Origin of the sequence: Actinoplanes hulinensis, from assembly GCF_019429605.1 — a bacterium.
Lineage (GTDB): Bacteria > Actinomycetota > Actinomycetes > Mycobacteriales > Micromonosporaceae > Actinoplanes > Actinoplanes campanulatus.
In genome coordinates, this window is record NZ_JAHXZI010000011.1 from 115,000 (window position 1) to 172,670 (window position 57,671).

Annotated in this window: 48 protein-coding genes (2 of these 48 only partly in view); 26 read left to right on the forward strand and 22 right to left on the reverse strand. The window is 69.9% G+C overall.

The window, feature by feature from the left end; genetic code table 11:
- The 5 genes from KZ829_RS21635 to KZ829_RS21655 form a co-directional block, all read right to left on the reverse strand.
- Positions 1–3,757, reverse strand: partial view of a WXG100-like domain-containing protein gene (locus KZ829_RS21635; protein ID WP_220145749.1) — the beginning only. The gene continues 6,296 nt to the left of window position 1, outside the view; only the first 3,757 of its 10,053 coding nucleotides appear in the window; the start codon lies at positions 3,755–3,757; its stop codon lies beyond the left edge, outside the window.
- 27 nt (positions 3,758–3,784) lie between these two features.
- Positions 3,785–4,150 (reverse strand): hypothetical protein, encoded by a 366-nt coding sequence (locus KZ829_RS21640; RefSeq protein WP_183221802.1) that lies wholly within the window; start codon positions 4,148–4,150, stop codon positions 3,785–3,787.
- Positions 4,147–4,551 (reverse strand): YbaB/EbfC family nucleoid-associated protein, encoded by a 405-nt coding sequence (locus tag KZ829_RS21645; protein ID WP_220145750.1) that lies wholly within the window; start codon positions 4,549–4,551, stop codon positions 4,147–4,149. Before KZ829_RS21645 ends, KZ829_RS21640 begins: the two co-directional genes overlap by 4 nt.
- A gap of 79 nt (positions 4,552–4,630) precedes the next feature.
- Positions 4,631–4,915, reverse strand: a complete 285-nt coding sequence (locus KZ829_RS21650; RefSeq protein ID WP_220145751.1) for a WXG100 family type VII secretion target — start codon at positions 4,913–4,915, stop codon at positions 4,631–4,633.
- 14 nt (positions 4,916–4,929) lie between these two features.
- Positions 4,930–5,271: a WXG100 family type VII secretion target gene (locus tag KZ829_RS21655; RefSeq protein WP_183221805.1), complete on the reverse strand. Its 342-nt coding sequence runs from the start codon at positions 5,269–5,271 to the stop codon at positions 4,930–4,932.
- A 253-nt stretch (positions 5,272–5,524) separates the two neighbouring features.
- On the opposite strand from KZ829_RS21655, the gene KZ829_RS21660 reads away from it, so the two are divergent.
- The 4 genes from KZ829_RS21660 to KZ829_RS21675 all read left to right on the forward strand — a co-directional run bounded on the left by KZ829_RS21660 (position 5,525) and on the right by KZ829_RS21675 (position 10,956).
- Positions 5,525–6,529, forward strand: coding sequence for a hypothetical protein (locus tag KZ829_RS21660; protein WP_220145752.1), 1,005 nt, complete (start codon positions 5,525–5,527; stop codon positions 6,527–6,529).
- A 4-nt stretch (positions 6,530–6,533) separates the two neighbouring features.
- The gene (locus KZ829_RS21665) at positions 6,534–8,483 is read left to right on the forward strand and encodes a hypothetical protein (RefSeq protein ID WP_220145753.1); all 1,950 of its coding nucleotides are present in this window, start codon (positions 6,534–6,536) and stop codon (positions 8,481–8,483) included.
- Between the two features lie 23 nt (positions 8,484–8,506).
- A complete protein-coding gene (locus KZ829_RS21670; protein WP_220145754.1) occupies positions 8,507–9,046 on the forward strand; it encodes a hypothetical protein in 540 nt (179 codons plus the stop codon).
- A 557-nt stretch (positions 9,047–9,603) separates the two neighbouring features.
- Positions 9,604–10,956, forward strand: coding sequence for a ricin-type beta-trefoil lectin domain protein (locus KZ829_RS21675; protein WP_246636076.1), 1,353 nt, complete (start codon positions 9,604–9,606; stop codon positions 10,954–10,956).
- A 624-nt stretch (positions 10,957–11,580) separates the two neighbouring features.
- Here KZ829_RS21675 and KZ829_RS21680 read toward each other — a convergent pair.
- The 3 genes from KZ829_RS21680 to KZ829_RS21690 all read right to left on the reverse strand — a co-directional run bounded on the left by KZ829_RS21680 (position 11,581) and on the right by KZ829_RS21690 (position 12,822).
- The gene (locus KZ829_RS21680) at positions 11,581–12,147 is read right to left on the reverse strand and encodes a diacylglycerol kinase family protein (protein WP_220145756.1); all 567 of its coding nucleotides are present in this window, start codon (positions 12,145–12,147) and stop codon (positions 11,581–11,583) included.
- An 85-nt stretch (positions 12,148–12,232) separates the two neighbouring features.
- Positions 12,233–12,406: a hypothetical protein gene (locus KZ829_RS21685; RefSeq protein WP_220145757.1), complete on the reverse strand. Its 174-nt coding sequence runs from the start codon at positions 12,404–12,406 to the stop codon at positions 12,233–12,235.
- A gap of 242 nt (positions 12,407–12,648) precedes the next feature.
- Entirely contained in the window at positions 12,649–12,822 is a 174-nt protein-coding gene (locus KZ829_RS21690) for a CsbD family protein (RefSeq protein ID WP_220145758.1), read from the reverse strand.
- 312 nt (positions 12,823–13,134) lie between these two features.
- On the opposite strand from KZ829_RS21690, the gene KZ829_RS21695 reads away from it, so the two are divergent.
- Entirely contained in the window at positions 13,135–14,322 is a 1,188-nt protein-coding gene (locus tag KZ829_RS21695; RefSeq protein WP_308285603.1) for a PP2C family protein-serine/threonine phosphatase, read from the forward strand.
- A 923-nt stretch (positions 14,323–15,245) separates the two neighbouring features.
- Here the strand turns inward: KZ829_RS21695 and KZ829_RS21705 are convergent.
- Positions 15,246–15,506 (reverse strand): hypothetical protein, encoded by a 261-nt coding sequence (locus KZ829_RS21705; RefSeq protein WP_220145761.1) that lies wholly within the window; start codon positions 15,504–15,506, stop codon positions 15,246–15,248.
- 103 nt (positions 15,507–15,609) lie between these two features.
- Positions 15,610–16,665 carry a fatty acid desaturase family protein gene (locus KZ829_RS21710; protein WP_220145762.1) on the reverse strand — a complete coding sequence of 352 codons (1,056 nt, stop codon included), beginning with the start codon at positions 16,663–16,665 and terminating at the stop codon, positions 15,610–15,612.
- A 161-nt stretch (positions 16,666–16,826) separates the two neighbouring features.
- Between KZ829_RS21710 and KZ829_RS21715 the strand changes: the two genes are divergently transcribed.
- The 5 genes from KZ829_RS21715 to KZ829_RS21735 all read left to right on the forward strand — a co-directional run bounded on the left by KZ829_RS21715 (position 16,827) and on the right by KZ829_RS21735 (position 21,303).
- Positions 16,827–18,047, forward strand: coding sequence for a sensor histidine kinase (locus tag KZ829_RS21715; RefSeq protein WP_308285604.1), 1,221 nt, complete (start codon positions 16,827–16,829; stop codon positions 18,045–18,047).
- A complete protein-coding gene (locus KZ829_RS21720) occupies positions 18,035–18,670 on the forward strand; it encodes a response regulator transcription factor (RefSeq protein ID WP_220145763.1) in 636 nt (211 codons plus the stop codon). The genes KZ829_RS21715 and KZ829_RS21720 overlap by 13 nt, the downstream gene beginning before the upstream one ends.
- A 392-nt stretch (positions 18,671–19,062) precedes the next feature.
- Entirely contained in the window at positions 19,063–19,266 is a 204-nt protein-coding gene (locus KZ829_RS21725) for a cold-shock protein (protein ID WP_204298609.1), read from the forward strand.
- A gap of 586 nt (positions 19,267–19,852) precedes the next feature.
- Entirely contained in the window at positions 19,853–20,758 is a 906-nt protein-coding gene (locus KZ829_RS21730) for a nitroreductase family protein (protein WP_220145764.1), read from the forward strand.
- Positions 20,759–20,832: 74 nt separating this feature from the next.
- Positions 20,833–21,303 carry a hypothetical protein gene (locus KZ829_RS21735; protein ID WP_220145765.1) on the forward strand — a complete coding sequence of 157 codons (471 nt, stop codon included), beginning with the start codon at positions 20,833–20,835 and terminating at the stop codon, positions 21,301–21,303.
- A 231-nt stretch (positions 21,304–21,534) separates the two neighbouring features.
- Here the strand turns inward: KZ829_RS21735 and KZ829_RS21740 are convergent, their stop codons facing one another.
- Positions 21,535–24,897 (reverse strand): CARDB domain-containing protein, encoded by a 3,363-nt coding sequence (locus KZ829_RS21740; RefSeq protein WP_220145766.1) that lies wholly within the window; start codon positions 24,895–24,897, stop codon positions 21,535–21,537.
- 376 nt (positions 24,898–25,273) lie between these two features.
- Here KZ829_RS21740 and KZ829_RS44095 point away from each other — a divergent pair, with 376 nt between their 5' ends.
- Positions 25,274–25,942, forward strand: coding sequence for a TetR/AcrR family transcriptional regulator (locus KZ829_RS44095; protein WP_308285605.1), 669 nt, complete (start codon positions 25,274–25,276; stop codon positions 25,940–25,942).
- A 43-nt stretch (positions 25,943–25,985) separates the two neighbouring features.
- On the opposite strand, the gene KZ829_RS21750 is transcribed toward KZ829_RS44095, so the two are convergent.
- Entirely contained in the window at positions 25,986–27,764 is a 1,779-nt protein-coding gene (locus tag KZ829_RS21750) for an ABC transporter ATP-binding protein (RefSeq protein ID WP_220145767.1), read from the reverse strand.
- Between the two features lie 37 nt (positions 27,765–27,801).
- Positions 27,802–28,845, reverse strand: coding sequence for a hypothetical protein (locus tag KZ829_RS21755; protein WP_220145768.1), 1,044 nt, complete (start codon positions 28,843–28,845; stop codon positions 27,802–27,804).
- A gap of 239 nt (positions 28,846–29,084) precedes the next feature.
- On the opposite strand from KZ829_RS21755, the gene KZ829_RS21760 reads away from it, so the two are divergent.
- Both KZ829_RS21760 and KZ829_RS21765 read left to right on the forward strand, forming a co-directional pair.
- On the forward strand, positions 29,085–29,654 hold the full coding sequence (locus KZ829_RS21760; protein ID WP_220145769.1) for a hypothetical protein: 570 nt from the start codon (positions 29,085–29,087) through the stop codon (positions 29,652–29,654).
- A gap of 22 nt (positions 29,655–29,676) precedes the next feature.
- Positions 29,677–30,996: an SMI1/KNR4 family protein gene (locus KZ829_RS21765; protein ID WP_220145770.1), complete on the forward strand. Its 1,320-nt coding sequence runs from the start codon at positions 29,677–29,679 to the stop codon at positions 30,994–30,996.
- A gap of 106 nt (positions 30,997–31,102) precedes the next feature.
- Here KZ829_RS21765 and KZ829_RS21770 read toward each other — a convergent pair whose 3' ends face one another.
- On the reverse strand, positions 31,103–31,627 hold the full coding sequence (locus KZ829_RS21770) for an STAS domain-containing protein (RefSeq protein WP_220145771.1): 525 nt from the start codon (positions 31,625–31,627) through the stop codon (positions 31,103–31,105).
- 134 nt (positions 31,628–31,761) lie between these two features.
- On the opposite strand from KZ829_RS21770, the gene KZ829_RS21775 reads away from it, so the two are divergent.
- Positions 31,762–33,756 (forward strand): SpoIIE family protein phosphatase, encoded by a 1,995-nt coding sequence (locus KZ829_RS21775; RefSeq protein ID WP_308285606.1) that lies wholly within the window; start codon positions 31,762–31,764, stop codon positions 33,754–33,756.
- 47 nt (positions 33,757–33,803) lie between these two features.
- Complete coding sequence (pdxY, locus tag KZ829_RS21780) at positions 33,804–34,655, forward strand: pyridoxal kinase PdxY (RefSeq protein WP_220145772.1); 852 nt, start codon at positions 33,804–33,806, stop codon at positions 34,653–34,655.
- 110 nt (positions 34,656–34,765) lie between these two features.
- Here pdxY and KZ829_RS21785 read toward each other — a convergent pair whose 3' ends face one another.
- The 3 genes from KZ829_RS21785 to KZ829_RS21795 form a co-directional block, all read right to left on the reverse strand.
- Positions 34,766–36,433, reverse strand: a complete 1,668-nt coding sequence (locus KZ829_RS21785) for an alpha/beta hydrolase (protein ID WP_220145773.1) — start codon at positions 36,431–36,433, stop codon at positions 34,766–34,768.
- Positions 36,434–36,725: 292 nt separating this feature from the next.
- Positions 36,726–37,004, reverse strand: a complete 279-nt coding sequence (locus KZ829_RS21790; RefSeq protein ID WP_220145774.1) for a hypothetical protein — start codon at positions 37,002–37,004, stop codon at positions 36,726–36,728.
- 512 nt (positions 37,005–37,516) lie between these two features.
- A complete protein-coding gene (locus KZ829_RS21795; RefSeq protein ID WP_220145775.1) occupies positions 37,517–38,227 on the reverse strand; it encodes a helix-turn-helix transcriptional regulator in 711 nt (236 codons plus the stop codon).
- 57 nt (positions 38,228–38,284) lie between these two features.
- On the opposite strand from KZ829_RS21795, the gene KZ829_RS21800 reads away from it, so the two are divergent.
- Positions 38,285–39,073 (forward strand): DUF2249 domain-containing protein, encoded by a 789-nt coding sequence (locus tag KZ829_RS21800; protein WP_220145776.1) that lies wholly within the window; start codon positions 38,285–38,287, stop codon positions 39,071–39,073.
- Between the two features lie 40 nt (positions 39,074–39,113).
- Here KZ829_RS21800 and KZ829_RS21805 read toward each other — a convergent pair whose 3' ends face one another.
- A complete protein-coding gene (locus KZ829_RS21805) occupies positions 39,114–39,845 on the reverse strand; it encodes a S1 family peptidase (protein WP_220145777.1) in 732 nt (243 codons plus the stop codon).
- Between the two features lie 148 nt (positions 39,846–39,993).
- Here KZ829_RS21805 and KZ829_RS21810 point away from each other — a divergent pair, with 148 nt between their 5' ends.
- From KZ829_RS21810 to KZ829_RS21830, 5 genes are all read left to right on the forward strand, one after another.
- Positions 39,994–40,809 (forward strand): basic amino acid ABC transporter substrate-binding protein, encoded by an 816-nt coding sequence (locus KZ829_RS21810; protein WP_308285607.1) that lies wholly within the window; start codon positions 39,994–39,996, stop codon positions 40,807–40,809.
- Complete coding sequence (locus KZ829_RS21815; protein ID WP_220145778.1) at positions 40,806–41,600, forward strand: amino acid ABC transporter permease; 795 nt, start codon at positions 40,806–40,808, stop codon at positions 41,598–41,600. Before KZ829_RS21810 ends, KZ829_RS21815 begins: the two co-directional genes overlap by 4 nt.
- Positions 41,600–42,340, forward strand: a complete 741-nt coding sequence (locus tag KZ829_RS21820; RefSeq protein WP_220145779.1) for an amino acid ABC transporter ATP-binding protein — start codon at positions 41,600–41,602, stop codon at positions 42,338–42,340. The genes KZ829_RS21815 and KZ829_RS21820 overlap by 1 nt, the downstream gene beginning before the upstream one ends.
- A gap of 147 nt (positions 42,341–42,487) precedes the next feature.
- On the forward strand, positions 42,488–48,562 hold the full coding sequence (locus KZ829_RS21825) for a polymorphic toxin-type HINT domain-containing protein (protein ID WP_308285608.1): 6,075 nt from the start codon (positions 42,488–42,490) through the stop codon (positions 48,560–48,562).
- Between the two features lie 24 nt (positions 48,563–48,586).
- Positions 48,587–48,982, forward strand: a complete 396-nt coding sequence (locus tag KZ829_RS21830) for a hypothetical protein (protein ID WP_220145781.1) — start codon at positions 48,587–48,589, stop codon at positions 48,980–48,982.
- A gap of 12 nt (positions 48,983–48,994) precedes the next feature.
- On the opposite strand, the gene KZ829_RS21835 is transcribed toward KZ829_RS21830, so the two are convergent.
- A complete protein-coding gene (locus tag KZ829_RS21835; protein ID WP_308285609.1) occupies positions 48,995–50,608 on the reverse strand; it encodes a methyl-accepting chemotaxis protein in 1,614 nt (537 codons plus the stop codon).
- A gap of 479 nt (positions 50,609–51,087) precedes the next feature.
- On the opposite strand from KZ829_RS21835, the gene KZ829_RS21840 reads away from it, so the two are divergent.
- On the forward strand, positions 51,088–52,044 hold the full coding sequence (locus KZ829_RS21840; protein ID WP_308285610.1) for a TauD/TfdA dioxygenase family protein: 957 nt from the start codon (positions 51,088–51,090) through the stop codon (positions 52,042–52,044).
- 235 nt (positions 52,045–52,279) lie between these two features.
- Complete coding sequence (locus KZ829_RS21845; RefSeq protein WP_220145783.1) at positions 52,280–53,413, forward strand: PQQ-binding-like beta-propeller repeat protein; 1,134 nt, start codon at positions 52,280–52,282, stop codon at positions 53,411–53,413.
- Positions 53,414–53,463: 50 nt separating this feature from the next.
- Here the strand turns inward: KZ829_RS21845 and KZ829_RS21850 are convergent, their stop codons facing one another.
- Positions 53,464–54,087, reverse strand: coding sequence for a hypothetical protein (locus KZ829_RS21850; protein WP_220145784.1), 624 nt, complete (start codon positions 54,085–54,087; stop codon positions 53,464–53,466).
- Positions 54,088–54,221: 134 nt separating this feature from the next.
- Between KZ829_RS21850 and KZ829_RS21855 the strand changes: the two genes are divergently transcribed.
- From KZ829_RS21855 to KZ829_RS21865, 3 genes are all read left to right on the forward strand, one after another.
- A complete protein-coding gene (locus tag KZ829_RS21855; RefSeq protein WP_220145785.1) occupies positions 54,222–54,977 on the forward strand; it encodes a DsbA family protein in 756 nt (251 codons plus the stop codon).
- The gene (locus KZ829_RS21860) at positions 54,974–55,594 is read left to right on the forward strand and encodes a vitamin K epoxide reductase family protein (protein ID WP_220145786.1); all 621 of its coding nucleotides are present in this window, start codon (positions 54,974–54,976) and stop codon (positions 55,592–55,594) included. The genes KZ829_RS21855 and KZ829_RS21860 overlap by 4 nt, the downstream gene beginning before the upstream one ends.
- A gap of 145 nt (positions 55,595–55,739) precedes the next feature.
- On the forward strand, positions 55,740–56,867 hold the full coding sequence (locus tag KZ829_RS21865) for a cytochrome P450 family protein (RefSeq protein ID WP_220145787.1): 1,128 nt from the start codon (positions 55,740–55,742) through the stop codon (positions 56,865–56,867).
- Positions 56,868–56,871: 4 nt separating this feature from the next.
- Here KZ829_RS21865 and KZ829_RS21870 read toward each other — a convergent pair whose 3' ends face one another.
- Together KZ829_RS21870 and KZ829_RS21875 are read right to left on the reverse strand one after the other, a co-directional pair.
- Positions 56,872–57,264, reverse strand: coding sequence for a hypothetical protein (locus KZ829_RS21870; protein ID WP_204298638.1), 393 nt, complete (start codon positions 57,262–57,264; stop codon positions 56,872–56,874).
- Between the two features lie 203 nt (positions 57,265–57,467).
- Positions 57,468–57,671, reverse strand: the 3' end of a protein-coding gene (locus KZ829_RS21875) for an iron chaperone (RefSeq protein WP_220145788.1). It continues 216 nt past the right edge of the window; the window shows 204 of its 420 coding nt (coding positions 217–420); the start codon falls outside the window, past its right edge — the gene reads right to left on this strand; the stop codon is at positions 57,468–57,470.

Here is a 57,671-nt window from a genome sequence, read left to right on the forward strand (position 1 = left end):
CGACCGACACCAGACGGTACGGGTCTACGCCGCGTACGTCCCGCCCGCCGGCCAGCTCTCCCGTTCGCGCCGCAGCCGAAGGATCTTCGTGAGCACCGCCGCGTACGCCCGGTCCACCGTCCCGTCCACCGGGCTCCCCGCCAGCGAGACCTTCTCGATCACCAGCACCCGGTCCATCGCCGGGTGACCGAACTGATATTCCACCTGTCTCTCGTCCTCGCGGGTTTTCCGGAAGTCGACCAGCAGCGCCATCCGAGTGCCGCCCTCCCCATCTGTTGTCCAGGTCCTCGCCGGTGCGCGCCGGCACGATGTCCTGCCAATTGTGCTGCTGGTTGGCGGCGTCGTGGGCTTCCCGGTAGTCCGCCTCGGGATTGCGGCGCATGTGGTTCGACTCGGCCAGCTCGTGGTTGAGCAGCACCAGATCCTCGGGGAGGTGCCGGCCCTCCCGCAGCCGGATCCAGGCCTCGGCGATGTCGGGGGAGGCGTCGAAGCGCCGGATCTCGACGGTGCCGTCGTAATCGGTGATCCGGTGCGGCTCCACCATCAGGTGCTGCTTGATCTGATGGATCTCCGCAGGCGTGTAGCCGGCCCGGCCCTCGGAGCGGGGTACGTCCCGGAGGTTTCCGGCGATCTCGGCGACGTCCGCGTCGTCGGCCCGGAACCGGTCGTACGCCCGCTCCGCCCAGTCGTACGCCGCGAACTCGTCCCGCGGCCGGATGGACGCGCCGGTCATCGCGTCACCCGGGTCGCCGGAACGGTCAGCCGGGCCGTTCTCGAAGTCGGTCCGCAGCTCCCGCAGGCGGTTCTCCAGGGACGGGATGTCGGAGAAGTGCTCGCGCCGCCAGTTCTGTGCCGCCGAGTCGCGCTGGTGCACCTTCTGGTTCATCAGCGCACGGCGTTCGTCGACCCCGGCCAGGTGCTCGCGGACCAGCGCGGGATCCACGCCGCGTTCGAGGAGCCGGATCGCCTCCTGCAGCCGCACGTGGTACTCCACGATCGTGTCGTACTTGGCCGACAGAATCCGCTGGGCGCCCTTGAGCTCGACCCGGGTGCCGTTGGCGCGCTCCCGGTACGCCTCGGTGCCCAGTTCGCCGCCGAACCGGTCGAGCATCTGCCGGACGTGGTCGAGCTCGTGCTCCAGATCCAGCCAGCGCATGCCGTCGAGGTGGCGCACCTCGCGTTCCTCGTGCAGAAACGTCTTGCCGTCGGCGCTGTAGACGTGCCGGATGACGACCCGTGGCCCGGCCGGGTCCTCGACCAGCCGGAAGCCGTTGTCGGTGAGGAACCGCGTCACATCCGGGAAGTCGGGGTGCAGCTCCATGCGTACCGTGCCCTGCCGGATCGACTCCGGTGTCGGCATCTCGCCGACCTCGGCGCCGGCGCTGCGCAGCGGCGGTTCCTCGCCGGTTCGATCGGCCGGCGGGCCCGCCTCGTCCGGGTCCCGCGGTGGTCCGGCGGGCGGATCGCCGTCGCCGCGGCCGGGTACGGCGTTGTCGCCGTCGCGTGGCGCGCCGGTGTCCTGGTCCGCCCGTGTCGTGGCCGGGTCCCGGGGCGGCGGCGCATCGGCGTCGTGCACCGGCCCGTCGCCGCGGGGGCCGGTCGGTGTCGTGTCGGTACGCGCCGGGCCGTCCGCCGGCCGGCCGGGCGGGGGAGCGTCGTCCGCACGCCGCTCCGGCGCCGTGCGCTCCGGCGCCCCACGGTCAGTGGCCGAGCCGGTCCGGTCACCCGCGGAGGTCGTCGTGTCCGCTGTGGTCCGGGGTTCCGCGACCGGCCCACGGTCAGCGGCAGGCGTGCGGTCGCCGTCCGGGGCACGGTCCGTGACCGGCGTGCGATCGGCGCCGGGTCCCCGGTCGGCGACCGCTCCCCGGTCGGTTACCGGGGCGTTCTCGGCAACGGGCCCACGATCAGGGGCCTCAGGCCGCGCCGGCGTCCCGGAGTCCGGCGGGTGTCCGCCGTCTCCCCGGCTCCGGTCCGCTGCCGGGCGGTCGGAACCGGCGGGTGGTTCGGCGCCTCGTCCGGCCCCGGCCCCGTCCGGATCAGCCGGTACCCGTACCCGTACCCGTACCCGTTCCTCGGTTCTCGGGGCCGGATCCTGCGGCCTGCCGCCGGTGTCCCGGTCCCCACCGCTCTGCCGTACTCCGGTGGTGTTGTCACCGGACCGCGCGCCGGCGCCACCGCCGCCCTCACCGCGTGGCGCGGGCGCGTCGACGGCGCCGCTCGGGAAGTGCTGGTTCATCGCGGCGACCACATCGGAGCGGCCGGCGATCTCGTCCGGGACGCTGACCTCGCCGCGGCGCTCGAACGCCACGTAGCCGTCGCTGGTCAGCAACAGCCCTTCGCGGCCGTTCGCCCGGGTCGACGCGAGGTTGAAGCCGCCGTTGTCGCCCGGCAGGAACTGCACGTCGGCGCCGATGCGGACCGAGCCCATCCGGGTGTGCGGCATGCCGGGGTTGGCGTTCTCCAGGACCGTCTGGCCGCCGAAGACGACACCCGCCATCGCGCCCTCGGCCGCGCTGTGCCGCACGGCGCCCCAGTCGATCTCGTTCTTGCCGTCGCTCTTGACGTAGTCGATGAGCTCCTGGCCGTACGTCAATCCGCCACCGGCGAGGCCGCCCCCGACGCCGTGCCCGACCACGCCGCCGAACATGCCGGCGCCGTAGGCGGCGCCCTGGATGGTGTGCGTCCTGATCTGGCCCCAGTCGAGACCTTCGGTCCGGTTGCCGGACAGTCCCTGGCCGAACTGGCCGAGCAGGTTGCCGCCGCCCATGAAGCCGGCGCCGAAGGCGACGCGGACACCGACGTACTTGGCGAACTCCTTGCCGAGCGTGACCTCCGCGGCCCGGGTGGCCGCGATCCGGCCGACCGTGGTGGTGGCGGCCTGTTGAACCCCGCGGCGGGCCCAGTTCTGCACCAGCTGCCGGCGGATCTCCTTGGAGAGCTGACGCTGCGCCTCACGCATGGCCTGCCGGCGCAGCACGCCGCCGACCTGCTGGGCGGCGAGCCCGCGCAGACTCTGTGCGGCGAGCCGGTTGGCGACCGCTTTGGAGATGCCGCGCGCCACGATGGTGCGGGCTCCCCGGGCGATCGCGTCCCTGGTCATCGCCGAGGTGATCCGCGGGCCGGCGGCGGCGATGATGCGTGGGGCGGCGGCACGGATCACGGCCGGGCCGACCCGGGTGGCGATCGCGCCGGGAAGCTTGGTGAACAGCGTGGCCAGGCTGCGCATGACGACCCGCAGCTCGAGCGCCGCGATCTTGCTGACCGTGGTGGTGGCGGCCTTCGCCAGGGCGATGCGGCAGGCGGCGAAGAGGCCCGGCGCGGCGCCGAGCGCGGCGCCGGCGGTCGGGATCGCGGCGGCGATCAGCATGTAGATGGAGACCGCGAGCATGATCAGGTTCAGGGCCGCCATGAACTTCATCAGCTCGACCTCGAGCCCGAAGTTCTGGGCGCCGCGCTGCATCTGGGCGGCGCTCTCGGCGGTCTGGCGCAGACCTTCGAGGTACGCGAACCACTCCTGCGTGAAGACCTGCGCGGCGCCGTCGCCCGACCAGTTCTCCAGGATCGGGTTGGCCGCCTGCATGACCTCCTGGTACGCCTCGTTGAGCGCGTCCGCGAGCCGCCCCCACTGGTCGGCCAGGTCGTAGGCGTTGTTGGCGTACGCCAGCGGAATCGGGCCGATCAGCAGGTCAGCGGCCCACGACCCGGCACCGGGGATCCACTCCTCGATCTGGCCGAACCAGTCGAGGATCGAGGTCATGACCTCGTGTTCCTCGTGGCTCATGCGTCAGCGGGCGCTCTGGTTGATCTCGGTCGCGCCCTGCTGGTCGCCGGCCTCGTAGTTGACCATCGCCTTGTTGACGAAGTCGCCGATCTCGGTGAGTTTCGTGCCACAGTACGCGGCGCCGAGCCGTACGGCTTCGTTGGCCGGGTGGCCGTCGCCGTCGGTGGCGTCGGCGACCTTCTTGTACTGCGCCACGAACGGGTCGGTGAACTGGTCGCTCGGGAACGTCTTGGGTTCCCGCTCCTGCGCCTCGATCTCGTGACAGATTCCGGACACCGCCGTGACCAGGTCGGCCCCGCGGTTACGGAGGCCGGTGGCGATGCTGATGATCTCGGCAGGGCTGGACCTGATCTCCACGAAGTTGCTCATTCGCGATCCTCGCTCCGCAGGCGTACGTCGGCGTCGTGGCTGCCGACGAACGTTGTCATGTCGGTGTCGCCGATGGCGCGCAGGTCGCCGGGCAGGCTGCCGCTGAGCAGCTCACGGCTCTGTTCACCGGCGTTCTCGACGGCCGCGCGCACGGTCCGCACGATGCTCGCCGACAGGGCCTTCGAGTTCGGCTGGCGCAGCACCCGCGGGTCGATGTCCAGTTCGAGCAGATGCCCGCGCGGGCCGACGACCGCCTTGATCATGCCGTCCGGTGACCAGGCAGTGCCGGTCACCTCCAGCATCCTGCGCTGCAGGTCGGGCAGGCCCTTGGTGGCCTTCCGCAGGTCGGCCATCATGCCGCGGAGCACGCCCCAGTCGGGTCGCCCCGGTACGTCCGCCAACTCTCTCGCCTCTCTCACCCGGCCGGGCGACCGGCCGGACGATCCGATGGGGATGTCCAGCCGGCGCCGGCCGGCTCCACTACATTCCGGACGCGATCTGCTGGTCGATCTGCTGCATCCGGTCCGCCGACGCGCCGAGCTTCACGCCGACGCTGGCCAGCGCGGTCTTGATCTCGGTAGCGCCCTGGTTCCACTTCTGCCGGGCATCGTCGCAGGCGGTACCCGCCTGACCCTGCCAGTCCTGCGCGAACAGCTGCGTGAACGCCGTGTAGAGATCGTTCAGATCCTGGTCCATCCGGCCCTGGAAAGTGCCGATCGCGGTGGCGACGTCGTTGATCTGACCGAAGTTGTAGGTGATGCTCATGTCGAAATCTCCCCTCAGCCGCGCAGGATGCTGATCACGGAACTGTCGCCGGTGGCGGCCGCCGCGGCGCGGATCTCGTTGGCCGCGTCCTCGTCGTTCACGCCGTACTGCGTGGAGGCGTTGCTCATCTTGCCGGCCAGTTCGTCGAGCGCGTTGATGATCTTCTTGAGACCCTCGTTGAGCTGCACGGAAACGTCCTGAAGAGCGTTGTTGGCCGCGCCCGCCATGCCGCCGCCGCCGAGCGACTGGACCCGGTCCAGAAGCTGCGCCATGCCGGTCGTGATGTTCTGGCCGGTGTCCTCACACCGCTGCGCCATCGCGTTCAGCTGGTCCTGGGTGGCATGCACCTGGCCCATTCCGGGTGTCGCTGACAAAGTGGTTCACCCCGCCTCTCGGTGTCGGCTCGCTCCGATCGAAGCGGCACACGATTCTGCATCGAACGCTGACGGTAACGGTGATCGTCCAGCCACGGCCACCCGGAGTGGCCAATTTGCATCAATGGTTTGTGCCACGATCGACGTTCAAGTCCTTCGCCACCACGCTCCCGGCCGACTACCCTGGCAGCGCTACGGTGTCGTGTCGGACGGGCAGCCAGGACGGGGAGGCAGGATGGGCCACGAACCAGGGGAGACCGCGCCGTACTCCTCGGAGACGTACGCGAACACCCACACACCGTGGGTGAGCGGCGACCCGCTGAAGGTCGATGTCGAGGGCATGCGCGACTACGCCAAGGACATGCTGGACCAGCGGTTCGACCTGGCCGGCCGCGCCGCCCACCTCAAAGAGCTGTTCAGCATGCCGGTCGAGGCGTGGAACGGCATGGTGCTCGGCGAGGCGGCCTTCCTGCGGTCGCAGCTTCTGGCCAACGCCTCCGAGCTGAGCGCCTATCTCGGCAATCTCGGCGAGACCCTGTTCAACGTGGGCTCCGCGGCGCAGACCATCGCGGACATCTACGGCAACGGCGACGCCATCGGCGCCGCGGACCTCAACGACGTCCTGTTCGCCTTCGGCGACAAGAGCGTCCCGCGCCCGGCCGGGCTGCCCAAGGGCATCGGGCAGACGTACGAGGAGGCGCTGCGCGCGGGCGCCGCCGGTGTCGTTCCGCCGACCGAGACGAGCGCCGAGTGGGGTCCGGCGACCTCCACCGTCCAGTCGCCGTACCAGTCGACGCTGACCTCGGAGAACGTGGTCACCGGTCAGACCCGCGAGGTGGTGACGACCACGATTCCGGGCACCGGCACCACGGTCGTCACGACCACGGTCTACAACAGCAAGGGTGGCGTGGTCTCGACCAGCAGCACCCGCACCACGACGTCGTACGACGCCACCAGGAACCAGCAGGTGAAGGTGGTCACGAGCGGCGACACCACGACCACCACGACGACCACGTACGACGGCAAGGGCGAGCTGACCGGCGAGACCGCGCAGACCAGCACGGGCGGGCGCCGCGAGGTCACGATCGACCCGGAGACCGGTGCCCGCACCGAGACGACGTACAACGCGAAGGGCGACGTGACCGACCGGATCGTGATCGGCGCCGAGACCGAGGGGCAGCCCGGCGTGCAGAGACCTCTCAACGAGAAGTACGACCCGTACCTGAACGGCAGCCTCTGAGCACATGGTCGACTACTGGGGCGCCAAGGCGGATCCGAACTACGGATACAGCCCGTACAGCGGGCAGCTGCACTACGGCCAGCACGAGTCGTCGTCGGAACCGTTCACGTCGAAGGCCGACGACGGCAACAACATGACGATCGAGGAGATCCGGGCACGCATCCGCAACATGCACCCGGAGCAGATCTCCGCGCTGGGCGACCAGTGGCAGAACGCGTGGACCATGCTGGACAACGTCCGGACGTACGTGTTGCGGGAGAGCACCCTGCTGCACGACGAACGCTGGGAGTCGCCGAAGGCCCGGGACGCGTTCCTGCGCAGAGGCCCCGGCGAGGCCCTCGCCTATCTGGACGTCTGGATGGACGCCGTCCAGAAGAACGTCACCGCCCTGCGCCATCTCACGCAGATCACCATCGACGCCCGGCGTGACATCGACACCCTCTGGACCGAGTACGAACAGGCGCTCAAGAACGCCCAGAAGGTCGACTTCACCGGCCAGCTCAGCGAATGGGTCGACGTTTCACGGCACTACGGCTTCGAGACCTGGGACGACTCCAAGCAACAGCAGGTCAAGGAGCAGGTCGACCAGGTCACCCGGGATTTCCAACGACGGGCCCAGGAACTCGCCTACCGGGTCGGCAACGAGCACTACGAATACACCTCGATGGTGAACACCGGTGTCGGCCCGCCCTACCGCCCGATGAACGTGGTCCTCAACACGCCGGGCAGACCCGCCATGCCGAACGCGCCGTCGCTGCCTCCGGGCGCGCCGAATCCCGGCACGCTGCCGCCGGGCGTCCCGCCGCCGCCCCCACCGGCTCAGCAGAACCAGCCGCCCGCCCCGCCGCTGCCGGGCGGGGACAAGCCGACGATCACCCCGCCGAAGACACCGTCCGACGCGCCGGAGGCGCCGGCGACCGATCTGCCCTCGAACCCGGGCACACCGAATCCGGTGAACCCGCCGGTGAACCCGCCGATGCTCACCCTGCCACCGCCGCCCCCGGCGTTCACCAACCCGGGCGTGAAGCCACCGGTCACCAGCCCCGGCCCCGGCCCGGCGCCGTCACAGCTGAACAAGTCGGCCGCCCCGCCGGCGCCGAACACGAGCAAGCCGCCGAATCCCGGCCAGCTGACCAAGAACGCCTTCACCAGAGGACCGGGGGGCGGCAGCCAGCTCCCGCCCGGGTCCAACCAACCGCCGGGCAAGACGCTGCGCCGGCCGAACGTGCCGGTCGATCCGTCCCGGGCCAACCCGGGCCAGCCGCAGCCGGGCCGGCCAGGCGAGCGTGGCCGGGACGACCGCTCGGGCCAGCGCACGCCGGTCAGGCCGACCGCCGCCGGCGACGACGCCTTCGGCCGCCCGACCGGCAACACCGCGCCGCCGGTACTGAAGAATCCCGCCGGCGACCGCGACCGGGTCCGCCCCGGCAGCCGGCAGGAGATGCGCCCCACCGCGCCCACCGGCGGTGACACCACGCCGCGCGACGGCACGACCCCGCCGGTGTTGCAGCGGCCCACGCGTACCTCTGAGCCGCCCACCCCGTCGCGAAGCCGGACGGCCCCCACCACTACGGCGGGTCCGTCCTGGCTCGGCGCCGAACAGGCCCGCGCCGCCGCCGGCAACCCGATCATCGACGCCCCCGCGCCGCCACCGGCCGGCAGCCGCGTGTCCAAACTCGAAGAGGTGCCGAAGGAACTGCGCAGCCGTGCCGCGATCAGCACCACCGGTCCGGCCCGCGTGGAGAAGCCCGGGACCGTTGCGCCCGAGCTCAACCGGCGCCGAGTCGGCGACGACCGGACGGCCGGCGTCCATCCGGCCGACGACGAGGCCCGCGGCGTGGTCACCGACGAGCAGGCGTTCGAGGTGCGGACCCCCGGCGGGGGTGTGGTCACCGGCAAGCGCGAGGAGGCGGCCTACGAGCCCGAGATCCGCAAGATCCTGGGCGGCCGCTAGCCTGCGAGAAAGGGGGTTGACCGGTGAAACTGGGGTCGGACGCCGACTACAACGTTCGGGTACGAGCGCGCGGTTGGGACGAGGAGGCCGAAAACGCCTCCTTGTACGACGGCATGTACACCTTCGACCTCAACCAGACCGTCTCGGTGTCGTTCGTGCCGGCTCCCGGCACGGAGCGCCCGTGGTCGCTGGACACGCTGCCCGCGGACATCGCCGACTTCACGACGCCGGCTCAGGCTCGCCTGCTGGAGATCCTGACGGCGCAGTACTCGGTCACCCCTGATCCGGCCCGCGCCGGCACCGAGGAGCAACTCGCCTGGCCCTTCGAATGGGCCGGCGACGGCGATCCTCCCCGGCCGACCATCTTCTACGTGACGCCGGAGGAGTTCACCCGCTACGCCGGCGACCTGGAGGCCCTGTCCGAGTTCGCCGGCGGCACCCACTCCGTCGTACGGCGCTCGGAGGTCACCGGCCACCCGGTCGTACGTTTCCTGGAGCAGCGCATCCTCGCGTCGCCGAGACTCAGCCCGCTGAGCGCCCGGGCCCTCGGCCGCCGGCCGTGAACGGGGCCGCCGGCTACGACGGTGCAGGTCACGGCATCAAGACACCGGCCGAACAGCCCGCCGTCAGCCCGTGAAAGGTGCACTGACGAGCATGGGTCGCAGGCTGGTGGCGTGCCTCAACGGCGGTCGTACGCCGGCGGAGCCCATCGGCGGCTGGTGTCACGCTGGGCGTCGCTACCAGCGACACAGCGGCCGGATTTCGCCTCGCTGAACGTTCAGGAGCCCGGCTTCATCGATCTGGTCCGCGTTCTGCACGACGGCGGCATCGGTGTGAAGCCGGGCGGGTGGTCCTTGTCCGATGCACGGACGGTGTCGACGTGGAAGAGATCGATGGCCGGCAGGCCGTGGGCTTGAGCGCGTAGGACTACGGACCAGCACCCGCGGATGGTGCTGCGCCGGCACGTGCGACAAGGGCTCGTGCCGATCCACCGGCGGCCATCGACTCCCGTCGCATCGACATCTGGAAATATTTACGTAACAATGTTTACAGAAACGGGTCTCATGTCGCTCCTCCCAGCAGATCGACCACTCCGTACGAGAGGACGTTCTCCGTGACAATGAATGCAGATTTCGCGGACCGAGCGCTGTCACGCAAGCGCCGGCGCCTCATGGTCCTCCTCACCGCGGCCGTCACCGCACTCGTCGGCAGCGCGGTCGTCCAGCAGCAGCCCGCACAGGCCGCGTGGAACCTCGTGTGGGCCGACGAGTTCAACGGGTCCGGCGCGCCCAGCAGCGCCAACTGGAACTACAACGTCGGCAACGGGCTCAATCCCGGCCTCAATGCTTTCGACGGTTGGGGCAACGGCGAGTGGGAGTGGTACCGCCCCGAGAACTGCACGCAGTCCGGCGGCAACCTCGTGATGCGCGCCAACTGGCTCACGACGCCCATCACGGTCAACGGCCGCAACTTCTACCAGACGTCGTGCCGCATGACGACGGACACGAAGAGGTCCTTCCAGTACGGCCGCATCGAGGCGCGCATGGCGCTCCCGACCGCCACCGGCTCGTGGCCGGCCTTCTGGATGCTCGGTGACTCGTGCGACGAGACGTCCACGGGCGCCTACAACCCGGCGCAGACCTACTACGACCGCCTGCCCACCAACTGGGCCAGTTGCGGCGAGGTCGACATCATGGAACACGCGAACGCGAACGCGACCGTGACGAACAACATCTTCTGGGATCTCCGGACCGGCGTGTTCCCGTGGACAGCGGGTCAGAACGCCAACTACGTCGCGAACCCCGCCGTCAACAACGCAGCGGCCTTCCACGTCTATGCGATCGAGTGGACGGCCGCGCAGATCCGCTGGTACGTCGACGGTGTGCAAACGCACGTGATCGACACGACACCGGCGACCTTGGAGGAGTTCCGCAAGCCGTTCCACCTCATCTTCAACCTGGCGCTGGGCGGCACGTACCCCGGACAGAACCCCGTGCAGAGCCAGTTCCCGCTCACCGCATCGATCGACTACGTGCGCTACTACCAGGACGGCGGGGGCACGACGCCGCCTCCCACGGGCGGACCCGCGACGCAGATCAACGGGCCGGGCGGCAAGTGCGTGGACGTGGCCGGAAACGACACGGGCGGCAATGGCGCGGCCGTGCAGCTGTGGACCTGTCAGGGACCTTCTCTTTCGAAGGACCAGCAGTGGAGCTGGGACGGCCAGACCCTGCGGACGTTGGGCCGGTGCCTCGACGTCACCAGCGCGGGTACGGCCAACGGCACGAAGGTGCAGCTCTGGGACTGCAACGGCAGCGGCGCACAGAACTGGGTCCAGGAAGGTAACCGGTTGCGCAACCCGAACTCCAACAAGTGCCTGGACTCCCCGGGAGGCTCGACAGTGGACGGCGCGCGACTGCAGATCTGGGACTGCAACGGTTCGGCCGCGCAGTACTTCGTGAAGGCCGCGTGACGGCCGGCCGAGGGGCACGCTGACGGTCAGGGCGCGGAAGCGGACAAGCTCCCGCGCCCTTTCCGCGCGTTCCGGGATACGACCCGCAACGGCTGCGCGACCTCGCGCTGCTGCGCCTCGTGCGCACGGCGTTCGATCATGGCAGAGATCTCCTCTGGGCAGGCCGTGTGGGACAGCAGGGTGCTGCGTGGGCGGTTCCCCGCCAGGTCCACATCAGACGAGGCTGCAGGCGTAAGCGAGGCCGGAGGCGATCTGTCCGGGGCCGGTGAATCCGCCAATCAGGTCGCACCCTCACGCAGCTCATCGTCGTGCTTCTTCGGTGCGGGCGTTACCGGTGTTCCTCCGAGGTTTCGACGTCTCCATCAAACCCGGTGCGCAACGCTCCCCTCTCCCGGAAGTGGTGGTTCCTCAACAGCAACGGACGCCGCCGTCCCGTCTTCGTGGATGGGCCGGTGTCGTGTGGTTGATCGTCCGGCCGGCCGATCGCCGGCGGCGTACCGGATTCCGTTTGTTCCCGGCGTGGCAAGGGCGCTGCGGAGGCCGGAGTATCGCTTTGCGGCGGTCCGGAAACGTCGGGAGTCGGCGCGGCGGCGTTGTCGTCGACTTCGGCAGGCTCACGAGCACTCACGCTGAACGCCTACTCTCCGCTGATTCGGGCGGGCCGTTCGCGTGATCGGTGGCGGCGCCGGCGTCGACGCTGAGGTCGGGGTGGCCGGCCGGCTCGGGAACGCACAGCCTGATCAGTCCCCGTCCCAGCGCTATCCACGTGCGTAAGGTGTTCGGCGTCGGTACGGCGACGTCCAGGACGCCGTCATCCGGCTGCGCCTCGCTCAGCAGCCTCAGTCCTCCCTGCAACCGGCCGACGTCGGCGATGAGCACCGAGCGGGCGCGCCGGCGCATCGGTGTGCCGCCGTCGATGCGAAGAGTCACCAGCGCCGACACCGCGGACATCACGGTGCCGTCGCCACCGCAGACGAACACCACCTGCGCACCCGACTCGACGGCCGCGCGGGTCTGGCCGGGCCCGGGGTCGTCCTCGGTCGTCTCGAACCATCGTGGCGCCGGCCGGCCGGCCTCCGCCGGCGTGCCGTCGACGGTGCGGCGCAGCTCGGCGAGATCGTCGATCTTCGCCGGGTTGACGACGACCGCGGATCGGGGCGCCGGGTTGGTGCGGGTGGTGGTTACCGTCATCGAGCTGGCTCGCTCTCCTTGAGGGTGGCTCCGGTCGGCTCGAGGGGTGCCTGTGTTCGCGTCGCCGGCTACGAGCGGTCGGACGTCATGCGGACGGGTCTTCCGTCAATGTCGCCGGGTCGAGGCGGAGCATGGCAAGCAACCCTCCGTGCCGATCGAGGTCTATGCGGTCCGGTAGCTCCCGGTCGACGAATTCGGCTCGGCCGTACTGGCCGCGTTCTCGCAGAGCGGCGAGCACGGCCGCTTTCGCGATGATCATCTCTGCTCCTGAATCAGTCGTCGGCCATGGGTCGAGGCCACCCCATTTCGGAGCGTCGATCAGACGCTCGCCCATCCGCGACGGCTGCCGGCCCAAGCCCGGCGAACACCAAAATCGAAGATCAGCCCTTGGTACGAGTGACGCGCGACAGCCTCGTGGATGCGTCGGCGCCTCACCGGACGAAGCCAGCAGCCGGGGCCGGCACCCTCAGTGGATGCCGGCCCCGGCGAAGCGTGCGATGATCACTTCTTGAAGGCGTCCTTGATCTTCTCGCCGGCCTGCTTGATGTTCGAGGACCTCTGGTCGGCCTTGCCCTCGGCCTGGAGATCCTGGTCGTCGGTGGCCTCGCCGATGTTCTGCTTGGCCTTGCCGGCGGCTTCCTGCGTCTTGTTCTCGATCTTGTCGTCGAGTCCCATGACGCTCCTCTCCCGCGCCCGAACGCGGACCTCGTCGGCTGACGACATCTCGCTGAGCAACGGTGCAGTACCCGGCATGCCCAACGTCCGGCGATACGAAACACTTCGCCGGCCTTCGATCGATCGGCCGGCCAGGGACGGCGCCGTCGGAGCGGGGTGCCGGCCCGATCGGTTGCTCATCGTGCCGGTGACGTGCGGCTTCCCGTGCGAGACTCGGTGGGTGAACCAACCGATGTGTCAGGCCGGCGTCTAGTGTGGCCACTGGCTCGCCGGTCTCGTCGCGGACACCCGCCCGCGGACCGCCCGGACCCGGTGCGGGTCCTGTTCCCGGCGCTGCCGGCGGACGACCTCGACGACTTCTACGACAACGCGCCGTGTGGCTTCGTCTCCACTCTGCCGGACGGCACGATCGTCAAGGTCAACGCCACTCTGCTCACCTGGCTGGGATGCGGCGGCGTCGATCTGGTCGGCCGGCGACGCTTCGCCGATCTGCTCACGCCCGGCAGCCGTCTCTACCACGAGACGCACTGTGTGCCACTGCTGCGGCTGCAGCACGAGGTCAGGGGCATCGCGGCGGAGATGCGCGCCGGTGACGGCGCCGTGTTCCCGGTCCTGGTCACCTCCGTCGTCAGGACCGGCCGCGACGGCGTACCCATGTTGATCCGTACCACCGTTTTCGACGCCCGTGAGCGTCGTGCGTACGAGAACGAGTTGCTCGAAGCCCGGCGGACCGCGGACCGGGAACGCGATCGGCTCCGCCTGCTCGTCGCCGGCCTCCAGCGCAGTCTCCTGCCCGCGTCACTGGCGGTTCCGCCGGGCATGAGCACGGCGTCCCTTTATCACATGGCCTCGGCCGACGAGGTCGGCGGAGACTTCTATGACCTCTTCCCGCTCTCCGGCGACCGATGGGGATTTTTCCTCGGTGACGTCCGAGGGAAGGGGGTGGCCGCCGCGGCGGTGACCGCTACCGCCCGGTACACGTTGCGGGCCGCGGCCGTCTACGACAGCGATCCCGTCGCCGTGCTGCGCAACCTCAACGCCGTCGTCTACCAGGACTATGCCGCGCCGGAGCACCGGCACTGCACCGTCATCTTCGGCATTCTCGAGCGGCGGGGCAGCGGCTGTACCGCCACCGTCGCCTCCGGAGGCCACCCACCGGCCCTGGTGGTCCGCGCCGACGGCTCCGCCGCCTACCACACCACGGACGGTGGCACGCTGATCGGCATCCTGGCCGCTCCGCGCCTGGTGGCCCGGACGATCTCGCTGGAGCCGGGCGACACCATGATCCTCTACAGCGACGGACTGACCGAGGCCCGGACCCGGGCCGGCGGACGTTACGGAGACCAGGCGCTGCTGGAGTTCGTGGGCGATCTCAGACCGGCCGGCGCCGCGGCGGCCGTCGATGCCCTCGCCGGCCTGCTCACCACGTTTGCCGAGGTCGACGATGACGTGGCGGTGATCGCCCTGACCTTCGGCGAGGTGGCGGCGTGCCCGCCATGACTCCGTTAACGGAGGGCTGCGTTTCCCGTTCTTGGCCGGGGATCTTCCGTGCCGCCGTCATCTCGGGTGATCAATCCGAATCCTCTGTCCGCGCTGAACCATTTCATGGTTCCGAAGATCATGATTACCCCTTGTATTTCAGGACCGCGCCGGGCGTTCCCGGGTGTCGCCGGTTTGAGGAGCCGCGTCGGGGAGATCGGGACTGAAAACCTGACGGATCATATTCCTGCCAGGTGTTCGTAAAAGGAGAATGGAAACAGCGGCAGCGCAACGCTAGCGCGGGCGGAACGGCCCTCAGTTGCCAGATGTGGCGTAACAGGATGACGCGAATTCTGCTCAGTAATGATTCCGTGCGGCGCGGGTAGTGTGAGGGCGAGCAAGCCGCCAGGCGGGGCGACCCGGTCGGTGACGCGCCACCCGTTCGAGGTGGCGCCACGGCGAACGCGGTGGGTCAGCGCATGCCCGAGGCGTAAGGCTTCGGTGCCGCGCGATCCCCGGGCGACCTGGCGGCTCATTACCGGCCGGGCGTATCAGCGTCCCGGTCGGCGGCCAGAGAGATTCGAATTCCCGTGTTAGTCTCCGCTATCGTGAATCCTTCGCTCCGTCCGTCGCCGGGCAGCATGGCGTTATAGAGATCCGCGTTCGAAATGTCCACCGTTCCGCCCTCGCGGGCCACCAGGATACTTAAGACAGCACGCAAGTTGACGTCGCTTAGATATCGCATGAGGCGACTCATTCCTGTTCGGGACCACGGCCTGGCGGATACGGGCGAGGCGATCGAACGCGCTGTTCCGGTCGGCTGTCCGGTGGTGATGTCGGGCATTCTGGGCGACGGGGCGGCGGGTCGCCTGTCCGCCACGCCGGCCGGGAGCAGGTGACGACTACCGCGTCTTCGTCATCATGTCCGGGGCCGGGTCATGTCACTACAGGTATTGACCACTCGTCGCGCTGTCCCGTCGTGCGACCCGTACCGACACGATGTTGGCCAGGTTGACGAGTACGGCGTTCTCGTCGGTCTCCCGGTTGTACCTGGCATGGGTGAGGATCAGGGTGCGTCGCTCGTCCAGCGCCCGGGCGATCGCCTCGATCGCTTCGTCCGGCCCCTGAAAGTCGCTGGTCAGCACCGCCACGTCCTCACCGCCCATCGGATGGAACCGGATGATCATTTCAGTGTTGTCAGACATGGTCGTCTCCTCACGCCGTTTCCCGCATACCCGATGTCACCGCCGAGATGCCGGAGCGACGCCGTCTTCCGCATCTTTCGTCACTCCGGGCCTGGACGGCCCGTCACCGGCCGGTGCGGGCCTTGCGCTCGGCGCGGGCCGGTGCGCCGACCTGGTGGAGGTATCGCAGTGCCTGCCGGTAGGACGTGGTGAGGCTGGTCTGCTCGTACGGCACGCCGATCTCCGCGCAGTAGGCCTGGACGATGGGCTGGGCCTTGCGGAGATTGGGTGCCGGCATGCCGGGGAACAGGTGGTGCTCGATCTGGTAGTTCAGGCCGCCCAGCGCCGCGTCGGTGAACCGGCCACCCCGGACGTTGCGGGAGGTCAGTACCTGCTTGCGCAGGAAGTCCTCGTCACCGGCCGGGTGCGGCATTCCCTTGTGGTTGGGTGCGAAGGTCATCCCGAGGTAGAGGCCGAAAAAGGCCTGGTGAAGCATTAGGAAGCCGAGGGCCGGCAAAGGCGGCAGGACGATCAGCAGTGCGGCGAGGTAGCCGGCGGCATGCATGATCAGCAGGGCGCTCTCCAGGCGGGGGCGTTTCACGATTCCGCCGCGCAGGGCTTTGACGCTGGAGATCTTCAGGTCGACGGCGAGCAGGGTGAGCAGCGGGAAGAAGAGTACGGCCTGGTGCCGGGTGACGAAGCCTTTCAGCCCACGCCGTCCCAGCGCTGATTCGGTGGCCCAGATGAGCACCTCGGGAGCCACATCCGGGTCGAGGTCGTCGTGATTGGGGTTGTTGTGGTGGCGGGTGTGCTTCTCCATCCACCAGCCGTAGCTCATCCCGATGCCGAGGTTGCCCGCGATGCGGCCGGCGATCTCTCCCGGCCGCTTAGTGCGGAAGACCTGCCGGTGAGCGAGGTCGTGTGCCAGGAGCCCCACCTGGGTGAAGGTGATGGCCAGGAACGCCGCCGTCACCATCTGCCACCAGGACGAGCCGATGAGGAAGAACGCGGTCCACCCGCCGAGGAACATGAGTGCGACGACGCTGATCCGGGCGACGTAGTAGGCGGCCCGGCGTTCCATGAGGCCTTCCGCGTTGATGCGGCGGGCCAGGACGGCGAAGTCGCTGCCGGCCGTTGCCGCCCGCGGCGCCGCGGCGGTCGCCGATGTCAGAGTTGTCATGTGTCCATCGAACCGCTCAGGACGGCAATCGTCAGGAGCGCTATGACCCTTGGCCCGGTGGTGCTAGCACCACCATCGCAGCCCGGCATCGGCGGGAGGCCGTGGAGTTCGTGAGAGTGCGCATCGACGGTGTACGTCTTGGCCGTTGGGCCTGGCGAGGCGTGCGTGGTGTGCTGGACGGCATGGCGGCGTTCGGCTTGGCGCTCACCAACGTTCCGCTGCTGGCGGTCTCGGTCGTGGCGTTGGCGCTGGCGCCGGTGCCGTACCTCGGGCTGGCTCTGGTCCCGTGGACGATGACGCTGGTCCGCAAGCGCACCGACCTGGAGCGCAGGCGCGCGTCCCAGACCGGTGTGCTGGTGACCCGCCCCTACCATCCGCTTCCGGAACGCGCGGTCGCCGATGGCTGGGAGCGGTTCCGGTGGACCGTGACGGATCCGGCCACGTGGCGCGATCTGGCCTGGCTGGCGCCCGGAGCCGTCGTCGGGCTGATCCTCGGGGCGATCGGTGTGCTGGTGCCGTTGTACGGGCTTCTGGGACTGACCCTGACGCCGTCGTGGATCTGGCTCGGCACCGGCTGGTACGGCTACGGCGCCGTCTGGTCCATCGACACGTTCCTCGCCGGTCTGCTGTCCGTGCCGCAAGGCGCGGTGATCCTCACGGCCGGGCTGTGGGTGGCGCCGTGGCTGCGTCGCGTCGACGCGCTGTTCGCCCGGCTTCTCCTCGCGCCCACCAGTGCGGCCGAGCTTCGTCTGCGCGTCACCCAGTTGACGGTCACGCGCGCCGGCACGGTGGACGCCCAGGCGGCGGAGCTGCGCCGCATCGAACGTGACCTGCACGACGGCGCACAGGCCCGTCTCGTATCGTTGAGCATGATGATCGGGCTGGCCGACAACCTCATCGACCGCGACCCGGCCGAAGCCCACAAGCTGCTCGCCGAGGCCCGGGAGTCCAGCAGAGCCGCGCTGGGCGAGCTGCGTGACCTCGTCCGCGGTATCCACCCACCGGTGCTCGCCGAACGCGGTCTCGACGGCGCGGTCCGGGCGCTGGCGCTCAGCCTGCCGATCCCGATCACCGTTGACGTCGACCTGCCGGGCCGGCCCGACCTGCCACTGGAGTCCGCGGCCTACTTCGCCGTCGCCGAAGCGCTGACCAACGTCATCCGGCACAGCCGCGCCCACCACGGGTCGGTGTTCTCCCGGCATGCGGCCGGTGTGCTCACGATGGTCGTCACCGACGACGGCAGAGGCGGCGCCGACCCGGCCGCCGGCACCGGACTGCGCGGTATCGAACGTCGCCTCGCCGCCTTCGACGGCACGATCAAGCTGTCGAGCCCGCCCGGAGGACCGACCGTCATCACCATGGAGTTGCCGTGCGCGTTGTGATCGCCGAGGACCACGCCCTGCTGCGGGACGGCCTGACCCGGCTGCTGGGCGCTTTCGACTTCGACGTCGTCGCCGTCGTCGACAACGGCCCCGCCCTGTTGCCCGCACTGCTCGAGCACCGGCCCGACGTGGCTGTCCTGGACGTACGCCTTCCGCCCACCTTCACCGACGAAGGCCTGCAGGCGGCCATCGCCGCCCGGACTCGACTGCCGGGCCTGCCGGTTCTCATGCTGTCGCAGCACGTGGAGCCGCTGTACGCGCGGGAGCTTCTCAGCACGCCGCACGGCGGGATCGGATACCTGCTCAAGGACCGGGTCGCCGACGTCGGTGACTTCGTCGACGCCGTCCACCGGGTGGCCGGCGGCGGCACCGCCATGGACCCCGAGGTGATCTCGCGACTGGTCGCCCGCCGGGAGCCGCTGGCGGTGCTGACCGCCCGGGAACGTGAAGTGCTCGGCGAGATGGCACAGGGCCGGTCCAACGCCGCGATCGCCACCAACCTGGGCATCACGGAGAAGGCCGTGAGCAAGCACATCAACAACATGTTGACCAAACTCGACATGCCTCCCTCCGACGACGACAACCGCCGGGTGCTGGCCGTGCTGGCCTACCTGAACGCGTGACGGCGTGTGCCGGGTCAGCCGGCGGGCGGCCCGGTCCGGCCGGCGATCCACCGCACCACCGCGACCACCGCGACAGCGGCGAGGACGAAGATCAAACCGGCTCGACATCCACCGTCTCATCCTTACGGACCGGTCTCCGTCGGCCGCAAAATCGGTGCCGGGTATCGCCGGCCCGGAAACCGGCGGCAAAATTCCGGGTCGGCCGCCGAATGTGTGTGCTACGGTTGCGTCGTTGCAGTTTTGATTTCCGTAGACGTTTTCGGCGCCTGATGGGTTATCTGAGCCCTTCCAGGCGCTTTTTCGTTTTCCGCGTCGTTTCGACGCGGGTGATCAACGCGGCGGCGTGAGAGTCCGCACAGTGCGGATTCCGACAGCTTGCTAAGGAAAAAGACATGGCTACAGGTACCGTGAAGTGGTTCAACGGCGACAAGGGCTTCGGCTTCATCACTCAGGATGGCGGCGGCGCCGACGTGTTCGCCCACTTCTCGGCGATCTCGGCGAGCGGCTTCCGTAGCCTCGACGAGAACCAGCGGGTGGAGTTCGAGATCACGCAGGGCCAGAAGGGCCCGCAGGCCGAGAACATCCGCGTTATCTGATTCACAGACTACCGGCGGCGGCTCGACTGGTTCAGCGAGCCGTCGTCGGTATTTTCCCGCATCTTCAATTCCGCGGCCCGCGCTTGGATGTGACGTGCCGTTCGAGAAAATTCCCTGTGGCGACGATCGATAAGGCGCCGCACGCGCCTTTTCCCGCCCTTTTTCCAACCTCTCGTGTTTCCGTCGCCCGGCTCCCGGACGACATCACACTCACCGCGGTCGACCTCGCTACCGCACCCCCAACAGAGTGGCCCGGGCCGTCGCCCCAGCGGGTAGCGGTCGGCGGCGGGGCGGACCCCGAGCGGTGCCAGGCGCCGGCAACCGAGCCCTACCCACGCGTCCCGGCCCCACGGCCGCCTATGAAGATCTTCTACTGGCCGCCGACAGGCGTACAGTTGACGGAACTGGTAGCTGCGCCGCCACCTCATTCTTCGGCCGAGCACGCAGCGTCTGGATGTCGAATCACCGGCCTCGGTGGACCTTGTTCTCACCCGCAACGGGCCAGGACCCGCGCCTGCATTGGTCTTGACGATGGGAGAGTCCGATGGCGTCACCAGTCATGCATCGGGGAACCAGTTCGAGGGCCGTGACCGAAGCCCTGTACCGCGCTGTCGTCGCGGCCGGTCAAGCACCGTCAGCTCACAACACACAGCCGTGGCGGTGGCACCTGACCGGCGCCGTTCTGGATCTGTTCGCGGATCCCGACCGGATGGCCGGTGTTCCCGATCCCGCCGGACATCTCACGGCGGTCAGCTGTGGGGCTGCCCTGCATCACGCGCGTCTGAGTCTGGCCGCCCAGGGCTGGCACGTGACCGTCGATCGCCGGCCCGCCTCCACCTGTTCCCGGCATCTGGCACGCCTGCACATCGACGGTGCGGCTCCGGTCAGCTCCGGCACCGCCCGGCTTGCACGCGCCATCCGGCAACGGCACACCGACCTGCGGCCCGTCACCGGCTGGCCGATCGAGCCGCAAGAGTTGCGGATCGTCGTCAGAGCCTTCGCCTCGCACGACATCCGCGTACACATTCTGCGTCCCGACCAGATCCTCGTCCTGACGGTGGTAGCCGCTCACTCCAGCGCGCCGGGATTCGCCGAGCAACAGTGGCACGATCAAATGGCGCTGTGGGCCGGCGCCGACCGGATCGCCGGGGCCGGCGACGACCTTCGGCTGCCCGTCCAACAAGGCGAACACGACCGGGCCGCGACCTTCGTGCTGCTCCACGGGCCAGGCGATCACCCCGCGGACTGGCTGTCCGCCGGCGAGGCGCTATCCGCGGGCTGGCTGGTCGCCACGCAGTACGGCATGTCCGTGATGCCCTTCTCCGCGCCGATCGAGCAAGGCCGCTGCCAGGCGAACCTCAGGCATGTGGTGTCCGACCTCGATCACCCGTACCTCATGATGCGTTTGGGCCGCCACAAGAGCCCGGCGCTCGCACCGCCCACCCCACGACTGAGTGTCGAGCAGATCATCGAGCGCGTGCAGGCACGCTGAGAGGACAGCGCTCGATACGCACTTCTGCCGACGAGCGGAAACACGCGGGCCGCGTTTCCGGCAGGATTCAGTCTGTGACAGACCGACCCGAGCCGGATGCCGAGAGCGAGACCCGTCCCCCGCGCGGGCGGCTGCGAGCCTGGGCCGTCGCCCGTCCGGCCGACGTGATCGACGTGTTCGTCTACGTGATCGTCCTGAACCTCGCCGTTCAGTACCTCCCGGCGGTCATCAGCGAAACCTTCACCCTCTCGCTGCTGACCGCCGCCCTGCTCAAGGTCACACTCGAGGTGGTGCTCCTGCTCAAGGCCGCCGTTCTGGCTCGGCTGCGCGGAGCAGCCACCCGCTGGGCGAAGACGACAGCTGCCCTGATGCTCTGGGTGGTTGCGGCTGGGAGCAAGCTCGTTGTGCTCTGGCTGGTCGACATCGTGTTCGGCGGTGCGGTCAGTTTGGGAGGCTTCATACCCGTCACGCTGCTCGTCATCGCTTTGCTGGTGTCGCGGGCGGCAGTCAGACGTCTTCTCTACGGCACGACCGTCCCGGGCTGACGCACGGCCTGGCCGCCCAGCCTCGTGCGAGGCCGGATCCGGCCGACGCGCGGATCTGCCGCAGACAACGCGCGGCCGGCTTGCCGAGCCCGTTACCGAGCGTAAGAGGCGCGCGGTTCGGCGACAGGCGGATCCGCCGCAACCGGCGGTGGTGGGGCGTTCTTGGGGAACGTCGTTCAGGGCCGCCCCCGGCGTACGCGCCGGGGGCGGCCCTGAACGGGAGCCTCGACCTCAGCGTCCGGTGATGGTGAAGCCCGAGCCCGGCTGGATGACGATGTCTCCGTCGGCCGAGTTCGTGATCGTCACGTTGGACAGCGTCGCGTTGCCGCGGGCGCCGCCCATGGCCAGGATTCCCGCGCCGTTCCGGGAGCCGTCGATTCTGACGTTGGTGATCGCGACGTTCGGCATGTTGCCGCCGCCGGTCTTGAACTGGATGCCGTCGTAGGTGGAGTCGGAGATCTCGGTGTCCCGGATGGTGACGCCGGTGATGTCCCGCGACGACGGGAACAGCGTGATCGCACCGAACTCCTGCGCCTCGCCCCAGAACGCGCCGCCGGTGCGGTAGAGGCCGTTGTTGGCGATCAGGGTGGTTCCGCCGAACGGCAGCGGGCTGTGGTCTGTCGCCAGCATGATGCCGGGGTAGTTCATCGTGTCGTAGACCAGGTTGTTCTCGATCGCGTTGTTCGATCCGCCGTAGATGGCGAGGCCGTTCGCCCGCCACGGCAGTTGCACGGTGTTGTTGACGAGGCGGTTGTTCGACGCGATGTCCACCGCCTGGTCCTTCACGTACGGGTTGGCCCAGACCGCCAGTGAGTCGTCGCCCGTGGTGCGGAACGAGGAGTTGAACACCCGCGAGTTGCGCGTGCCGTTGCTGAAGTTGATGCCGTCCGCGTAGGTGTTGCGGATGCGCATGCCGGAGAATTCGAGCCCGTCACCGGGGTTCCAGTAGGCGGGGGTGTCCGAGTAGTCGCGGCCGACCCAGGCGCCGACGTTGACGTGTTCGATCCAGACGTTGCTGATTCTGGTGTTCTTGCCGAATCGGCCGTTGAGGGCGTGACCGCGGTTCGCCCGGTTCTGGGTGTTGCCGAAGATCGCCAGGTCGGAGATCTGCGTGTTGTCGTCGATGTCGAAGCCGACGTTGCCCTCGTGCGGGTGGTTGATGTTGCCCGCCACGTTCTGCGGCTGGGTGTTCGTGTAGAGCTGGGAGTGCCACATGCCGGCGCCCCGGATGGTGACGTTGCGAAGGCCCTTCTGGTTGTACTGGCCACGGGCCGGGTCCGGCGTGAGGATCTTCTGCTCCTGGCGCCACTGTCCGGCCGGTATCCAGACGCAGCTGATCACGCCGTTCTGGTTGTCCGTCACGGCCCGCTGGATGGCCGCGGTGTCGTCGTTGCCGTCGTTCGGGACCGCACCGTACGTGGTGATCGAGGTGCAGCCGGCCGGCTGGCTCGCGGCCGGCGCCACCTGCTCGAGGTCGATGAAGTCGATGATGTAGAACGACGCGTTGTCCCCGGCGTCGCGCTGCAGCTTGAAGCGGGTACCGGCCGGATACGACTGGGAGAGCAGCGCGTGCGACTCGTCGAACAACCGCCGGGCGTCGGCCGAGGGCGAGTTCGACAGGCTCTCGGTGTCGTCAGTCGTGCCGTAGACCCAGCTGTTGCGCGAGGAGAGCGTCAGTTTCCGTACGAACTGGTCGTTGATGTAGAGGCTGATGCTCGCCTCCTGGCCGCCACCGCCCGGGGCGTCCGGGACGGAGTTGCGGACCACGATGGAGTTCGCCTGGTTTGTCGAGGTGAACTCGACGAACTGGCCGGTGCTGTTCAGCCGTACCGATCTGCGTCCCGAGGACTCGGTGGCGAAGTTGGTGTGCCCGAAGGTGCGGCGGGCGTCGGTCTCCAGCAGGGTGCCCTGGTAGCGGCCGGCCTCGGCCTCGTACTCGACGTACGGCACCGCCGCGCCGCGGCCGACCACGACCGAGCGGGTCAGCACGTTGTTGCTCTCGTTCGTCTCGGCGACGGCGCCGGTCGCGTCCGCGGTGGCGGTCAGGGTGGCTCCGCCGCTGGTCGCGGTCCAGGTGCCGGTGACGGCCACGGTGGCCGTCGCGCCGGCGTCGATTGCCGGGGTGGCGCCGCTCAGCGTCGTGCCGCCGGCCGTGAGCCGGGTCGTCGAGGCGCCGGCGGCGCTGGTGCCGCGGTTGTGCACCGCGACGGTGAACGAGACCGCCGCGCCGACGGCCGGGTTCGCCGGGTTCGTCGTGATGCCGGTGACCTGCAGGTCCGGACCCGGCGCTTGACCGACCACCAGCTGCGTGGACGCGGTGAAGGTGTTGTTGCCGTTGTTCTGTTCCGCGACCGTGTTGTTCGGGTCGACCACCGCAGCGACGGGATAGCTACCCATCGGCTGGGCACCGATGTTCGCCGAGACGGTGGTCGACGCGCCGGGTGCGAGGGCGCCGGCCGGTGCGCTGCCGACGACGTTGCCGCCCAGCTTGAAGTCCACGGTGGTAGCGGGCGCGGCGGCCGTGCCCTGGTTCTTGACCGTCGCCGAGAGGGTGATCGCGGTGGTCTCGCCCGGTGACTGGGGTGTCCAGGTCGCGGCGGTGACGACGAGGTCGGGGTTCGGTGCCCAGCCGCCGATCACCTGCAGGTCGGCGACCTGGCCGCCGGGCGCTCCGGTGTTGCCGAAGAACTGCAACTGGACGTCCGCCGCGCGACCGGTGACCGGGATCGTGATCGAGTTCTGGTTGCCGGCCGGGTTGAAGGTGTAGTCGGCCCGGGCCTTCAGCGGGGTGAATCCGGTCGCGGTCTGTGCCCGGCCGAGAACCTGGAAATTCTGGGTACGGGTGCTCCAGATCGGGTCCGGGTTGAGCTTGACGACGATCGCGGTGATGTCGGCATCGGCGCCGAGCTGCACGGTCAGCGTCGCCGGGTAGCCGTTGGATTCCCAGTAGCTGGTCGGGTTGGTGTCGTTGGCGTTGCCGGCCACGAAGTCGTACATGGACGACGACGCCGCGATCGGTTTGCCGCCGGCCAGGTTGGTGCCCGTCGGCGGTTCGCCCGGATCCCCGCCCCCGTCCGTACCGTGGATCTCGAACTCGGCGAGCTGAGCGGCCGGCCACCCGGTGTTGCCGGTGATGTTCACCCGTACGTACCGGACGGTTGTGGTGTCGAAGTCGAGGGTGACCGTGTTGGCCGTGGCCGGATCGAAGATGCGGCCGGCCGAGGGGGAGAGCGCGCTGAAGCCGCTGCCGTCGGTGCTGCCCTGCACGCTGAGCGTCTGGGTACGGGTGGCCCAGGCCGCCGCGGGTGGCAGCTTGAGCACGACCTGATCGACGCCGACGGCGCTGCCGAGATCGATCTGTACCCATTGCGGAAACGCGTTGGCGGGGCCTTCCCAGTACGTCTGCGGGTTGCCGTCGTTGACGTTTGCCGCGACGTAGGGGCCGTTGGCGCCGCTGGCGGTGACCGGCTTGCCGGCGGCGAGATCGGGTCCGGCGGCCGCACGTGCGGGCGTGGGGGCGAGCGCAACGGCGGCGGTCAGGCCCGCCGCGAGGAGACGGGCCAGCAGCCTTCGGCTGAGTTGCTTGCGTGTCATGGCGTCTCAGTTCTGTGAGAACGACGGGGGAGGGCGGCGAGGTGCAGGCGGCGGAGGTGAACGAAGCAGGGCGGGCGGGAGCGTCCGGCCTGGATCTTTCGGGTGGTGCCACAGAAATTTCGTTGTAGTTGCCAACTTCTTGCGGCACGGGGAATTCAAAGTTTCAGATTCATCACTGGTTTGTCAACGGCAAGCACTGGCTGCCGGCGGATCCGGCGGTAGCGCCGCGGCCAGTCCTGGTTCGGGGAACGTGGCGGCTGAGTTGAGTAGGTGGCTCCGCTTCGTGGGCGGGGCCGTAGAAGTTGAGCACCCACCTCCGCTTCGTGGGCGGGGTCGTAGAAGTTGAGCACCCACCTCCGCTTGCTAGGCTGGGCAGGTGACTGACGCCGTCCGAACCGCGCGGCCGCTGCGCCGGGACGCCGAACTCAATCGGCAGCGCATCATCGAGGCCGCTCGTGAGGTCTTCGCGGCACGCGGCGTGGCTGCCACCCTCGACGACATCGCCCGCCAGGCCGGCGTCGGGATCGGCACGGTGTACCGGCGCTTCCCGACGAAAGAGGCTCTGCTGGAGGTCGCGCTGGAGGAGAAACTGCGCGAGCAGGTCCGGGTCGCCGAGGCGGCACTCGAGGCACCCACCGGCTGGGACGGGCTCACCATGTTCCTGCGAGCCGTGGCGCGGATGCAGGCAGCCGATCGGGGCCTGCGGGATCTGGCGCTGGGCGCCGAGCTGAACCTCACGCTGTACGACCGCATCCGCGAACGGGTGGAACCGCCCATCACCGCGCTCGTCGAGCGCGCGCAGAGCGAGAAGTCCCTGCGACCCGACATCACCGTCCACGATGTTCCACTGCTGCTGATGATGGTCACCGAGATCGCCCACCACAGCCCTCAGGTCCGTCCCGACCTCCATGACCGCTACCTGCAACTGCTCATCGACGGGCTGCGCCGCTCCGAGAGTGCCGGCGACCTCGGCCGGCCACCGTCGTCCGACGATGTCGACGCCGTCGCGAAAGCGTGGCTGCCCAGTGCTGCCGCGCGTGGCTAGTCAGTGGACGACGGCGCGCCGGTGCAGCCACCACGTCAGCACATCACCGATGTTGATGAGGGCGTCGATCTGTGAGCGTGTCAGCACCATGGTCACGCCGCCGGTGTCGAGTAGACGCTCTCGCGGTCAGGTGCCCGTCGCGGACCTCGACGATCCGGTCGACCCGGGCCAGCGCGGCGGGGTGGTGCGAGATGACGAATGTGGTGCGGTTGTGGGTGAGCCGGTGCAGGCCGTCGAGCACCAGCGCCTCGGAGTCGCGGTCCAGGCCGGTGGTGGGTTCGTCGAGGATGAGGATCGGGGCGTCGTGCAGCATGGCGCGGGCGATGGCGATGCGCTGCCGTTGCCCGCCGGAGAGGGTGCCGCCGCGTTCCCCGATCCTGGTGTCGAGTCCCTGGGGGAGCCGGTCGAGGAACTCGGTCACATGGGCCCGCGTGGCCGCCTCCCACACCCGGTCGAGCGACGCCGTGGGATCGCCGTACCGGATGTTGTCCATGATCGTGCCGTAGAACAGGAACGGTTCCTGCAACACCAGGCTTATCTGCCGGCGCAGGTCGGTCAGGTGCAACTCCCGGATGTCCATGCCGTCGAGCAGGATGCTGCCGGCCTGCGGGTCGTAGAACCGGGGGATCAGGCTGACCAGGGTGGACTTGCCGGCGCCGGTGCGGCCCACGATGCCGACGTGCTCGCCCGGCTCGACGGCCAGGCTGGCCGCGTTCAGCACTCGCGGTTTCGCCGGGCCGTAGGCGAAGGTGACGTTGCGCAACTCCACCCGCCCGCGTAGGCGGCGGACCGGCCGGGCGTCGCGGACCTGGGGGATCGTGTCGTCGGTGCGCAGCATGGCATCGACACGTTCCGCGCTGGCCACCCCTTGACTCACGATGTAGGACATCTTCGACAGTGCCCGCATCGGCCGGTACAACGACCGGAGGTAGCTGAGGAACACCAGTAGCACTCCCAGGCTCATCCGGCCGTCGAGCACGCGCTGGACCCCGGCGTAGGTGACCAGCAGGGTGCCGGCGAGTGACACCAGATCGACCAGCGGTGGCAGGCCGGCCCGGAGCCTGATCGCGCGGAGGCCGGCCGTCAGGCTCTCCCGGCTGTGGCCGGCGAACCGGTCGTCCTCGAGTCCCTCCCGGCCGAACGCCTGCACCACCCGGATCGCGCCGAGTGTTTCGCTGGTCATCGCCGCGAGGCCGGCATCGGCTTCCCGGGCTGACCGGGACGCGCGCCTGATCTTGCGGGTGAAGTGGTAGGTCACCAGGAACAGCGGCGGCGCGATGCTCAGCGCCAGCAACCCGAAGGACGGTTCGACCAGCACCATCACCACGGCGAGTCCGGCCAGCATCACCGCGTTCGGGATCAGCGTGCCGAAGATCGCCACCAGCATGTTCTGTGAGCGGTCGATGTCGGTGGTGAGCCGGGCGACCAGGTCGCCGACCCTCTGGTCGAGGTGGAACGACAGCGAGAGGCGCTGGACGTGGGCGAACAGCGCGCCGCGGATGGTCACGATGATCCGCGCCCCGGACCGGTTCATGAGCAGGTCGCTGATGTAGCCGATCAGCGCGGACAGGCCGACCAGCAGCACGGTCGCCGCCAGTGCCCGGATGAGGACGACGGACCGGTCGTCGCTCGATCCGGCGATCAGGGTGGGAAGCCAGCCGTCCTGGGGCCGGCCGCCGACGACCCCGTCGACTATCACCTGCAGCGGCCACGGCTGTGCCAGGGCGAGCAGTGTTCCCAGCACCACCAGCAACGCGCCGGCGCCGAGGGCCGGCGCGTGCGGGCGCAGGAACCGCCGGAACCGCCACGCCGCCTTCAGCATCCACGCACCCCGGGCCGGCCGGCGATCACGGGTACGGTCACGCGGCGGCGACCGGTGCGGGCCGCCCGGCCTGCCGGTCACCCAGCTGCTCGACCAGCGATGCGACGACGGTGCCGAGATCCGTGGTGGGAACGCATGGCCCGGCGCCGGCCAGTTCGATCTCCTGACAGGCGAGTGGGCTGTTGGTCACGACCCCGGTGACCGCGAGAACGTCGTGGCCCATCTGGCGCAACTGCCTGGCTCCGGCGACGGCCGCGAGACTCTCCCGGGTCGCGAGCACGATGTGCGCCGGTCCCAGCCAGCCGGAAAGTGCTCGCAGGATCAGCTCGGTCTCGCGTTGCAGCAGTCCGTCGGCGATCTCCAGCACTCCGGCCTGGACCGCCGTGGCCTGGAGCTGGCCGGTCAGTCCGGCGACGATCGCCGCGAGGTCCGCCCGGTCGCAGCCGTCGGTGGACGGCCAGCCCATGTCCAGGAAGTCGAGGACCGGGTCGGCGCCGGCGTCGCGGAACGACGTCAGGTCGCGCGGGCTTGCCGTACCGGTGAGTTTGGCGGCGCCGACGCGGTATCCGGCGCCGGTGAGACCGTGGATGATCGACGCGCAAGCGGTCGTCTTGCCGGCGTCCATCGCCGAGCCGGCCACCACGATCCAGGTCGGCTTCGGGCCGATCGGCTGGGCGGGCGGCAGGAGGAACGACCGGACGTTGAGCGGGCGGCCCGCGTGGTGGGCCTGAGCGAGCACCCGAAGCGTCGTCGGCGGGGCCACTTCGGCGCTGCGCCCCACCACCTCACCGCAGAGGCCGGACGCACTGAGCATTTCGGTGACGTCCCGGGTGACGCGGCCGCGTCCTTGCAATGTCGACGTCGAGTACCGGTTGCCCACCACGCACGTGATCCGGTCGCCGGGGTAGAGCATGGCGCGCCGGCCGTCGGCGGTGTCGAGGTGCCGTAGCAGGGACGGGGTGATCACCTCGCAGGCCAGTACGTCGCCGATGATCGGGGACCCGACCGGCAACCAGGTCACGTCCAGCCCTGCCGGTAGCCGGCGGGTCATCCAGGCCGTCTTGGTGGGCGCGAAGTCCATGTCCTGCCCCTTCTCTGCACCGTCGTGCGCCCCGTCTCGGCGGGCACGGCGCCTGTCGTCCAACGAGGTCGCGTCTCCGCTGGCGTGGTGTAAGGGGCGGCCAGCGCTGATCCGTAGTTTGATGATCTTATGCGGCAATGGTGGTTGTTTCGATGATTTCGGTGTCGTGTTCACTGGGGTCGACCGTGAGGCATGAGGGGTGTGGCCTGCGACATTCGGGCATCGGGCATGATCTACCGGTGCCCGCTGAGAAGAACCCACCCGCGGGGCCGGCCCGTGTCGACACCTGTGTGCTGCCGCTGAACCGGCGGCGGCGTATGCGGCGAGCCCTCTTCCTGCTCGGTGCCGCCCTGACCGTTCCGGTGTTGATCGTGCTGGTCGTGCTGGTCATGACTGGCACCGGGCAGCTGGTGTACCTGCTCGCACCGGGCTTCCTCGCCGTGCTGACCGTGCCGTTCGGCATCGCCTGGATCGCCCGGCCGAGCCGGTTGCCGAAGGCGGATCCGGTGCTCGACCGGACCGGCATCAGGCTCAGCGCGGACGGCCGGTTGCTGCGCCGCGACGTGGTGCTCCCCTGGGACCGGGTGAAGACCCTGACGATCACTTTCCGCACCCTCACCGTCGACCCCGCGGCATGGTCGGATCTCGGCGGCGACGACGAGGTCGAACGCGGGCGCTGGGCGAAGCGGGAACGGAAGAGCAAGGGCCGGCGCGCCCTCCAGTACGGCCTGGCCAAGGGGCTTCCGTCCAGGGAGCGGCTGCGTGACGTCGTCGACGACCTGAGCGGCGGACGGGTCGACCTGCACTGAGGCCTACGCTTAGGCTCGGCTGATGAACAACACCGCGCTGCGGCAGCCGGAGCTCTGGCGGCCGCTCGTGTCCGCGCTGCGCGGCGGCGCCCCCGCGGGCACTCGGGAGATCGAGTTCCGCGGCACTGTCCATCCCGGTTCGTACGGCGGCTCGGTCTTCGACGACGGTGAATCGCGCCATGGTGGCGGTTCTGTCCTGGACGCGCTGAAACCGCCGGCCGCTCTGGTCGAGGGCCCGGGCGTCGCCGTCCGCGCCCTCGTGACCGCGGCGGGGGCCGCCGAAGTGGACATCGTGGCGGGCGCGCCCCAGGTGTCGTTCGGGATGGGCAGCACGATCCTGGAGACGGTGCTGCTCGTCGACGGGGCGGACCCCGAGCCGTACCGGCGGGTGCCCGTCCACCATGACGGGGTGACGACGTCGCCGAACGCCGACCCGGAGGTGGTACGGGCGCTGGTGCGCCGGATTCTGCCCGGCGCACAGGCCGCGAGCCCGGCGGCGCTGGCGGCCGCCGAGTCCTCGCTCGGTGCCGCGCTGCCCGCGGACGTGCGGGCACTGTATCTGTCGGCCGGCGCCGGCGACCTGGTGCTGCCGGCGGACCCGGAGCTGTTCTACGGCATGAGCATCGTCGCGCTCGATGACGCGGCGGCCCGGGAGTATCTCGAGCCGCGGTCCCGGTACGGGTCCTGGACGGACGGCGCCATCGAGGTCGTCGCACCCGATCCGGCCGAGCGGGTGCAGCCGTTGGCGGCCTCTCCGGCATGGTTCGCCGTCGGTGACGACTTCGGCGGCAATCTCCTGGTCGTCGACCTGGAACCCGGCCCACGCGGACATGTCGGACAGGTCCTCTACGTGGACCACGAGTTCCCCGCGGGCGCCCGCTGGCTCGCGCCGTCGCTGACCGAGCTGCTCACCGGCCGGCCGAGCGAACCGGCCGAACCCGGCCCGGAGGGCGGCCTGGTGGTCCGGATCGGCCCGCGCGGCCGGACTGTCGCCGATGTCCTCCCGGACACCGAGGTGGTGGTCGTCAGCGCCGCGCCGGAGCCGACGGACCTGTCCGGTCTCGCCGGCAACAAGACGGTTCGGACCCTGGTGGTCAGCCACTCCGCCACTGTCACGAACCTGGACGTGGTCACCACGCTGCCGGGGTTGGAGTACCTGGAACTCGGCACCGCGAACTGGCAACAGCTCCTGCGTGCCGACCGGGTGCCGCCGACCCTGCAGGCCGCCGGGATGCAGGGTCGCGCGGACTGGGGCACGACCGTCGAGGTCGTCGACGCCCTGCTCGCTCGCTGGGACCGCCCCCGAATCGACGTGACGCGCATCCGGTTGTCCCGCGGCTAGACGATCCGGCCGTCGCGGACGAGGCACGCCGACGAGGCGGCGCTGTGCCACCACCCGTTCGGCACGCCGCTGCTGCTGCACGACCTGATCGAGGCCGAACAGCGGCTCACCGCTCTTCGGCGTCCGAGGTGCCGGCCAGGCGGATCGCCCGGCTGCGCTCGACGGCGTCGCGGGCCCGCAGCCGGGTCTCCACGGCCTCCCGGCGGACCCGCTGGGACCACTCCCGCCAGTCGCCCGGGCCGTCGTGCCAGGTCGACGACGTGCCGGCCCGGTCCGGCTCCTCGGTGACGGGTCCGGCGACGCCGAGACGGGCCAGCAGACCCATGGCTTCCAGTACGCGGACGACCGTCGGCGCCGGATCACACAGCACCATCGCGACGCCCGCCGCGTCGGCCGCCTCCCGGCAGGCGAGCAGGCATCGTACGCCCACGGCGTCGACGAACGTCAGTCCGGAAAGATCCAGTTCCACCTCGGCGACAGCCCCGCCGACGAACGAGTCGGCGACAGCGGCCATCAGCACGTGTGTGGTGTGCCTGTCCAGGTCACCGCGGACACGCAGGCGCACCCGCCGCTCGGGCGCGGTGGCGACGCGGTCGATTTCCAGATCGTTCGGGGCAGAGAAGAAGGTCATGCGACTGTCCCGACGTCGAGGAGCTCCCGGCCGAAATTGTATCCGCCGCCGTGGCCGCCGCCGGACGACGCTCGGACCCGTACCGGGTGATACAGATAAAAGGGACGGGACTCCACGCTGGAAAGGCTGACGAGGTGGCCGAGCAGGTAGGTGACCAGGACGAGTTGTCAGCCGTGGTCGGTGACCCGTGGGTGGTTCGTTCCGCGTTCGAGCAGCTGCCGTTCGTGGCCTACGCCACCGAGGGCCCGGATCACCGGTTCGTGGCGTGCAACGCCATGTTCCGCGGCTATGTCGGCCGTGACCGCATGATCGGCGCCCGGCTGCGTGACTCGTTCCCCGAAGCGATGGGCCAGCAGATCGAGCCGATCTACGATCAGGTGTTCACATCGGGGCAGCAGGCCCACATCCGCAACTTCCGGGCGCAGATAACTCTGCAGAACACCGGCGAGCAGGTCGAGATGTACGTCGACCTGCGACTGCATCCCCGCCGCGATCCGGACGGTCGCGTCGTGGGCGTCCTCGTCGACCTGGTCGACGTCACCGAGCAGGTCCGCGAACGGCAGGCCGAACGGCAACGGGCCGCCGAGACCGAACGCCGCCTGGAACAGGCCCTCGACGTCATCACCACCCTGCAACGGGAACTGCTGCCCGCCGGAGTGCCGGTCCTGCCCCGGGTGCAGGTGTCGGCGAGCTACCTGCTCGCCGACACCGACACCGCGGCCGGCGGTGACTGGTTCGACTCCCTCGCCCTGGCCGACGGCAGGGTCGCCCTGATCGTCGGTGACGTGGTCGGGCACGGCGTGGCCGCCTCGGCGACCATGGGACAGCTACGGGTGCTGCTCCGGCAACGACTCGCCGCCACCGCGGACATCGCCGCGGCGCTGTCGGCGCTGGACACCGCCGCCGCCGAGATCCGCGGCGCGCGGGCGAGCACCGTGTGTGTGGTGCTGCTCGACCCCACCAGCGGCAAACTGGAGTACTGCACCGCCGGCCACCCCCCACCGCTCGTGCTGTCCACCGACGGCGGGTTCCGCTACCTGCCGGCCACCGGCGCGGGACCGGTCGGTGTCGGCCGGACGTTCACCGGCGCGTCGACCGGCACCGCCGAACTGGCCGACGGCGAACTGGTGCTGCTCTACACCGACGGCATCCTCGAACGCCCCGGCCGCGACCTGCCCGGCAGCACCGTCGAACTCGCCGAGGCGGCGGCCGCCATCGCCGCCGACCGGGCGTTCCGCGGAGACACCGACATCCCGGCCGAACGCGTGTGCGTGCAGACGCTGGAACTGCTGACCCGGGCCACCGGCCACACCGACGACATCACCCTGCTGGCCGCACAGCGCGTCACCGCGCCGCCGCCGCTGAACCTGCCCGTGATCGCCGACCGCACCGCACTGAGACCCCTGCGCGCACGCGTGCAGGCGTGGCTGACCGAGGCGCGGATCGCCCAGCCCGACGCCGGCGCCATCACGCACGCGATCGTGGAACTCGCCACCAACGTCGTCGACCACGCCTGGATCGACACGGCAGCACAGCAGAACGCGTTCACCGTCACCGCCGCACTGACCGGCACCGGCCACGTCGAGGTCCGGGTCACCGACCGTGGCCGCTGGCGAGAACCCGCCCCGTCACCCGACCGCGGACTCGGCCTGCACATGACCTCACAACTGGTCGACAGTCTGCGCGTCGACCACGACGAGACCGGCACCACCGCCACCGTGACCCACCGGGTGAGCCGGCCGGCCCGCCTGCTGACCGCCGACGACCTCACCTGGGCGACCACCGACCGGAAACCCGTCCCGGCCGACTTCCTGCTGATTCTGGACCAGCCCTTCGCCCCCGGCCCCCGCCTCCGCGTCGACGGTCCGGTCGACGCCGCCACCGTCATCGAGTTCGACCGCGAGATCCGCACCGCGGGCTCCACCGGCACCCGCTCGCTGACCGTCGACCTCACCGGCGTCACCCACCTGGCCAGCGCGGGTGTCGCCGCTCTGCACCGGCTCAGCGCCCTGCACCGCGACAACAACACCCACCTGCGCCTGTACGCGCCGGCCGGCACCCCCGCGGACACCATCCTGTCGCTCGTGACCCTCGGCCACCACACCCGCGACCCCGACATGGCCGCCTGAACCCGGGTGTGAGGCGTGCGCCGGAGGTGGATCTCTAGGCTGGGGGCATGAAGGTTCTGTCCATCCAGTCGGCGGTGGCCCACGGCCATGTCGGAAACTCCGCGGCCGTGTTCCCGCTCCAGCGCATCGGTGTCGAGGTCGTCCCGGTTCCCACGGTCAACTTCTCCAACCACACCGGGTACGGGGCCTGGCGCGGGCCGCTGCTTCCCCCGGCGGACGTCGCCGAGATCATCCTCGGCGTGGAGGACCGCGGAATCTTCCCGCACATCGACGCGGTACTGTCCGGCTACCAGGGCGGGGCCGGCATCGCCGACGTCATCATCGACGCGGTGCGCCGGGTGAAGGCCGCGAACCCCTCGGCCGTCTACGCCTGCGACCCGGTCATGGGCAACGCCAAGTCCGGCTGCTTCGTCGCGCCCGAGATCCCGGTGCTGCTGCGGGACCGGGTCGTGCCGGTGGCCGACATCATCACCCCGAACCAGTTCGAGCTGGGCTTCCTGACCGGCACCGAGCCGGCGACCATCGAGTCGACCCTCGACTCGGCCGACCTGGCCCGTGCCATGGGGCCGTCGACCGTGCTGGTCACCAGCGTGGAGCGCCCGGACCGGGAGGCGGGCACGATCGAGATGCTCGTCGTGGACGCCGCCGGCGCCTGGCTGGTCACCACCCCACATCTGCCGTTCAAGGCGAACGGGTCGGGCGACGTCACGGCGGCGCTGTTCACCGCCCACTACGTGGCTACCAAGGACGCGGCCGTGGCGCTGGAACGTACCGCCTCCAGCGTCTTCGACCTGATCGACATGACCTACCGCTCCGGCGAACGCGAACTCCGGTTGGTGCAGGCCCAGGACTTCTACGCCACGCCGCGCATGCAGTTCAGCGCCAAGCAGGTGCGCTGACGTCCTGACGGGGGTGAGCCGGCCCGGATGCATGAGCAGGGCCGCCGTGATGAACGGTCGCGGCGGCGGTCATGGGCGCCGGGCCGCGGTGGGCGGCCCGGCGACCACGATCACGGCCAGACGTACGGCGACCGGGCCGGTTTCGGCTCGTGCGGCTGCTTCACCGGATGGGCCGCGAACTGTTCGGCGTGCAGCCCGAAGGACCGGTCCAGCTTCGGCATCCAGTACGCGTCGTCGTGCCGCCCGGCGCCCAACTGGTAGTCGTGCCGCACACCCTTGGCGGCCAGCGCCGTGCTCATCTGCTGCGCCGCCGCCCCGAAGCGGTACTCGTCGGAGTCGCCGCCGTCGAAGTAGTACCGGTGCCGGTCGAGGTCGGCCGCCGGCATCCCGGCGACCAGCGTGAGCGGCCGCAGCCCGGCGTTGGCGGCCTGCTCGGCGGACGTCCCGGCCAGCGGCGGCAGGCTCAGCGCGCCCATGTGGCCGGCGATCGAGCTGAACACCGCCGGGTTGGTCAGCCCGAGCGTGAACGCCCCCTGCCCGCCCATCGAGACGCCGCTGATCCCGCGGTGCTCCCGGTCGGAAATGGTCCGGTACGCTCGGTCCACCAGCGGCACGATCTCGTCCACGATCATCGTCCGGTACCTACCGGCAGAGGTGTCGACGTACCAGCCGCTGCCGCCGTCCGGGAACACCACGATCGCCTCGACGCCGAGCCTGTCCAGGACGCTGTCGATGTCGCGGGCCTCCCACTCGATGTTGCTGCCGTTGAACCCGTTCAGCATGTAGACGACCGGGAACCGTTTGGCGCTGGTGCGGGTGTAGCCCGGCGGCAGGTAGACGTTGAACTGCGCACGCCGGCCCATCGCCGCCGACTGGTAGTCGTCGCGGAAGAACCGGGAGTGGTCGCCCAGTTCGACCGGCCTGCGCGGGTCGAGGTAGAGCAGCTCCCGGGTCGGCGGCAGCCCGGTCCAGGTGCGGATGGTGTCGACGACGAGCCGGCGCTGGCCGTCCACGTACACCTCGGCCTGCGCGTCGGTCAGTGTCACCTTGCCGGCCTTGAGCAGCTCCCGCAGGTCGGCGATGCGGCGCGAGGCGGTGTCACCCTGGTGGAGGAACCCGTCGGCCAGCGTCGCGGCATAGCCGCGGATGTCCCCGGCGGCGACGGCGCGATGCTGCCGGTCCAGCACGGCACAGGCATGAGCCAATTGGGTACGGGTGGCGGCCGTACCCGTGTTGCCGGCCAGCGCTCGTAGCCGCGCCTTCGAGTAGAGCCCGACCGGGCCCTGGTAGAAGCCCCCGCCACCGGTGCCGTCGTAGATCCGCACGGCGAGGACGTTGGTGGCGCCCCATTTCAGCAGGCCGTCCGCCGGGTAGTACTCGCGCGGCACCTCCCAGGTGGAGTCGAAGGTGGGCGGGAAGCCCCCGGTCCGCCCGATCTCCTGCCCGTTGAGGAACGCCTGATCCGCGTCGTCGATCTTGCCGAGCGCGGCCACGACGGCCGCGTCGGTGACCCCGTCCGGCCGCGCCGGCAGGGTGAACGTCTTGCGATACCAGGCGAAGCCGTCGTACGAGGTGAGGTCCGTGTGCGCGCCCCAGTTGTCCGGAACGCTCCAGTCCCGCCAGGCCGTGTCGGCGAAGGACGGATCCGACCAGGCCGGATCGTCGCCGGTGGTGAACTTCCAGCCGTCGCCGGCCAGATCCACCCCGAAGTCGACCGACCCGGTGGTGGCGCACGCGGTCGACGAAGGCCCAGCTGAAGCCGATGTGGGAACGTTCACACACGTAAGCGAAAGGAGTATGGTGCCCAGCAGAGCGCGGGTTTTCAGTGACATGAGGTGCCCCCAAGGACGAGTCCACAGACTCAAACAGGAAACATGCTGAACGCACATTCGCAACATTCATGTTCCGTGTCAACAGGGGCAGGCCGCCGAGAATTCGGTGTTGGAAAATGTGCAAAACGCCCCGACAGCCGTGGTGATCGCAGGCGATCACCACGGCTGCCCGCAGCCCGTTCATGGTGCCGCCGGTGCCCCATGCCCCCCAGCGGTGGGCATCGGGCCGGTTCACGGATCAGAACGGCGCAGGGCCACTGCCGGTGAGCGATATCAGAATCTGCGTCGCGAGCAGTTTCCGGATACCGGTGACGGCTACAGCCCCGATCTGGTCGTAGGGCAATTCCAGGTACAGTCCGTCACTCGCGTTCCGGATCTCCGCGCTGATCTGGTCCGGACGGAAGGTACCGCTCCAGCCGTTGATGCCTCCTCGCTGGTTGGTACTCAGCGAAGCCATGCCGGACACCTGTGTGCCGCCGACAAGGATCAGCCTCGCCGGCCCGGAGTAGGTCGTCATAGTTGCCAACCGTAACCGGCCCCCCGGCGGGTGCCACGCCGGAGTGACCTGAACGCCGCCGGGTCGCGTGCTACTGGGCGGCACGACGGTAGGCGGCGAGCATGATCAGCGGCAGAGAGGTCCAGTGGGGCGAGGTCATCGGCGAGCGGCAACGGTGATGGGCTTGCCGGTGTTCGGAATCGCGGAGAGCGGGTGACTACGGTCCGGGCGAGTCGCGAAGGTCAGCCGGCAGAGTGTCGAGTAGCGGGGCGCGCACCGCACGGACGTCGTCGCGGCGGGCCTCGGCGCGGGCGGCCGGCCGGGTGCTCAGACCCTCCGGTTCGGCGTCGCCGGAGGTCCAGGCGATACCGCCGGCCTCCGCCTCGCCGGCCAGGTCCGTGACGGTCCGGCCGACCTGAAACCCCGGACACCCGGAAGTGGGGTTTCATCGCCGCGGGGTGAGTCGCGGATGGCGGTCGTGCTCTCGAACGGGCTGTCGGGGGAGTCGGCGAACCTGACCGGTGGTGGCTCCCTCATCCGTCCAGGTGATCTTCGATGCGCGGCATCACAGCGGGTGGGGGCAAGCGGACGACACACGCGGCGGGGGCGCCGAACGGCTCCAGGGTGGCGCCGTCGGCGGGGGCGCCGTTCTTCTCGAGGATGCCGCGGATCACTCCGGCGTGCAGGGCGCACATCGCGTCCGGGTTCTTCCCGACCAGGTCCAGGAACGGGCACGTGTGCAGATGCACCGGGATCTGGCCGGTCTCGGTGGCCGGCTGGACCGACGGGGCGAAGCCCAGCCCGTCCAGGACCGTGGTGACGGCCTCGACCGGGTCGCCGGCCGGCGGGGCGGCCGCGGCCAGCTGATTACCCCAGTCGCGGCCCACCCGGCCGGCGGTGGCCCGCACGTCCGCGCCCTCGCCGGTGACATGGTCCAGCAGGGCGGCGGCCAGCGCCCGGTACGGAGCGGGCACCGGATCGGCCGTGGTGGCGCGGTAACGCCACGCCGGGCGGCCGGGGAGGCCGCCGCTGGCCCGGGCCTTGACCAGCAGGCCGGCGTCGACCAGCCGCTCCAGATGGACGCGAGTGGTCGACATGTGCTGACCGGTCCGATCGGCGACGTCGGCGGCGGTCAGACCACCGGCCGCCTCCCGGATCAGCCCCAGGATCGTCACCCGGCTGTCCGACCCCAGCGCCCGGTGCCGGGGAGTTTCCGCGATCGCGCCGTTCGGCCCTACCCGCATGGTTTCCACGGTCAATAACGTTATAACGCCGAACAGCGTTGAAACCAGGAGGGCCCCATGTCCCACAACACCGATGCCGACGAGCGCGCCGCTCAGGCCGTGGTGACCCACCACCGGCAACTGGCCGCCGCGCTGACCGGGCACGTCACCGACCTCGTCACGGCCGCGGAGATGGGCGGCCTGCGGCAGGTCTGGCAGCACCGCGACGTCCTCCTCGGCTGGCTGCACACCGAACTGCTGCCCCACGCGTACGCCGAGGAGAACGCCATGTATCCGGCGGCCGCCGCCCGGCCGGAGGGGCGGCTGCTGGTCGACGGCATGCTCGACGAGCACCGGACCATCGCGGCCCTGGTCGCCGAACTGGAGGAGACCAGCGCGCCGGTCGCCGCCGCGGCCGCGGCCCGCGCTCTGCAGGCCGTCTTCTCCACGCATCTGGCCAAGGAGAACGACCTGGTCGTACCCCTGCTGGTGGCCGCCGGCGACGTCAGCCTGGCCGACCTGCTCGACGGCATGCACGACCTGATCGGCGGCGGCGGGCAGGAGGGCTGCGGCGGCCACTGCGGCTGCGGTGGGGACGCGCCCAGCGAGGGACCGGCCGCGGTGCTGAGCATCGACCCGCGCCTGGACGTCCGCGACCTGCCGCACGGACAGCGGCACGCCCGGGTGCTGGCGGCGATCGACGCGCTCCCGGCCGACGGGGCGCTCGTCCTGGTGGCGCCGCACGCCCCGATGCCGCTGCTCGCCGAGATCGACGCCCGCTACCACGGCCAGGTGGCCGCCGCATGGCTCCAGGAGGGTCCGGACGTGTGGCAGATCCGCCTCCAGCGGGTGGCCGTCGCGGTCTGACACCCGAGGGCCGGCGCGGAGTCCGCGCCGGCCGAGGGGATCAGGCGGGTAGGCCGCCGACCTGCGTGTTCACCCAGGCGCGGATGGACGGCAGGTCGCCGTAGATGGACGGGGCGGTGGCGCAGACGGAGCTGTTGTTGCCGGCGCGGCTGGTGACGCCGATCAGTGCCCAGCGGCCGCTGACCTGGCGCACCTGCGGGCCGCCGGAGTCGCCGTAGCAGGCGCCGGCGTTGCCGTTGGTGTTGTTGGTGCAGATCTCGTACGCCGCGTCGATGCCCGAGCAGCGGCTGTCGGCGACGATCGAGGTGTTCAGCTCGTTGGCGACCCGGGGTGTGGAGCCGCAACCGCGGGTCGGGCAGGTCTGGCCCCAGCCGATGATGCGGGTGGCGGTGCCGACGGCGCCCGAGGCGGTCGGGATCGGGGCCGGCGCGTGGGTCACCGACGACGCCAATTCGAGCAGTTTGACGTCGATCCGCGGGTGGTTGACGGCCCGGCGGACCGCCACGACGGTGCCGCCGCTCGCGCGGTCGACGCTGCCCACCCGTACCGAGCTGGGGGTGGGGCAGTGTTTGGCGGTGACCGCCCAGTTCGCCTTGATCAGCGAACCGGTGCAGCCGGACACGTAGACCATGAACGAGTAGTTCTCGGTGGCGGGCTGGCCGCCGACGACCAGCGGGCCGGGGTCGCCGGGTGCGGCGAGGGCGGCGGCGGGCGTGAACAGGCCGGCGACGGCGACGACGGCGGCCAGCAGGATCCGGGCTGGGGTGCGCATAGAACGTCCCTTCTGCCTTCGGGGGAACGGGCGGGGTGCCCGGCCACGAAGATTGCCAGAAAGTTACGTTCATCAATACATCCCAGGTGGTGCCTCTGGTTTGGATGATGAACCGGCTGAATCGGCCACTGTGGATTAATCTGGGACGGTGAACAGGCAGGGATATTTCCAGAGGATCGTCGTTGTGGCGGCCGCCGCGGTGCTGGTCGCGGGGTGCGCCAAGGAGGACACCGGCGGGACCAGCGGGAGCGGGGTCCCACTGATCAGATCGGGCGTGCTGACCACCTGTACCCACCTTCCCTACGCGCCCTTCCAGTCCAAGGACTCCAGCGGCAAGGTCGTCGGCTTCGACGTGGCGCTCATCGATCTGGTCGCCACGAAACTCGGCGTCACCCAGGAGATCGTCGACACGCCGTTCGAGGGCATCAAGTCCGGCTCGGACCTCAACTCCGGCAAATGCGACGTGGCCGCCGCCGGGATGACCATCACCGACGAGCGCAAACAGGTGCTCGACTTCTCCGAACCGTACTTCGACGCCACCCAGGCGCTCGCCGTGCTCGCCGGCAGCCCGGTCAAGACCCTGGAGGAATTGACCGGCAAGCGGCTCGGCGTGCAGGGCGGCACCACCGGCGAGGACTACATCAAGAAGCAGGTGGCGGAGAAGAAGCTCGACATCGAGGTCGTCTCCTACCGTGACCTCGCCGCCCTCCAGCAGGCGCTCGCCACCAACCAGGTCGTGGCGGCGGTCAACGACCTGCCGGTCTGGAACGAGTACATCAAGGCCAACCCGGGCAAGGTCGCCGTCGCCGCCGGGTTCGACACCGGAGAGCAGTACGGCTTCGCCGTCAAGAAGGGCAACACCGCGCTGCTCAAGACCGTCGACGAGGCGATCGCGGCGGCGCGTGCCGACGGGACGTACGACAAGATCTACGCGACCTGGATCGGGGACAAGCCCACTTCATGAGGTTGAGTCCCCGCCGCCGGCGACGGATCGCACAGGCCGCCGGCTATCTCGTGTTCGCCCTGGTGATCGCCGTCGTGGTGGCCGCCGCCGACTGGGAGCGCCTGTCCGAGGCGTTCTTCCGGCTCGACATCGCCCGGAGCATGTTCCCCGGGGCGATCACCGTGGCGTTGCGCAACACGATCGTCTACACGCTGCTGGCGTTCGTGTTCGGGCTGACGCTGGGGCTGATCCTGGCGCTGATGCGGTTGTCGTCGATCCCGCCGTACCGGTGGTTCGCGACCGCGTACATCGAACTGTTCCGGGGTTTGCCGGCGCTGTTGGTGCTGTTCATGGTGGGGTACGGGGTTCCGCTCGCGTTCCCGGACCGGGAGATCCCGGGCGGCGTCTACGGGTCGGTGACGGTCGGCCTCGGGCTGACCGCCGCCGCCTACATGGCCGAGACCATCCGCGCCGGCATCCAGGCTGTCCCGAAAGGGCAGCTGGAGGCGGCCCGCACGCTCGGCATGTCGCACACCCGCGCGATGATCTCGATCGTGCTGCCGCAGGCGTTCCGGATCGTCATCCCGCCGCTGACCAACGAGATCATCCTGCTGACCAAGGACACCTCCCTGGTGTACGTGCTGGGCGTCACGGCGACCACCATCGAGCTGACCAAGTTCGCCGGCGACACGCTGAACACCCGGGTCAACCCGACGCCGCTGGTGGTGGCCGGGCTGCTCTACCTGCTGATCACGCTGCCGATGTCGCAGCTGGTCCGCGGCCTGGAGCGCCGCGCCGGAAGGGAACGCTGATGTCCACCATCGAGATCGAGGGCCTGTACAAGTCGTTCGGCGCCCTGGAGGTGCTGCGCGGCATCGACCTGGCGGTGGAGCCGGGCGAGGTGGTCTGTGTGATCGGGCCGTCCGGTTCGGGCAAGTCGACGCTGCTGCGCTGTGTGAACCTGCTCGAACAGCCGACCGCCGGGACGATCCGGGTGGCCGGGGTGGAGGTGACCGACCCGGACTGTGACATCGACGCGGTCCGGCGCGGCATCGGCATGGTGTTCCAGCAGTTCAACCTGTTCGGGCACCTGACCGTCCGGGAGAACGTGACGATCGCCCAGCGGCGGGTCCTCAAACGCGGCCGGGCCGAGGCCGACCGGATCACCGCCGAGAACCTGCGACGGGTGGGTCTGACCGAGAAGGCGGCCGCCTACCCGGCGCAACTGTCCGGCGGGCAGCAGCAGCGGGCCGCGATCGCCCGGTCGCTGGCGATGAGCCCGCGGCTGATGCTGTTCGACGAGCCGACCAGCGCGCTGGACCCGGAGCTGGTCGGGGAGGTGCTGGCGGTGATGCGCACGCTGGCCGGCGAGGGCATGACGATGCTGGTGGTGACGCACGAGATGGCGTTCGCCCGGGAGGTCGCCAACCGGGTGGTGTTCATGGACGCGGGCGTGATCGTCGAGCAGGGGCCGCCCGCCGAGGTGTTCGGCCGGCCACGCGAGGAACGTACCCGCGAGTTCCTGCACCGGGTGCTGGAGCCGCTGGACTGACCTACCTGTGAGCATCTAAATCTATAGATGTATGGGGGATTGACCCCAGGTCAGTGGGAGCGCTCCCGAGAAGCGGGGTTGATCGCGCGCATCGATGTCCGTGAGGGTGGCTGGCGGCTTGTCCATCCACTGCGCGGGGGGCGCATCGTGAAGACACCGCCGGCATTTCGGCTGCTCTGCCATTCCCTGATATTGATCCTCGTCGTCACCATGCTCACCGGTACGCCACGGCTCGCCGCCGCCGCGCCGGGCACGCCGGTGGCCGTACCCGGAAAAGGACCGGTGCAGCGCGGCGTGCCCGCCGAAGCCGCACCACGGCATGGTCTTCCGGACGGAGTGACCGCTCCGGCCGTGCCGCCGGCCATCGAGGCGGCCGGGAAACCGGTGTCCGCCGCGATCGCGGCCCGCGCCGCCGAACCGGCCGTGCTCCAGGCCGCCGACCCGCTGCTGCGCCCGGGCTACCTGCTCGGTGACACCTCACTCGTCCTCTACTTCAACGGCGACCTCGACCGCGGCAACCCGCAGTCCTGGGCCCGCTGGTGGGTGACCGTCACCGACGTCGCGTCCGGCGCCGAACAGCGCTCGGCCGACCTCGGCCAGAACGACGTCGCCGACTGCGGCACACCGCGCGAGTTCTGCCGCAGCCTCGGCGCCGCCGAGGGCTGGGTCCTCGACCCGGCCCGCGACTACCACGCCGTGATCACCGTCATCCAGGCCGACGGGTCGGAGGCCGCGTCACCGCCGTCGAACCCGGCCAAGCCGCGGACCACCGACGTGCCGCCGGCGCTCCCGGCCGGCCAGGCGGTCGGATGCGGATGCCCGACCGTGCTCGGGCCGGTCCTCAACGGGCAGGCCATCCGCGGGGCCGGCGTCAACACCGCCACCGGCGCGTTCTCCCGCACCGAACACGACTTCGTGATGGCCTCCTACGGCATCCCGTTCTCCGCCAGCCGCTACTACTCCTCCGCCAACCCGGCGGCCGGCATGTTCGGCACCGGCTGGAGCTGGACCTACGACGCCCAGGTCGTGGCCGCCGAAGGCTCGGTACGGGTCCGCGCCGAGGACGGATCCGAAGCCGTCTACACCCGTCGGGCCGACGGCACCTTCGACGCCCCGGCCGGCATCCGGTCCACCCTCACCACCGTCGACGGCGGCTGGCAGCTGCTCACCCCGGACCAGCGCCGGGTGCGGTTCGACACCCAGGGCCACCTCGCCTCGATCAGGAACGCCCGCGGCCACGGCGTCACCCTCGCCTACGACACCGACGGCCTGGTCTCCACCATCACCGACGCCTCCGGCCGGGTGGTCCGCCTGGAATGGCGCCGCGACCTGCGCCGCATTTTCAAGATCACCCTGCCGGACAACCGGTCCGCGCAGTTCGACTACGAGGCCGGCCGGCTCGCCAAGATCCAGGACCCGCGCGGCTTCACCACCCAGTACCGCTACGGCGCCACCGGCCTGCTCACCGAGGTCGTCGACGCCCGCGGCGCCCCGGCGATCCGCAACGAGTACACCGCCGGCCGGGTGGTCAGGCAGCTCGACCCGGAGGGCGGCGCCACCACCTTCACCACCCAGGCGTCCACCGACGGCGGCGCCGACACGGTCGCCACCACCCGCGACCCGGACGGCGTCGAGACCGTCGACGGCTACCGCAACAACGTCCTGATCTACTCCCGCAACGCCAACCAGGACGTCGTCAACCACCGCTACGACGGCAAACTGCGCCGCAACCTGGTCGTCGACGCCAAGGGCAACCAGGAGTCCACCGGCCACGACGCGAACGGCAACCCGGTGTCACGGACCGCCCCGGAGCCGTTCGCCTACACCACCGAGAACACCTTCGACGACCGCAACAACATGACCGCGCACAAGGACGGGCGCGGCAACACGTGGCGGTACACGTTCAACGACAACAACGAGATGACCGGGCAGAGCGACCCCGGACAGAAGGGGTACGAGTACACGTACGACGCCAAGGGCCAGGTCGTCACCCGTAGGGACCAGCGCGGCAAGACCACCCGGTACGAGTACGACACCCACGGCAACCGCACCGCCGAGATCAGCCCGACCGGCCGCCGCACCGAGATGACCTACGACCTGACCGGCCGGATGACCACGATCGTCGACCCGCGCGGCACCGTGACCGGCGCCGACCCGGCCAGGTACCGCACCCGGATCGTCTACGACCAGCAGAGCCGCGTCCGGGAGGTGTGGCAGCCGGGCAAGAGCCAGCCGTCCCGCACCGACTACGACGAACTCGGCAACCCGGTCGTCGTCACCGACCCGCTCGCCAACTCGACGCGACTCACGTACGACAGGAACAGCCGCGTCGTCACCGTGAAGGACCCGATCGGCAACGTCACGTCGAAGACGTGGACGCCCGGCGGGCGGCTCGCCACCGAGACCGACGGGCAGGGCAACGTCACCTCCCGCACCTACGACGGCGAGGGCCGCCAGGCCACCGAGACGTCCCCGCGCGGCAACCTGCCCGGCGCGGACAAGACCCTGTTCACCACGGTCTTCCACTACGACTACAACGGCAACCTGATCCAGGCCGACCGGCCCTACGGCTCCGGCGGCCAGCGGGTACAGGTCGACACCGGCTTCGACGAGATGGACCGGCCGGTCGAACAGCGCGACGAGTTCGACGTCGCCACCAAGGTCGGCTACGACGCCAACGGCAACGTCACCGAGATGACCGACGAGAAGGGACAGAAACTCACCCACTCGTTCGACCCGGCCAACCGGCGCACCGGCTCGACCGGCGCGTCCGGGGCGGCCGCCATCGAGTACGACGACGCCGGCAACCCGCTCAAGCAGACCACCCCCAACGGCGGCGTGATCACCTGGCGCTACGACGACGACGGCCGCCCGGTGTCGATCACCGAACCGCGCGGCAACGTGGCCGGCGCCGACCCGGACGCCTACACCACCCGCTACGCCTACGACCCGGCCGGCAACCTGGAGACCACCACCGACCCGCTGGGCAACGTCACCCGCACCGCCTACGACGCCAACAACCAGGTCGTCTCGGTCACCGACCCGAAGAACCAGACCACCCGCTACACGTACGACGCCGCGGACCGGCTGGCCTCGGTGCTCGGGCCCGACGCCGGCGGGGAACAGCAGGCGACGCGGTACACGTACGACGCCAACGGCAACGTCATCAAGCGGACCGACCCGCTCGGCCGGGTGTCCAGCCTGGAGTACGACCGGGCCGGCCGCGCGATCGTCAGCACCGACCCGCTCGGACGGCGCCGGGAGATGGTGTACGACGCCGACTCCAACCTGATCGAGCAGGTCACCGCCCGGCAGGTCGACCCGGGGCAACCGGACCGCCCGGACCCGATCCGCCCGGCCCGGACCATCTTCTACACCTACGACAACCTGAACCGGCTGATCGCCAAACGGATGGGCGCCGACGGGTTCACCCACACGTTCGGCTACGACGCGAAGAACCGGCTCGTCTCCTCGGCCGACCCGGGCGGCGTACAGGACCGCGTCTACGACCGGACCGGCCGGCTCACCGAGGTCCAGCGCGGCGCCGAGGTCTTCACCTACGGCTACGACGACGACGACCGGATCACCGCCCGCACCTACCCCGACGGCACCCGGATCACCGCCGAGTACGACGAGGGCGACCGGATCACCGCGCTCACCTCGGCCAAGGGCGGCAACGCCGACCGGTACGGCTTCACCTACGACGTCGCCGACAACCTCACCAGGGTCACGCACCCGTCGTCGACCGGCCATGTGGAGGACCGCGGCTACGACCGGGCCGGCCGGCTCACCTCGGTCGCCACCACCTCCGGCGACCAGGTCGTCGCCGGCTTCGACCTGACCCTCGACCCGGTCGGCAACCCCACGAACGTCACGTCGAAGCGCACCTCGACGGGGACGCCGACGGTCACCGAGACCACCGCCTACCTGTACGACAAGGCGAACCGGCTGACCTCCGCCTGCTACGGGGCGACCACGTGTGCGGGGGCGTCGGGGGAGCGGATCGACTACACCTACGACCTGGTCGGCAACCGGGCCACGCAGAAACGCGTGGCGCCGGGCGAGAACACCACCGCCACCTACACCTACGACGCCGCCGACCAGCTCACCCGCGAGACGGTCACCGGCACCGCGGCCAGCACCCGCGCCTTCGAGTACGACCTGGAGGGCAACCAGACCAGGGCCGGCGGCGAGACCTACACCTACGCCCTCGACCACACCATGACGTCCGCGACGGTCAGCGGCGTCACGACGGTCTACCAGTACGACGGATCCGGCAACCGGATCTCGGCGGCCACCGGCGCCGGCGCCGGGCAGACCGTGCAGAAATGGGCCTGGGACGTCAACGCGGGCGGCATGCCACAGCTCGCGGTGGACAGCACCGGCGGCACGTCACGGTCCTTCCTGTACGACCCGGCCGGCTCACCGCTGGCCCTGCTCGCCGGGGACGGGGCCCACACGTACGCCCGGGACTGGCTCGGCGGGGTCGCCGCCGTCGTCTCACCCACCGGCGCCGCCGAATGGTCCTACCGGTACGACCCGTTCGGAAAGGCCCGCGGCACCGGGCTCACCGACGGCGGCACGAAACTGTCCGACACCGCCCCGGACAACCCGATGCGGTACGCGGGCGGCTACCACGACGACAGCCAGGGCGACCGCTACCAGCTACGGGCACGCAACTACGACCCCGGCACCGGCCGGTTCGACGCCCAGGACCCGGTCAGCCAGCCCGCCACCGACACGGCGATCTCGGCGTACGCCTACGCCAACAACCGGCCGAGCGTGCTGACCGACCCGACCGGCCGCGACCCGATCTCGGAACACTACGAGAGCATCTACAACCCCAACTACAAGGCGCCGGCCCCGCTCGACCCGCAGACCTCGGCACAGTGCGAGGCCGACACCAGCGACCCGGAATGCGTCGACAACCCGGGCTACCTGGACGCCAAGAACCTCGTCGACGAGGCCGACAAGTTCGTCAAGCAGATCGCCGACGAGATCGTCAACCTCATCCTCGACCTGGTCGGCTTCAACGACGCCAAAGCCTGCGTCACCGAGGGCGACATCGTGGCCTGCATCTCCACGGCACTGCAGGCCGTACCGTGGGGCAAGCTCTTCAAGGCCGCCAAGGTGATGATCAAGGCGGTCGGCGTGGGACGGCGCCTCATCGAGGCGTACGGGAAACTGAAATCCGCCAAGGCCGCGCTCGCCAACATCCCGCGCAAGCTGAAGCGGGCCGGCGCCACCGCCGACGAGGCGGCCGACACCAACAAGTACAAGAAGGCCGTCGAATCCGCCTCCTCGGGCGCGAAGGAGACCGGCCAACAGGCCAAACAGACCACCCGCAAGGCCACCGAAGGCGCCAAGAAACAGCAGCGCAAGGAAGGCTGCAACTCCTTCGCCGCCGGAACACTGGTGGTGATGGCCGACGGCACGGCCGAACCGATCGAGAACGTCAGCCCCGGCGACGCGGTCCTCGCCACCGACCCGGAGACCGGGCGCAGCGCGAGCCGGCAGGTCACCGCGGCCATCGAGGGCACCGGCGACAAGACACTCGTCGACCTGACCCTCACCGGCGACGGCGAGGAGCTCACCGCCACCGGCGGGCACCCGTTCTGGGTGCGCGGGCGCGGCTGGGTGCCGGCCGCCGAGGTGCACGACGGCGACCGGCTGCGTGACACCACCGGCCGCGACGTCGAGGTCCTCGCGGTCGAGGTGCGCGGCGAGCACACGACCGTCCACAACCTGACCGTCGCCGACATCCACACCTACTACGTCCGTACGCCGTCCGGCATCGCGGCACTCAACCACAACGACAACGACCCCGGCCTCATCGACCTGCGGGGACAGGTCGGCGCCGCCTGCCCGCTCCGGCAGGTGTCGGAGTCCGACGAGTTCTGGCTGGAGACCGGCAGCGGGCTGTTCGTGCCCGGACCGTACGCGGCCCGGTCGATCGCCTCACGCAGCCAGTCGCAGACCTTCGACGAGGGACAGCGTCTCTTCCTCAACCAGATCGGCGACCGGTACGGCTGCCACACCTGCGGGGTGCCGCTGCCCGGCACGAAGACCGGATGGTGGATCCCCGACCACCAGCCCGTCTCGTTCTTCGTGCCGCCGGGCACCACGCAGCGGCTCTTCCCGCACTGCGCCGCCTGCTCGTTCTCGCAGATGAGGGCGGTGAGCGTCTGGCGGGCCAAGGGCTGGTTGCGCCCCTACAGCTGATGACGATCGATTAACCTCGAACCCATGCCCCTTCTCGGACAGCTCACGGCCGCGATCCGCGGAGGAGTGCTCCTCATCGGTGACGACCGGGTGCTCGAGGACGGCATGGGAGACGACGGGCCCCACCCCCTGTTGGGGGTGGGGCCCGCTCAGCTCGTCCTCAGCGTCGAGCACGGCGCCGAGGGCGACACCGCCGTCCGGATCGCGTCCACCGCCGTCGACGAGCCGGTGGGCCCGTCCATCTTCGACGGCACCGTCCGGATCTCCTCCGGGCGGCTACGGGTCGGCGACGCGGTCGACGAGGCGGTCCTCTGGATCACCGTCCCGCCCGGCGACCTGCGGGTCCGGCTGTGTGTCAGCGACGCCGACCCCGACGCCTACCCACCGGACCGCGTCGACATCGTCCTGCCCGACATCTGACCGGCAACCCGCCTAGTGGCGGAATCCGTTGACGATGGCGGTGAGCTCGTCGGAGAGCCGGGTCAGATCGGCGGCGGCCTGCTGGGTCGAGCTGGCGCCGTCGGAGGTGGCGGTGGCGCCCTGAGCGACATTGGACACCGTGCCGGCCAGGCCACTGCTGTTCACCGCGACGTCGGACACCGACCGGCTCATCTCCGAAGTGGTCGCGGTCTGCTCCTCCACGGCCGAGGCGATCGTGGTGGTGTAGTCGCTGATCTGCTGGATGACCTGGGTGATCTCGCTGATCGCCTCGGTGGCCGTGCCGCTGGAGGACTGGATCGCCGCGATCCGGGTGGTGATCTCCTCAGTGGCCTTCGCGGTCTGCTGCGCCAGGTCCTTGACCTCGCCGGCCACGACCGCGAAGCCCTTGCCGAGCTCGCCCGCCCGGGCGGCCTCGATGGTGGCGTTCAGCGCCAGCAGGTTGGTCTGCTCGGCGATGACGGTGATCAGCTTGACCACGTCACCGATCTCGGCGCTGGCCGTGCCCAGCTCGGCGACCTGCGCGGTGGTGCGCTCGGCGACGCTCATCGCCTGGCCGGCGACCTGGGCGGCCTGCCCGGCGTTGTTGGCGATCTCGGCGATCGACGCGCTCATCTCCTCCGCGCCCGCCGCGATCGTCTGCACCCCGGCGTTGACCTCCGCGGTGCCCTGCGACGCCGCACTGGCCTGCGCCGCGGCGTCCGCGGCGCCGGACTGGAGCCGCGAGCTGACCACGGTCAGCTCCTTCGACGCGCCGGCCAGCGTGACGGCCGACCCGCCGATGGTGGCGACCGTCTGGCGCAGCCGTGCCACCGCGGTGTCCAGCGCGCGGCCCATCCGGCCGGGCTCGTCGAGAGAGGTCAGGTCCGCGGTGTGCGTCAGATCGCCCGCGGCGAGACTGTCGCAGACGGCGTGAACCTTGCGCAGCGACCGGACGATCTGCCGGGCGACGAACAGACCCAGGCCGAGTGCGGCTGTCAGCCCCACCGCGAGCAGGATGATCGAGATGGTGAGATTCGAGTCGTACGACTCCTGGGCCGCGTCGGCGTTCTTCTTGGCGTCGGCCTCCTCGACGACCTGCATGTCCGCGAGGATCTTCGCCGCGCTCTGGGCCAGCGGCGTACTCGCCGCCTCGTGGACCTTCCCCCAGGTGGCCATGTCGTTGCGCTCGCTCGCCGGGAAGAGCTTCTCCTCGGCGACCTGCACGTACGCGCGGTAGCCCTTCTCCAGCTTGTCGATGACCGCGACATCGTTGGCCGGGGAGCTGGCCCGGTAGGCGGCGAAGGCCGCTGTCGCCGCCTTCTGATCGGCGGTGAGCGCGTCGCGGTATGCGGCCTTGCCCGCTTCGTCCCGCATGGCGGCATGGCCGTTCAAATCACCTCGGGTCTGGTAAAACGCCGCCCTCAGGTCACCCAGGGCGTTCACGCTGGCGACGTTGCTGTTGTACAGCTTGTCGGCGTATCCGTTGGTCTCGCCCAGCCCCTGCCAGCCCAGGACGCTGACGGTCAGCGCGACCACGGACGACACCGCCACCGCGCTGACGATCTTGACGTTGACGCTCAAATCGTTGAAGGAGCGCCGCCGGGTGGACGAGGCGGACGATTTCACAGCACTACCGGGCGCGTTCAATGCGATCTCCCCATGTCCTCGTCGTTTCGTCAGGTGCGAGCGATCGGGGCCTGCATGCCGCCATGACCGCTCGCCTACGAGATCGGTACGGGAGTCCGCGTATCTGAAGGGCGCCACCGAGTACACCGATGTCGCACCTGGGTTGCACCACGGCCGTCGTGTCCGGGTGATGCGGGACACGCATCGGCTGTGCGGCGGGCGTACGATATGGGGTTTTTTCAAATAGCAGGCAGGTTTATGCGGCTAAATGAAGAAGGTACAGAGCAACCGGTTGGGTCCGGTTTGGAGGTCGCTGGTCGGCCTCCGGCGAGGGGTCATGTCGAAGCGAGATCGACATGACCCCTCAGCATGTCCGGCCTTAACACTTGACAACACAATCCCTACTTGACACATAGGATTGAGGGAGATTTTATCGAGGGTATGGACGCCACACCCGTCCCACCAACGGAGGTAGCACCGTGACCGACACCCTCGCCCCCACCAGCCGGATCACCGTCGAGCGCATCGCCGGGCACATCGGCGCCGAGATCTCCGGCGCCGACCTGACCGCCCCGCTGCCCGCCGAGACCGTCGCGGAGATCCGAGCCGCGCTGCTCGCCCACAAGGTGATCTTCTTCCGTGGCGCGAACCTGGACCACGCCCAGCAGATCGCGTTCGCCCGCCAGTTCGGTGAGCTCACCCACGCCCACCCGCACGAGAACGCCCCGCCGCGGGACTTCCCGGAGATCCTCACCATCGACCCGCAGCGCTACGAGGAGCTGTACGGTCTCGACCGCAGACAGCAGAGCCGCCGTCAGTACAGCTACTACTCCGGCTGGCACGCCGACGTGACCGCCGCGGTGAACCCGCCGTCCGCATCGATCCTGCGCGCCGAGGCGGTGCCCTCCTTCGGCGGCGACACCACCTGGAGCAACCTGGTCGCCGCCTACGAGGGGCTCTCCGAACCACTGCGCGAGCTGGTCGACGGGCTGCGCGCCGAACACCGGTTCCTGTCCGGCGTCGACGCCTCCGACAACGAGCGCTACCAGGACCGGATCAACAAGAACCTGCTGGTGGCGGTGCACCCGGTGGTGCGGGTGCACCCGGAGACCGGGGAGCGGGCGCTCTTCGTCAACCCGGGCTTCACCAAGAAGATCGTCGGGCTGTCCGCCGCCGAGAGCCGCCAGATCCTGGACCTGCTGTTCGGGCAGATCGCGCGCGCCGCCTACACGGTCCGGTTCCGGTGGAACGTCGGTGACATCGCCTTCTGGGACAACCGGGCCACCGCCCACCTCGCCCCGGAAGACCTCGAACACCTCGACGTGCGCCGTACGCTGCACCGGGTCACCCTGATCGGGGACCGGCCGGTCGGCCCGGACGGCTTCACCTCGGAGCTGGTCTCCGGCACCGAGTTCACCGCCCAGCGGGAGAACTGAGGCGGTGGCCCGGCCGCGTCGACAAGGCGGCCGGGCCACCGGTCAGCGCGCGCCGACGCCGGTCAGGATCCGCGACCGGATGTAGCGGCCGGAGTCCCGGCGAGGGGTACGGGAGCGCTCCCATAAAGGTTCGGTCAGACTATTTGATCTATGCGGCCGACCTGTCTGGCAAAAAGGACATATTGTCGCGTTCATGTCTCTAGCTGGTGTTTCACGGCGAATAGCCGTACTCGCGATGTTGTTCGCCCTGCCCGCCGCACCCGCCTCCGCGGGCGGCACCCCAACGCTCTCCACCACCCCCGAGCACACCGTCGGCTTCGACGGCCTGGTGTACGCCAGCGTGCACGTGGGTGACACGGTCTACCTCGGCGGCAACTTCACCCACGCGTTCGCCGACGGCAAGACCCTGAAGCGAAAACGGCTCGCCGCGGTCGACGCCCGCACCGGCAAGCTGCTGCCCTGGTCCCCGGTCCTGGACGGAACCGTCCTGGCCCTGACCGCCGACGGAAAGAACCTGTACGTCACCGGCGAGTTCACGAAGGTCAACGAACAGCCGCGGGCCAGGCTCGCCGCCGTCGACCTGTCCACCGGCGCGGTCGGATCGCTGCGGCCCGCCCTCAACGGCTTCGGCCACGCCGTCGAGGTGTCCGGCGGACGCCTCTACGTGGGCGGCCGGTTCACCGCCGTGAACGGCCGTGCTGCCCGCAGCCTGGCCGCCATCCGCCTCGCCGACGGCACCGTGGACACCGGCTTCACCGCCGGCACCGACGGCAAGGTGCTGGCCCTGGCCGCCGCCGGCAAACGACTCTACGTCGGCGGCTCCTTCAAGAAGCTCTCCGGCGCGGACGGCACGGCCCGGCTCGGTGCGCTGAAACTGGCCGACGGGAAAGTGGACACCACGTTCAAGCCGGGCACGCCGTACCCCACCTTCGGCCTCACCGCCACCAAGGACCGGGTGTTCGCCGCCCTCGCCGGCGCCGGTGGCAGAGTCGCCGCCTACCGCCCCGACGGCGGGCTCGCCTGGACCAGCGTCACCGACGGCGACGTCCAGGCGATCACCTCCCTGAACGGGACCATCTACGCGGGCGGCCACTTCACCACCGCCTGCACGCAGCCGTCCCAGATCGCCAACTCATGGTGCAAGAAGGCCATGCAGCGCAAACAGTCGAAGATGGCCGCCTGGGACTCCGCGACCGGCAGGCTGCTCGACTGGGATCCGCGCAGCAACGGCAAATGGGGCGTGCTCACCATGAAGGCCGACATGAGGCAGGGCCTCACCGTGGGCGGCGACTTCACCGCCTTCGGAACGCGGGACCAGAAGCGCTTCGCCCGGTTCCTGATCTGCCGTTACGGCTGCCCCACCCGATGATCACCCGGTCGCCCGGCCCGGCGGCACCGGACCGGGCGACCCTCACCGGGTCAGGACGCGAGCTCCAGGACGTACGAATCGCCTCGGGGCTGGAAGCCGAGCCGGTCGTAGTAGGGCGACCGCATGCCGGCCGGGGTGATCACCGTGCGGCACCCGCGGTCGATGAAGTAGCTGCTCCGGCGGAAGACGAACTCACCCGGCGTCAGATCCCGGTATCGTTCGGTGACGTAGTCCAACTCCACCTGGGCGACCCCGTCGCCCGCCGCGTGGAAGACCACCACACCGGCCACCTCGTCCGCGTTCAGGATCAGGAAGGCGGCGGCGTCCCGGCGCGTCAGGCCGTCCAGGGTCAGATCCGGGTTGAACCGGACGATGTCGTCGTGATGGGTCCGGAGGATGTGCGCCAGCAGATCGTCGCCGGTGCGGACCTCCACCACCTGGTACGCCTTGTCGTCGTGCCGGGTCGCCAGCATCCGCCACAGATACCAGAGGTTGATCACCGAGAGCACCACGTTCAGACCCACCATGGGCCAGACGCCGATCGCGGCGTTGAACCCGAGCAGCACCAAGCAGCCGAGCAGGTTGAGGGCCCGCAGGCGCAGCAGGCGACTCTGCAGCAGAGACCAGACCAGCAGGGCCGATCCGGCCCAGCCGATCACGTCGAGTGGTTCCATCCGGCCAGCGTACGGCGGGGGACCTTGGTCCTGACCAGCGCCGCCGATGGTCCCGACTCGGCCCCGGGTGATAACGCGGCGAACCGATCTACGCCACCGTGAAGGCGGACAGTTCGTACTAGGGGGCCAACATCATGGGCACTAAGACCGGTAACCGGCACACCGCGGCGCAGAAGGCGGTCGCCTCCGCACGCGCCGGACAGCGCGGACACCGGACCATCATGATCATCGGCGGGGCGATCATCGTCGCGCTGATCGCGGCCATCACCATCTCGGTGATCACCGCCATGAACGACGGCGACAAATCCGGCGCCGACGGGCCACTGGTGGTGCCGGCGACGGCCACCGCCGACGGCGGCCTCACGGTCGGCAACGGCCCGGTCGCCCTCGACATCTACCTGGACTACATGTGCCCCTACTGCGGAAAGTTCGAGGCCGCCAACCACGCCGACATCCAGAGGCTGGTCGACGACGGCACCGCCACCGTGAACCTGCACCCGCTGGCCTTCCTCGACAAGGCCTCGCAGGGCACCGAGTACTCGACCCGGGCGGCCAACGCAGTGGCGACCGTCGCCGACAAGGACCCCGGGCACGTGCTGAACCTCAACACGGCGCTGTTCGAGAACCAGCCCGAGGAGGGCTCGGAAGGACTCGACGACGCCAAGATCGCCGAATTGGCCGCCTCGGTCGGGGTGCCGCAGAGCGTGACCGACACCTTCGCGGACCGCACCTTCGTCCCGTGGGTCACCCAGTCGAACGACGCCGCCTTCGAGAACGGCATCACCGGGACACCCACCGTGAAGATCAATGGTGTGGTGACCGAGGTCGACCTGTACACCGCCGGACCGCTGTACGAGGCCGTCACCGCCGCCGCGGGCACGACCAAGTGACCACCCTGCTCACCCGGGCCCGCGCGATCCGGCAGAGCAACACGTGGATCTACAGCACCATGCTGTGCTCCGCGCTGATCAGCCTCACCGCGTCGCTGGTGCTCTCGATCGACGCGGTGGAACTGGCCCGCGACCCCACCGCCGACCTCTCCTGCAACATCAACTCAGTGGTCAGCTGCGGCGCGGTCGGAGTGTCCTGGCAGGCGCAGCTGCTCGGCTTCCCCAACGCGTTCCTCGGGCTCATCGCCGAACCCGTGGTGATCACCATCGCGGTCGCGGCCCTCGGCGGGGTGCGGTTCCCGCGCTGGTTCATGATCGCGGCACAGACCGTCTACACCATCGGGCTGATCTTCGCCTACTGGCTGTTCTACCAGGCCATCGTCAACATCGGCGCGCTCTGCCCGTGGTGCCTGCTGGTCACCCTCTCGACCACGGTCGTGTGGGTGTCGCTGACCCACGTGAACATCCGCGACGACTACCTGCCGATGCCGCGCGCGTGGCGGAGCTGGGCGCGCGAGGCGATCGCCAACGACATCGATCTACTGGTGGTCATCGCCTGGCTGCTGGTGGTGGCACTCATCATCGTCACCCGCTACGGAGCCGCCCTCTTCGGCTGACTCCGGCCACCCCGATGACCATTCGGCCCACCCCGGGGTAGCGGAACGGGTGATGGATGTGGTTCGATTTGAAGCGAAAGGCCGGGCATCTTCCCCCGTGGATGCCCGGCCTTCCTTTTGTTCGGGTGAGAGCGAGGCGCAGGACATGATCTCGGCGGAGTTCCACACCGACCCGCACACCGTCTACCGCCGGCTCCGCGAACACACCCCGGCCACCCGGGTGGAGCTGCCGGACGGCTCCCCGGTCTGGCTCGTGACCCGGTACGCCGACGTCCGCGCCCTGCTCGCCGACCCCCGCATGTCGGTCGACAAGGCCAACGGCGACGGCAGCTGGCGCGGATTCTCACTGCCGCCCGCCCTCGACGCCAACCTGCTCAACATGGACCCGCCGAACCACACCCGCATCCGCCGGCTGGTGTCCCAGGCGTTCACCCCGCGCCGCGTCGACGGGCTGCGCCCCGCCATCCAGAAGACCGCCGACGACCTGCTCGACCGTCTCGACGGCCAGGCCGACCTGATCCGCGACTACGCCGGCCCGCTGCCGGTGGCGGTCATCTGCGACCTGCTAGGCGTCCCGGACGGCGACCGCGACCGCTTCCGCTCCTGGACCGACGTCATGCTGGTCCCGCCGCGCGACGACCCCGCCGCCGGAGCCCGGGCGATCGGCGCCATCCACGCCTACCTGTCCGGCCTGATCGCCGCGAAACGCGCCGAACCCGCCGACGACCTGCTGTCCGCGCTGATCGCCGCTCGTGAGGACAGCGACCGGCTCAGCGAGGACGAGCTGACCTCACTGGCCTTCCTGCTACTGGTCGCGGGCTACGAGAACACCGTCCACGCCATCGGCACCGGACTGCTCACCGTGCTCGGCAACCCCGGGCTGCCGGTCGACGTCGAGGAACTGCTGCGATACGAGCCACCCGCCCCCGTCCTGCTGCGCCGCTTCCCGACCGAGGACATCGAGGTCGCCGGGGCCGTGGTGCCGCGCGGGTCGACCGTACTGCTGGTGGTCGGCGCCGCGAACCGTGACCCGGACGCCTTCGGAGACCCCGACACGGTCGTCCCCGGCCGGGCCGGAGGCCACCTGACCTTCGGGCACGGCATCCACTACTGCGTGGGAGCGCCGCTCGCTCGCCTCGAACTGGAGATCGCCATCGGCACGGTGCTGCGCCGCTTCCCGTCCCTGCGGCTCGCCGTCCCGTCCGGCGAACTGCGCTGGCGGCCGTCCTTCCGCACCCGCGGGCTCGTCGCATTGCCGGTGCTGCTCGCCTGAGCCGTCAGAACCGGACCCCGCCGTGCCGGTAGCCGCCCAGCGTGTCGGCCGTCTTCGCGACCAGCGCGGCGCCCAGGTCGACACCCAGATACTCGGACAGCTCCAGCAGCCGGATCAGGATGTCGGCGAGCTCCAGGCTGAGCGCGTCATCGGGCCGGCGCGCGGCCGGATCCAGATCGACCGCCCGGTTCCGGATCTCCTGCAACGCCTCGGCCGCCTCACTCTGCAACAACGCCAGCCGGGTCGCGGCCAGATAGGCGCGCCCACTGCCGTGCGCGGCCTCGACCTCGCCGGCCCCCGAGAAAAGATCAATCCCTTTGGCGTACGCGTGCGCGCCCCGCTGAGCGTCCGGCAACAACGCGGCCAGCGCCTCGATGTGCCGTAGTGCCTCACTCACCCTGCCACCGCCATCTCCGTAAGTCAGCTCTCCCACCCGTCGTGGAGAAGCCGCTCGCGCCATCGTTGCTCAGCCGGCCGGCGCCCACCACCCGCGATCTTGGACGATTGGCCGCCGGAATCGGTGGCAAGGCGTTCAAGATCGCGGGTGGTGGGGTGGTGCCGGACGACCGGTGGGGGTGCCGGTCGCCCGGGGCGGAGGGGTCAGGCGGCGGCGCGCTGGACCAGGTCGGTGATGCGGGACTCGGTGGTGGGGGTCAGGGCCGTCACGGCGAAGTAGGTGGCCCACAGGTCGCCGTCGTCGAGGTGGGCCTCGTCGCTGAAACCGAGCATCGCGTAGCGGGACTTGAACTTGGCGGCCGCCTGGAAGAAGCAGACCACCTTGCCGTTGCGGGCGTAGGCGGGCAT

Bases quoted from the DNA above. Each gene is read 5' to 3' on its own strand.
- KZ829_RS21640 (WP_183221802.1), bottom strand. From the start codon at position 4,150: ATGAGCAACTTCGTGGAGATCAGGTCCAGCCCTGCCGAGATCATCAGC.
- KZ829_RS21650 (WP_220145751.1), bottom strand. From the start codon at position 4,915: ATGAGCATCACCTACAACTTCGGTCAGATCAACGACGTCGCCACCGCG.
- KZ829_RS21655 (WP_183221805.1), bottom strand. From the start codon at position 5,271: ATGGGCCAGGTGCATGCCACCCAGGACCAGCTGAACGCGATGGCGCAG.
- KZ829_RS21660 (WP_220145752.1), top strand. From the start codon at position 5,525: ATGGGCCACGAACCAGGGGAGACCGCGCCGTACTCCTCGGAGACGTAC.
- KZ829_RS21665 (WP_220145753.1), top strand. From the start codon at position 6,534: ATGGTCGACTACTGGGGCGCCAAGGCGGATCCGAACTACGGATACAGC.
- KZ829_RS21675 (WP_246636076.1), top strand. From the start codon at position 9,604: ATGAATGCAGATTTCGCGGACCGAGCGCTGTCACGCAAGCGCCGGCGC.
- KZ829_RS21680 (WP_220145756.1), bottom strand. From the start codon at position 12,147: ATGACGGTAACCACCACCCGCACCAACCCGGCGCCCCGATCCGCGGTC.
- KZ829_RS21685 (WP_220145757.1), bottom strand. From the start codon at position 12,406: ATGATCATCGCGAAAGCGGCCGTGCTCGCCGCTCTGCGAGAACGCGGC.
- KZ829_RS21690 (WP_220145758.1), bottom strand. From the start codon at position 12,822: ATGGGACTCGACGACAAGATCGAGAACAAGACGCAGGAAGCCGCCGGC.
- KZ829_RS21705 (WP_220145761.1), bottom strand. From the start codon at position 15,506: ATGTCTGACAACACTGAAATGATCATCCGGTTCCATCCGATGGGCGGT.
- KZ829_RS21710 (WP_220145762.1), bottom strand. From the start codon at position 16,665: ATGACAACTCTGACATCGGCGACCGCCGCGGCGCCGCGGGCGGCAACG.
- KZ829_RS21725 (WP_204298609.1), top strand. From the start codon at position 19,063: ATGGCTACAGGTACCGTGAAGTGGTTCAACGGCGACAAGGGCTTCGGC.
- KZ829_RS21740 (WP_220145766.1), bottom strand. From the start codon at position 24,897: ATGACACGCAAGCAACTCAGCCGAAGGCTGCTGGCCCGTCTCCTCGCG.
- KZ829_RS21750 (WP_220145767.1), bottom strand. From the start codon at position 27,764: ATGCTGAAGGCGGCGTGGCGGTTCCGGCGGTTCCTGCGCCCGCACGCG.
- KZ829_RS21755 (WP_220145768.1), bottom strand. From the start codon at position 28,845: ATGGACTTCGCGCCCACCAAGACGGCCTGGATGACCCGCCGGCTACCG.
- KZ829_RS21765 (WP_220145770.1), top strand. From the start codon at position 29,677: ATGAACAACACCGCGCTGCGGCAGCCGGAGCTCTGGCGGCCGCTCGTG.
- KZ829_RS21770 (WP_220145771.1), bottom strand. From the start codon at position 31,627: ATGACCTTCTTCTCTGCCCCGAACGATCTGGAAATCGACCGCGTCGCC.
- pdxY (WP_220145772.1), top strand. From the start codon at position 33,804: ATGAAGGTTCTGTCCATCCAGTCGGCGGTGGCCCACGGCCATGTCGGA.
- KZ829_RS21790 (WP_220145774.1), bottom strand. From the start codon at position 37,004: ATGACGACCTACTCCGGGCCGGCGAGGCTGATCCTTGTCGGCGGCACA.
- KZ829_RS21795 (WP_220145775.1), bottom strand. From the start codon at position 38,227: ATGCGGGTAGGGCCGAACGGCGCGATCGCGGAAACTCCCCGGCACCGG.
- KZ829_RS21800 (WP_220145776.1), top strand. From the start codon at position 38,285: ATGTCCCACAACACCGATGCCGACGAGCGCGCCGCTCAGGCCGTGGTG.
- KZ829_RS21805 (WP_220145777.1), bottom strand. From the start codon at position 39,845: ATGCGCACCCCAGCCCGGATCCTGCTGGCCGCCGTCGTCGCCGTCGCC.
- KZ829_RS21815 (WP_220145778.1), top strand. From the start codon at position 40,806: ATGAGGTTGAGTCCCCGCCGCCGGCGACGGATCGCACAGGCCGCCGGC.
- KZ829_RS21820 (WP_220145779.1), top strand. From the start codon at position 41,600: ATGTCCACCATCGAGATCGAGGGCCTGTACAAGTCGTTCGGCGCCCTG.
- KZ829_RS21830 (WP_220145781.1), top strand. From the start codon at position 48,587: ATGCCCCTTCTCGGACAGCTCACGGCCGCGATCCGCGGAGGAGTGCTC.
- KZ829_RS21845 (WP_220145783.1), top strand. From the start codon at position 52,280: ATGTTGTTCGCCCTGCCCGCCGCACCCGCCTCCGCGGGCGGCACCCCA.
- KZ829_RS21850 (WP_220145784.1), bottom strand. From the start codon at position 54,087: ATGGAACCACTCGACGTGATCGGCTGGGCCGGATCGGCCCTGCTGGTC.
- KZ829_RS21855 (WP_220145785.1), top strand. From the start codon at position 54,222: ATGGGCACTAAGACCGGTAACCGGCACACCGCGGCGCAGAAGGCGGTC.
- KZ829_RS21865 (WP_220145787.1), top strand. From the start codon at position 55,740: ATGATCTCGGCGGAGTTCCACACCGACCCGCACACCGTCTACCGCCGG.